General features: G+C 64.9%; 54 protein-coding genes (1 of these 54 running past the window's edge). 21 read left to right on the top strand and 33 right to left on the bottom strand.

Going from position 1 to position 55,646, the window contains the following annotated elements; all coding sequences use genetic code 11:
- Window positions 1–51: 51 nt before the first annotated feature.
- Entirely contained in the window at window positions 52–609 is a 558-nt protein-coding gene (locus tag M1D32_RS01655) for a DUF4190 domain-containing protein (protein ID WP_458780642.1), read from the bottom strand.
- A gap of 57 nt (window positions 610–666) precedes the next feature.
- Window positions 667–1,263: a LysE/ArgO family amino acid transporter gene (locus M1D32_RS01650; RefSeq protein ID WP_458780641.1), complete on the bottom strand. Its 597-nt coding sequence runs from the start codon at window positions 1,261–1,263 to the stop codon at window positions 667–669.
- A 69-nt stretch (window positions 1,264–1,332) separates the two neighbouring features.
- Here M1D32_RS01650 and M1D32_RS01645 point away from each other — a divergent pair, with 69 nt between their 5' ends.
- The gene (locus M1D32_RS01645; protein WP_458780640.1) at window positions 1,333–2,292 is read left to right on the top strand and encodes a LysR family transcriptional regulator ArgP; all 960 of its coding nucleotides are present in this window, start codon (window positions 1,333–1,335) and stop codon (window positions 2,290–2,292) included.
- Here M1D32_RS01645 and M1D32_RS01640 read toward each other — a convergent pair.
- Entirely contained in the window at window positions 2,252–3,247 is a 996-nt protein-coding gene (locus M1D32_RS01640; protein ID WP_458780639.1) for an NERD domain-containing protein, read from the bottom strand. The two genes, M1D32_RS01645 and M1D32_RS01640, sit on opposite strands and share 41 nt — an antisense overlap.
- A 178-nt stretch (window positions 3,248–3,425) precedes the next feature.
- Here M1D32_RS01640 and pgm point away from each other — a divergent pair, with 178 nt between their 5' ends.
- A complete protein-coding gene (pgm, locus tag M1D32_RS01635; protein ID WP_458780638.1) occupies window positions 3,426–5,090 on the top strand; it encodes a phosphoglucomutase (alpha-D-glucose-1,6-bisphosphate-dependent) in 1,665 nt (554 codons plus the stop codon).
- Here pgm and M1D32_RS01630 read toward each other — a convergent pair.
- Window positions 5,087–5,578, bottom strand: coding sequence for a 2'-5' RNA ligase family protein (locus M1D32_RS01630; protein WP_458780637.1), 492 nt, complete (start codon window positions 5,576–5,578; stop codon window positions 5,087–5,089). The two genes, pgm and M1D32_RS01630, sit on opposite strands and share 4 nt — an antisense overlap.
- A gap of 127 nt (window positions 5,579–5,705) precedes the next feature.
- Window positions 5,706–6,311 carry a malonic semialdehyde reductase gene (locus M1D32_RS01625; RefSeq protein ID WP_458780636.1) on the bottom strand — a complete coding sequence of 202 codons (606 nt, stop codon included), beginning with the start codon at window positions 6,309–6,311 and terminating at the stop codon, window positions 5,706–5,708.
- A 194-nt stretch (window positions 6,312–6,505) separates the two neighbouring features.
- Here M1D32_RS01625 and M1D32_RS01620 point away from each other — a divergent pair, with 194 nt between their 5' ends.
- Window positions 6,506–7,858, top strand: coding sequence for a uracil-xanthine permease family protein (locus M1D32_RS01620; protein ID WP_458780635.1), 1,353 nt, complete (start codon window positions 6,506–6,508; stop codon window positions 7,856–7,858).
- Here the strand turns inward: M1D32_RS01620 and M1D32_RS01615 are convergent.
- The 5 genes from M1D32_RS01615 to M1D32_RS01595 all read right to left on the bottom strand — a co-directional run bounded on the left by M1D32_RS01615 (window position 7,855) and on the right by M1D32_RS01595 (window position 12,179).
- On the bottom strand, window positions 7,855–8,820 hold the full coding sequence (locus M1D32_RS01615; protein ID WP_458780634.1) for an SGNH/GDSL hydrolase family protein: 966 nt from the start codon (window positions 8,818–8,820) through the stop codon (window positions 7,855–7,857). The genes M1D32_RS01620 and M1D32_RS01615 overlap by 4 nt on opposite strands.
- Window positions 8,817–9,677: a GAF domain-containing protein gene (locus tag M1D32_RS01610; protein ID WP_458780633.1), complete on the bottom strand. Its 861-nt coding sequence runs from the start codon at window positions 9,675–9,677 to the stop codon at window positions 8,817–8,819. The genes M1D32_RS01615 and M1D32_RS01610 overlap by 4 nt, the downstream gene beginning before the upstream one ends.
- A gap of 101 nt (window positions 9,678–9,778) precedes the next feature.
- A complete protein-coding gene (locus M1D32_RS01605) occupies window positions 9,779–10,678 on the bottom strand; it encodes a glycosyltransferase family 2 protein (RefSeq protein ID WP_458780632.1) in 900 nt (299 codons plus the stop codon).
- 180 nt (window positions 10,679–10,858) lie between these two features.
- The gene (locus tag M1D32_RS01600) at window positions 10,859–11,230 is read right to left on the bottom strand and encodes a hypothetical protein (protein ID WP_458780631.1); all 372 of its coding nucleotides are present in this window, start codon (window positions 11,228–11,230) and stop codon (window positions 10,859–10,861) included.
- A gap of 49 nt (window positions 11,231–11,279) precedes the next feature.
- Window positions 11,280–12,179: an SDR family oxidoreductase gene (locus M1D32_RS01595; RefSeq protein WP_458780630.1), complete on the bottom strand. Its 900-nt coding sequence runs from the start codon at window positions 12,177–12,179 to the stop codon at window positions 11,280–11,282.
- A gap of 209 nt (window positions 12,180–12,388) precedes the next feature.
- Between M1D32_RS01595 and M1D32_RS01590 the strand changes: the two genes are divergently transcribed.
- Entirely contained in the window at window positions 12,389–12,886 is a 498-nt protein-coding gene (locus M1D32_RS01590; protein WP_458780629.1) for a DUF6328 family protein, read from the top strand.
- Window positions 12,887–13,032: 146 nt separating this feature from the next.
- Window positions 13,033–13,347: a LuxR family transcriptional regulator gene (locus M1D32_RS01585; RefSeq protein WP_458780628.1), complete on the top strand. Its 315-nt coding sequence runs from the start codon at window positions 13,033–13,035 to the stop codon at window positions 13,345–13,347.
- 32 nt (window positions 13,348–13,379) lie between these two features.
- On the opposite strand, the gene M1D32_RS01580 is transcribed toward M1D32_RS01585, so the two are convergent.
- The 5 genes from M1D32_RS01580 to M1D32_RS01560 all read right to left on the bottom strand — a co-directional run bounded on the left by M1D32_RS01580 (window position 13,380) and on the right by M1D32_RS01560 (window position 17,293).
- A complete protein-coding gene (locus M1D32_RS01580) occupies window positions 13,380–14,501 on the bottom strand; it encodes a glycerate kinase (protein ID WP_458780627.1) in 1,122 nt (373 codons plus the stop codon).
- A gap of 90 nt (window positions 14,502–14,591) precedes the next feature.
- Complete coding sequence (locus tag M1D32_RS01575) at window positions 14,592–15,401, bottom strand: SDR family oxidoreductase (RefSeq protein WP_458780626.1); 810 nt, start codon at window positions 15,399–15,401, stop codon at window positions 14,592–14,594.
- 19 nt (window positions 15,402–15,420) lie between these two features.
- Window positions 15,421–15,840 (bottom strand): hypothetical protein, encoded by a 420-nt coding sequence (locus M1D32_RS01570; protein ID WP_458780625.1) that lies wholly within the window; start codon window positions 15,838–15,840, stop codon window positions 15,421–15,423.
- A gap of 94 nt (window positions 15,841–15,934) precedes the next feature.
- Window positions 15,935–16,384 (bottom strand): Rho termination factor N-terminal domain-containing protein, encoded by a 450-nt coding sequence (locus M1D32_RS01565; protein WP_458780624.1) that lies wholly within the window; start codon window positions 16,382–16,384, stop codon window positions 15,935–15,937.
- A 135-nt stretch (window positions 16,385–16,519) separates the two neighbouring features.
- Entirely contained in the window at window positions 16,520–17,293 is a 774-nt protein-coding gene (locus M1D32_RS01560; RefSeq protein ID WP_458782256.1) for a class I SAM-dependent methyltransferase, read from the bottom strand.
- Window positions 17,294–17,524: 231 nt separating this feature from the next.
- On the opposite strand from M1D32_RS01560, the gene M1D32_RS01555 reads away from it, so the two are divergent.
- The 3 genes from M1D32_RS01555 to M1D32_RS01545 all read left to right on the top strand — a co-directional run bounded on the left by M1D32_RS01555 (window position 17,525) and on the right by M1D32_RS01545 (window position 21,949).
- Window positions 17,525–19,162 carry an ATP-binding protein gene (locus tag M1D32_RS01555; RefSeq protein ID WP_458782255.1) on the top strand — a complete coding sequence of 546 codons (1,638 nt, stop codon included), beginning with the start codon at window positions 17,525–17,527 and terminating at the stop codon, window positions 19,160–19,162.
- 18 nt (window positions 19,163–19,180) lie between these two features.
- A complete protein-coding gene (locus M1D32_RS01550) occupies window positions 19,181–20,713 on the top strand; it encodes a putative bifunctional diguanylate cyclase/phosphodiesterase (RefSeq protein ID WP_458780623.1) in 1,533 nt (510 codons plus the stop codon).
- A gap of 171 nt (window positions 20,714–20,884) precedes the next feature.
- Complete coding sequence (locus M1D32_RS01545) at window positions 20,885–21,949, top strand: EAL domain-containing protein (RefSeq protein WP_458780622.1); 1,065 nt, start codon at window positions 20,885–20,887, stop codon at window positions 21,947–21,949.
- A gap of 11 nt (window positions 21,950–21,960) precedes the next feature.
- Here the strand turns inward: M1D32_RS01545 and M1D32_RS01540 are convergent, their stop codons facing one another.
- The gene (locus tag M1D32_RS01540) at window positions 21,961–22,197 is read right to left on the bottom strand and encodes a DUF6480 family protein (protein ID WP_458780621.1); all 237 of its coding nucleotides are present in this window, start codon (window positions 22,195–22,197) and stop codon (window positions 21,961–21,963) included.
- Window positions 22,198–22,337: 140 nt separating this feature from the next.
- Here M1D32_RS01540 and M1D32_RS01535 point away from each other — a divergent pair, with 140 nt between their 5' ends.
- Entirely contained in the window at window positions 22,338–22,724 is a 387-nt protein-coding gene (locus M1D32_RS01535; protein WP_458780620.1) for a hypothetical protein, read from the top strand.
- 14 nt (window positions 22,725–22,738) lie between these two features.
- Here M1D32_RS01535 and M1D32_RS01530 read toward each other — a convergent pair whose 3' ends face one another.
- The 6 genes from M1D32_RS01530 to M1D32_RS01505 form a co-directional block, all read right to left on the bottom strand.
- The gene (locus M1D32_RS01530; protein WP_458780619.1) at window positions 22,739–23,566 is read right to left on the bottom strand and encodes a glycerophosphodiester phosphodiesterase; all 828 of its coding nucleotides are present in this window, start codon (window positions 23,564–23,566) and stop codon (window positions 22,739–22,741) included.
- 49 nt (window positions 23,567–23,615) lie between these two features.
- Window positions 23,616–23,864 (bottom strand): hypothetical protein, encoded by a 249-nt coding sequence (locus tag M1D32_RS01525; RefSeq protein WP_458780618.1) that lies wholly within the window; start codon window positions 23,862–23,864, stop codon window positions 23,616–23,618.
- Between the two features lie 110 nt (window positions 23,865–23,974).
- The gene (locus M1D32_RS01520; RefSeq protein ID WP_458780617.1) at window positions 23,975–24,793 is read right to left on the bottom strand and encodes an HAD family hydrolase; all 819 of its coding nucleotides are present in this window, start codon (window positions 24,791–24,793) and stop codon (window positions 23,975–23,977) included.
- Between the two features lie 9 nt (window positions 24,794–24,802).
- Window positions 24,803–25,612, bottom strand: coding sequence for an IclR family transcriptional regulator (locus M1D32_RS01515; protein WP_458780616.1), 810 nt, complete (start codon window positions 25,610–25,612; stop codon window positions 24,803–24,805).
- A gap of 137 nt (window positions 25,613–25,749) precedes the next feature.
- Window positions 25,750–27,003, bottom strand: coding sequence for an aminopeptidase P family protein (locus tag M1D32_RS01510; protein ID WP_458780615.1), 1,254 nt, complete (start codon window positions 27,001–27,003; stop codon window positions 25,750–25,752).
- 56 nt (window positions 27,004–27,059) lie between these two features.
- Window positions 27,060–28,463 (bottom strand): MFS transporter, encoded by a 1,404-nt coding sequence (locus M1D32_RS01505; protein ID WP_458780614.1) that lies wholly within the window; start codon window positions 28,461–28,463, stop codon window positions 27,060–27,062.
- Window positions 28,464–28,927: 464 nt separating this feature from the next.
- Here M1D32_RS01505 and M1D32_RS01500 point away from each other — a divergent pair, with 464 nt between their 5' ends.
- From M1D32_RS01500 to M1D32_RS01490, 3 genes are all read left to right on the top strand, one after another.
- Window positions 28,928–30,034 (top strand): S-(hydroxymethyl)mycothiol dehydrogenase, encoded by a 1,107-nt coding sequence (locus tag M1D32_RS01500; RefSeq protein ID WP_458780613.1) that lies wholly within the window; start codon window positions 28,928–28,930, stop codon window positions 30,032–30,034.
- Entirely contained in the window at window positions 30,031–30,651 is a 621-nt protein-coding gene (locus M1D32_RS01495; RefSeq protein WP_458780612.1) for an MBL fold metallo-hydrolase, read from the top strand. The genes M1D32_RS01500 and M1D32_RS01495 overlap by 4 nt, the downstream gene beginning before the upstream one ends.
- A 103-nt stretch (window positions 30,652–30,754) precedes the next feature.
- Window positions 30,755–33,115 (top strand): FdhF/YdeP family oxidoreductase, encoded by a 2,361-nt coding sequence (locus M1D32_RS01490; RefSeq protein ID WP_458780611.1) that lies wholly within the window; start codon window positions 30,755–30,757, stop codon window positions 33,113–33,115.
- Between the two features lie 84 nt (window positions 33,116–33,199).
- On the opposite strand, the gene M1D32_RS01485 is transcribed toward M1D32_RS01490, so the two are convergent.
- The 7 genes from M1D32_RS01485 to M1D32_RS01455 all read right to left on the bottom strand — a co-directional run bounded on the left by M1D32_RS01485 (window position 33,200) and on the right by M1D32_RS01455 (window position 43,285).
- Complete coding sequence (locus M1D32_RS01485) at window positions 33,200–33,418, bottom strand: hypothetical protein (protein WP_458780610.1); 219 nt, start codon at window positions 33,416–33,418, stop codon at window positions 33,200–33,202.
- A gap of 39 nt (window positions 33,419–33,457) precedes the next feature.
- Window positions 33,458–34,927, bottom strand: a complete 1,470-nt coding sequence (locus M1D32_RS01480; RefSeq protein WP_458780609.1) for an HNH endonuclease signature motif containing protein — start codon at window positions 34,925–34,927, stop codon at window positions 33,458–33,460.
- Between the two features lie 115 nt (window positions 34,928–35,042).
- Window positions 35,043–37,550, bottom strand: coding sequence for a GcvT family protein (locus M1D32_RS01475; RefSeq protein WP_458780608.1), 2,508 nt, complete (start codon window positions 37,548–37,550; stop codon window positions 35,043–35,045).
- 34 nt (window positions 37,551–37,584) lie between these two features.
- Window positions 37,585–38,523: a formyltetrahydrofolate deformylase gene (gene purU / locus M1D32_RS01470; protein ID WP_458780607.1), complete on the bottom strand. Its 939-nt coding sequence runs from the start codon at window positions 38,521–38,523 to the stop codon at window positions 37,585–37,587.
- A 3-nt stretch (window positions 38,524–38,526) separates the two neighbouring features.
- On the bottom strand, window positions 38,527–40,488 hold the full coding sequence (locus tag M1D32_RS01465) for a BCCT family transporter (RefSeq protein WP_458780606.1): 1,962 nt from the start codon (window positions 40,486–40,488) through the stop codon (window positions 38,527–38,529).
- A gap of 80 nt (window positions 40,489–40,568) precedes the next feature.
- Window positions 40,569–41,984, bottom strand: coding sequence for a ferredoxin reductase (locus M1D32_RS01460; RefSeq protein ID WP_458780605.1), 1,416 nt, complete (start codon window positions 41,982–41,984; stop codon window positions 40,569–40,571).
- Window positions 41,981–43,285, bottom strand: a complete 1,305-nt coding sequence (locus tag M1D32_RS01455) for an aromatic ring-hydroxylating oxygenase subunit alpha (RefSeq protein ID WP_458780604.1) — start codon at window positions 43,283–43,285, stop codon at window positions 41,981–41,983. The genes M1D32_RS01460 and M1D32_RS01455 overlap by 4 nt, the downstream gene beginning before the upstream one ends.
- 160 nt (window positions 43,286–43,445) lie before the next feature.
- Here M1D32_RS01455 and M1D32_RS01450 point away from each other — a divergent pair, with 160 nt between their 5' ends.
- On the top strand, window positions 43,446–44,378 hold the full coding sequence (locus M1D32_RS01450) for a LysR family transcriptional regulator (RefSeq protein ID WP_458780603.1): 933 nt from the start codon (window positions 43,446–43,448) through the stop codon (window positions 44,376–44,378).
- A gap of 60 nt (window positions 44,379–44,438) precedes the next feature.
- Here the strand turns inward: M1D32_RS01450 and M1D32_RS01445 are convergent, their stop codons facing one another.
- Window positions 44,439–45,248: an IclR family transcriptional regulator gene (locus tag M1D32_RS01445; protein WP_458780602.1), complete on the bottom strand. Its 810-nt coding sequence runs from the start codon at window positions 45,246–45,248 to the stop codon at window positions 44,439–44,441.
- A 51-nt stretch (window positions 45,249–45,299) separates the two neighbouring features.
- Complete coding sequence (locus M1D32_RS01440) at window positions 45,300–46,583, bottom strand: helix-turn-helix transcriptional regulator (protein WP_458782254.1); 1,284 nt, start codon at window positions 46,581–46,583, stop codon at window positions 45,300–45,302.
- Between the two features lie 193 nt (window positions 46,584–46,776).
- Here M1D32_RS01440 and hxlB point away from each other — a divergent pair, with 193 nt between their 5' ends.
- The 4 genes from hxlB to M1D32_RS01420 all read left to right on the top strand — a co-directional run bounded on the left by hxlB (window position 46,777) and on the right by M1D32_RS01420 (window position 50,059).
- Window positions 46,777–47,379 carry a 6-phospho-3-hexuloisomerase gene (hxlB, locus tag M1D32_RS01435; protein WP_458780601.1) on the top strand — a complete coding sequence of 201 codons (603 nt, stop codon included), beginning with the start codon at window positions 46,777–46,779 and terminating at the stop codon, window positions 47,377–47,379.
- A gap of 45 nt (window positions 47,380–47,424) precedes the next feature.
- A complete protein-coding gene (gene hxlA, locus M1D32_RS01430) occupies window positions 47,425–48,048 on the top strand; it encodes a 3-hexulose-6-phosphate synthase (protein ID WP_458780600.1) in 624 nt (207 codons plus the stop codon).
- 177 nt (window positions 48,049–48,225) lie between these two features.
- The gene (locus M1D32_RS01425) at window positions 48,226–49,239 is read left to right on the top strand and encodes a LacI family DNA-binding transcriptional regulator (protein ID WP_458780599.1); all 1,014 of its coding nucleotides are present in this window, start codon (window positions 48,226–48,228) and stop codon (window positions 49,237–49,239) included.
- 178 nt (window positions 49,240–49,417) lie between these two features.
- A complete protein-coding gene (locus M1D32_RS01420) occupies window positions 49,418–50,059 on the top strand; it encodes a hypothetical protein (RefSeq protein ID WP_458780598.1) in 642 nt (213 codons plus the stop codon).
- Here M1D32_RS01420 and M1D32_RS01415 read toward each other — a convergent pair.
- Window positions 50,056–51,282, bottom strand: coding sequence for a sensor histidine kinase (locus M1D32_RS01415; RefSeq protein ID WP_458780597.1), 1,227 nt, complete (start codon window positions 51,280–51,282; stop codon window positions 50,056–50,058). The genes M1D32_RS01420 and M1D32_RS01415 overlap by 4 nt on opposite strands.
- 227 nt (window positions 51,283–51,509) lie before the next feature.
- Between M1D32_RS01415 and M1D32_RS01410 the strand changes: the two genes are divergently transcribed.
- Window positions 51,510–52,331, top strand: a complete 822-nt coding sequence (locus M1D32_RS01410; RefSeq protein WP_458780596.1) for an alpha/beta fold hydrolase — start codon at window positions 51,510–51,512, stop codon at window positions 52,329–52,331.
- A 376-nt stretch (window positions 52,332–52,707) separates the two neighbouring features.
- Here M1D32_RS01410 and M1D32_RS01405 read toward each other — a convergent pair whose 3' ends face one another.
- Window positions 52,708–53,010 (bottom strand): DUF4193 domain-containing protein, encoded by a 303-nt coding sequence (locus tag M1D32_RS01405; protein ID WP_458782253.1) that lies wholly within the window; start codon window positions 53,008–53,010, stop codon window positions 52,708–52,710.
- Between the two features lie 265 nt (window positions 53,011–53,275).
- On the opposite strand from M1D32_RS01405, the gene cspE reads away from it, so the two are divergent.
- From cspE to M1D32_RS01390, 3 genes are all read left to right on the top strand, one after another.
- A complete protein-coding gene (gene cspE, locus M1D32_RS01400; protein WP_104046164.1) occupies window positions 53,276–53,479 on the top strand; it encodes a transcription antiterminator/RNA stability regulator CspE in 204 nt (67 codons plus the stop codon).
- A gap of 835 nt (window positions 53,480–54,314) precedes the next feature.
- Complete coding sequence (locus M1D32_RS01395; RefSeq protein ID WP_458780595.1) at window positions 54,315–55,154, top strand: AraC family transcriptional regulator; 840 nt, start codon at window positions 54,315–54,317, stop codon at window positions 55,152–55,154.
- A gap of 63 nt (window positions 55,155–55,217) precedes the next feature.
- Window positions 55,218–55,646, top strand: the 5' portion of a protein-coding gene (locus M1D32_RS01390) for a dihydrofolate reductase family protein (RefSeq protein ID WP_458780594.1). The gene runs 153 nt beyond the window's last position; 429 of the gene's 582 nt are visible here — the first part of the coding sequence; it begins with the start codon at window positions 55,218–55,220; its stop codon lies off the right edge, out of view.

Here is a 55,646-nt window from a genome sequence, read left to right as displayed (position 1 = left end):
CTTGCGACGGCGGCGCGGGCACATCAGCCCGGGCCGCCGTCGCCTCCCGGTTCAGAAGGTGGACGAGGAACTGGTGGTGGAGCTGGCAACCGCCAGGCCAATGATTGCCAGCAGCCAGAGCGCGCCGTAGCCCAGCAGGCAGAGGTACCCCAGCACCAGGCCGGTGATGGACATGCCTTTGCCCGACGGCTCGCGCTTCAGCGCCATATGACCGGTGACGATCGCGGCCAGCTGAGGCAGGAGGAGAAAGCCCATGATCACGGACGCAATGCCGCACACCATGCTGGCGATACTGAGCGTCTTCGGCTCGGCCGGCACACCGTAATACCCGGGCGGGCCATAGGGTCCCGCTTGGTTATAGGGCATCGGCGGCTGGTTGTACGGGCTTGGCGGCTGGCCGTACGGCCCGCCGTACCGGCCGGGTTCTCCATACTGGTTTTGCCCGTAGCCGCCCTGTCCGTGGCTGCCTTGCCCATAGCCCTGTCCGAACTGCTGCTGAGCCGGACCGTCCGTGCCGTAGGGCGGGGCGAACCGGGGCGGTTCAGAGGCCGACGGCGGGGCGTCGTCAGGGCGTTCGGCTTCAGGCCGGTGGGCGGGCTGGTCAGTCACGGTTTCCCCCTGGGAGTTTTGCTTTCAGCCTACCGCTGAAGCGCCCTCTGGAACCGGTCAGTGCACTACAAGCCTGATGGCGAGCACCAGCATCAACACCCCGATGGCCAGGTCCACCCAGCGCCAGGTCCGCGGGCTGCTGAGGACCCCCGCCAGGCTTCGCGCTCCATACCCCAAGGCGGAAAACCAGAGCAAACTGCCGGTGACGGCACCGCCCGCGAAGACCCACCGGGTCCCGACGCCCTGCTGGTTGGCAAGGCTGCCCAGCAGTACCACCGTGTCCAGGTACACGTGGGGGTTCAGGAAGGTCAGGGCGGCGGCAGTGGCGATCACCGAGTGTCTGGATCGTGGAGGCTGTTCTGTCAGCGAGGAGGGCTTCGACGCCGCAATGAAGGACCGAACGGCAAACCACAGCAGGTATGCAGCCCCGCTCCAGCGCAATATCTCCAAGGCCTCCGGAAAGCGGGTGACAAGAGCCCCGATGCCGGCCGTGCCGCCGAGGATCAGCAATGCATCACCTGCCATACATACGGCCACCACCGCACCCACGTGTTCCCGCCGGATTCCCTGGCGAAGCACGAAGGCATTCTGCGCCCCGATTGCCACGATCAACGCGAGGCCGGTCAGAAGTCCGGTCAGCCCTACAGTCCACATGCTTCGACGCTAAAGGACGCAGAGGATGAAGACAAATAACGGATACTGCCAGAACATTAGAATATCTTCATGAACTTTGAGCATCTGAGGGCACTGACTGCCGTGGTTGACGAAGGCACTTTCGAGGCCGCGGCGGACGCGCTGTCCATCACCCCGTCCGCCGTGAGCCAGCGGATCAAGGCTTTGGAAGGCTCCGTGGGCCAGGTCCTGGTGCGCCGGCGGGTGCCGTGCACGACCACCGACGCCGGCATGCTCCTGCTGCGCATGGCACGCCAGGTACAGGTGCTCGAGGCCGAGACATCCAACGCCCTGGGCAGTGGCGGGTCGTCCCGGACCCACCTGCCGTTGGCCGTCAACGCGGATTCGCTGGCCACCTGGTTCGTCCCGGTCCTGGCAGAGGCCGCTGGCTGGGATGACGTCACCATCGACCTCCATGTCGAGGACCAGGGATACAGCAGCCAGCTCCTGAGGGAAGGGGAAGTGATGGGCGCAGTGACCTCTGATCCCGTCCCGGTGAGCGGCTGCCGGGCGGAGCTGCTGGGGCACATGCGCTACATCCCGGTGGCCGCCGCCGGACTGGGTGGCCGGTTTACCAGTCCCGAGGGCCTGGACTGGGCGGCGATGCCCGTACTGAAGTTCAACGCCAAGGACACCCTCCAGCGTCAGCTGCTTGATGCCAAAGGTATCCACCAGCTTCCTCCCACCCACACCGTTCCGTCCTCGGAAGGATTCCTCGCCGCTGTCAGGGCGGGGCTGGGCTGGGGAATGATCCCCCAACTGCAGCTCACCGATGAGATCGCAGAGGGGTCCCTGGTCCGCCTGGAGGACAGCCACCAGGACGTCGCCCTCTACTGGCAGTCCTGGACGCTGGACTCCGAACGGCTCAACCGTTTTACGGAGACAGTCCGGCAGGCCAGCAGCAAACTGCTGGTTCCGGCCCACTCCAGGGCAGGCACGGAACAGTCGCCGTCACGGGCCGGCAGTGGTGCTAGTACCCCCAGTACGGCAGGATATAGACGGCGAAAATGACGAACGCGGCGAGCAGCGCCAGGCGGCCCGCACCGGATCCGGCGTGCTGGTGGGCCTTGGCGTTCCGGCCGTGCCGCACCCCGGCTGCATTGAGGTGGCGGCCCGCCGGATGCCGCGCAGAGCTCCCGCTCCGGTTTGAGGTGTTCCTGGGCGTTGCGGGTCTGGGGCCACCTTCGGAAGGGGAATCCTCAGCCGTTGCTCGTCCAGCCGCACCCTCGGTCACTGGCCCACGTGGCGGCAGGGCACCTGCTGGCCGAACCACCGTCCGGGGCCGGACATTCCGGAACACTGTGATCCCGGGCTCCTGTTCATGCGTGAGCTGCTGGCCGAGGCGCTCGTAGAGCCCCACTACCGTCTGCTGGTCGAGCACCGGCGGGAGTGATTCGATGGCGCCCACCACGCGCTGGGCACCTGCCACGGCAACATCGGAGTTCGTCACACCAAAAAGGTCCGGCTGCGCAGCCATACAAATGAGCGGACGGACGAACCGGCGGTGCGGCGGAGCCATCACGGAGGCGACGGCGGCGCACTGGGCCAGGGCCCCTTCCACGGCCTGGGGCCGGGCGTAGCGGCCCTGCCACAGGACCCCCGAGGCCACGCGGACTTCTCCGGCCCAGTTCTTGTCGCCTACCACCACAACACCACCCGGTCCCACCAGGACGTGGTCCAGGGTGGCCTTGGGCCTGCCCGGCCAGTAGACGTCGTGCAGCACGTACCAGCCGCGCGGCACCAGTTCGCTCAGCTTCTCCGCCACCACCTGTCCGCCAACGGCACCGGTGTCCCAGGGCTTGGTGGAGTTTTCGGCCTGGTCGAGCTGGCGTTTGAGCCTGGCAACCCTTTCCGCAGCCAGCCTGGACTGCTCCCTTGCCCCGTCTCCTGCCCCCATGGCCGCCCTGCTTCCCTTGCCGGAGGACGACAGCGGCCAGGCCGCCGTCGTCCCTTTGCTTCTGGACATTCCGCCCGATTTCTCGAAAGTAACAGGGCGCGCGGGCGGCGGTATATAAGTACTTTGGGGCCCCGGTACTCATGTGAGCTACTTGCTTGATGACGTTGTTCCGTCACAGGGTGGGACACAAGGGCCGGATTATGGACGGGTCGTCTTGGCTGCGGCCCGGGTCTGGCATGCTGGTGCCATGGCTAGCCGCGCGGGCACAGTTGCCCAACCCCAGGACCTTGTTGACATCACAGCGCTTCTTGACGCGTATTACGACATCACGCCGGATCTGGGTGATCCCGGCCAGCGCGTGGCGTTCGGCACCTCGGGGCACCGCGGTTCCAGCCTCAAGGCGTCCTTCAATGAGAAGCACATCGTCGCCATCACCCAGGCCATTGTGGAGTACCGGGCGGGGCAGGGCATCACCGGCCCGCTGTTCCTGGCCAAGGACACCCATGCCCTGAGCGAGCCGGCGCAGAACTCAGCACTCGAGGTCTTGGCCGCCAACGGCGTCCAGGTGCTCATCGACGCGCGCCACGGTTACACCCCCACCCCGGCCCTGAGCCACGCCATCCTCACGTACAACAGGAATGCCGGCGCCGGCGCTCCGCAGGCTGACGGCATCGTGGTCACCCCCAGTCACAACCCGCCGGCCGACGGCGGCTTCAAGTACAACCCTCCGCACGGCGGGCCGGCCGATTCCGACGCCACCGGCTGGATCGCGAACCGCGCCAATGAACTGCTTGAGAACGGCCTGCGCGGCGTCAAGCGCATCCCGCTCGCCGACGCGCTGGCGGCTGACACCACGGGCAAGTTCGACTTCCTCAGCAGCTACGTGGACGATCTCCCCTCCGTTTTGAACCTTGACGCCATCCGCGACGCCGGCGTCCGGATCGGTGCGGATCCCATGGGCGGCGCAGCCGTGGACTACTGGAGTGAGATCGGCGAGCGCCACCACCTCAACCTCACCGTGGTGAACCCCAGCGTGGATCCGCAGTGGGCCTTTATGACGCTGGACTGGGACGAGAAAATCCGTATGGACTGCTCCTCGCCCGCCGCCATGGCCTCGCTGATCAAGCGGATGTCTGACGCCTCATCGTCCGGCCAGTCGGCCTTTGACATTGCCACCGGCAACGACGCCGACGCCGACCGCCACGGCATCGTCACCCCGGACGGCGGCCTGATGAACCCCAACCACTACCTCGCCGTCGCCATCGACTACCTGTACCGCAACCGCAGCGGCTGGAACCCGGAGTCGGTGGTGGGCAAGACCCTGGTGTCGTCCTCGATCATCGACCGCGTGGCGGAAAGCCTGGGACGCAAGCTCGTAGAGGTCCCGGTCGGCTTCAAGTGGTTTGTGCCGGGGCTGCTCTCCGGTGAAGGTGCATTCGGCGGCGAGGAGTCGGCCGGCGCATCATTCAACAAAAAGGACGGCAGCGTCTGGACCACGGACAAGGACGGCATCCTGCTGGCATTGCTGGCCTCGGAGATCACCGCCGTCACGGGCAAGTCCCCGTCCCAGCTCTATAAGGGCCTGACGGACCAGTTCGGAGCGCCTGTCTACGCCCGCATTGACGCTGCAGCCACGCGCGAGCAGAAGTCGGCACTCGGCAAGCTGTCGCCGTCGGACGTTACGGCAACCGAGCTGGCCGGCGAGCCGATCATCGCCAAGCTCACGGAGGCTCCCGGCAACGGCGCCTCCATTGGCGGGCTCAAGGTGGTCACGGAGAACGCCTGGTTCGCCGCCCGCCCCTCCGGCACCGAGGACGTGTACAAAATCTACGCCGAGTCCTTCAAGGGCGAGGACCACCTTCAGCAGGTGCAGGCGGAAGCCAAGGCCCTGGTGGACGGCGTCATCGCCTAGCCGGCTGCCTGGTCCCGGCTCCACAGCCGCAGGATGCGCCGGACGGTGCGGTCATCGTCCGGCGCCATGTCCACCAAGGCGATCCGGTCAAGCACGACGGCGTCGCCCGGGTTCAGGCGCTTGTCCCCGTGGTGTGAGACGTGCGGCCGGTAACCCGACATTGTGTGGGCGGGCGTGAGGATCTTGCCGCCAAGGCTCTGGGCGGCGGTCACCAACTGCTCGTGCAGGGCCTGCAGGTCCGGCTGCGGTTGGATGAGGCTGACGGGCACAGAACCGTTCCGGCCAAAACCGGCATCCTCCCCCACCGTGAGGCCGGCACCCAGGGCTGCCCGGGCGGATGGTGCGGCAAGGACTGCCACCTGTTCGGCGGAGTCATCAGTGCCGACGTCGAACCTCACAAGCGTGATGTGCAGGGGCCAGTGCGTCCGCGGGAAAACCAGCCCGTCCGCCACGGGCTCGACGAAGGCAACCAGGATGAGGTTCCGCATCTGCCCAGTCTCCCACTGCCCCGACCCAAACGCTCTCTCACTTAATGCGCCTTAAACGCCAACCCTCTCTCAGGAGTGAGAGAGGGTTGGCGGAAATGACCCATTAAGTGAGAGAGCGTCCGGGGGTTTAGACGGTGCGGACTACATCCTCGTAAGCGAACTTGGGCTTGGCTTCGCCCCAGGCGTCCTCAGCGGGCTGGCCGATGTTGACCACCAGGAAGCTCTTCTGGTCACCCTCGGGGAAGAAAGCCGCGTCGATGGCACCGAAGTCCGCGCCGGTCATGGGGCCCGCCGCGAACCCGAGGGAGCGGACGGCCAGGATGAAGTAGCCGGCCTGCAGGTGGGCGTTGTTGTTGCCCGTGGCGGCGGCCAGTTCCGGGTTGGCGTCGTACATGGCTTTCGGAGCGTTGTAGCCGGGGAGGAAGTTGTCCCACTGCCCGGCCCAGTCGGTGTCGTAGCTGAGGATGGCAACCAGCGGGGCGGATGCCGTCTTGGCGCGGTTGCCGGGCATGAGGGCGTCCACGAGCTTGGCGCGGGCCTCGTCGGAGCGGACGTAGGTGACGCGCAGCGGCTGTGAGTTGAAGGCGGTGGGGCCAAACTTGGTGAGTTCGTAGATCGCCTGGGCCTGCTCGTCCGTCACCTCTCCGGTGAAGGAGTTGGCGGTGCGGGCCTGGGCAAAGATGGCGTCGACGGCGGCCGCATCAATGACTGCTTCTTCGTGGGCAATGGTCATGGGCTTACCTTTCGCTGCGCCTCCCCGCTGCTGGGGTGGCCTCGTTGCTTTCCATACTTGCAGCTTCAAGTAGCCGGGTCCTCTTCCCGTGACGGCAGGTGACGTTGGGCACAGCTGACCACATAAAAGGCGGGCGGTATTCTGGAGCCAGTTGCGATCTTCGGCCCCGGCACCCCCTTTGAAAGGCCCCCACCATGAGCATGCTCGGAATCAAATGGAAGCTGCACGGCACAGGCAAGTCCATCAAGCCGGGCCATGTGGTGGCCCCGGACGAGCGGCTGGCCTGGCCACTGACCATCGGCGTGGGCATGCAGCACGTGGTGGCGATGTTCGGCGCCACCTTCCTGGTGCCCATCATCACCGGGATGCCCCCGGCCACCACCTTGTTCTTCTCCGGCATCGGCACGCTGCTGTTCCTGGTGATCACCAAGGGCCGCGTGCCCAGCTACCTCGGCTCAAGCTTCGCGTTCATCGCCCCCATCATGGCGTCCCAGCAGCAGTTCGGCGTGCCCGGTGCCCTGGGTGGGGTAGTCCTGGCCGGAGCGGTCCTGGCCCTGGTGGGCGCCATCGTGCAGAAGTTCGGCGCGGGCTGGATCAACCGGCTTATGCCGCCTATCGTCACCGGCGCAATCGTGGCGCTGATCGGGCTCAACCTTGCCCCCGCCGCGAAGAACAATTTCGACGCCGCCCCTGTCACCGCCGTCGTTACGCTGGCCACCATCATCCTGGTGAGTGTCCTCTTCCGCGGCATCCTGGGCCGCCTCAGCATCCTGGTGGGCGTGGTGGTGGGCTACCTCGTGGCCATGCTCCGGGGCGAGGTGAGCTACGAAAAGATGGAGGCAGCCGCCTGGGTGGGCCTGCCGCAGTTCCAGACCCCCGAGTTCCATGTGGGTGTGCTGGGCCTGTTCGTACCCGTTGTGCTGGTGCTGGTGGCGGAGAACATCGGCCACGTGAAGTCGGTTGCCGCAATGACAGGCCAAAACCTCGACGGCGTCTCCGGACGTGCGTTGATGGCTGACGGCGCCGCCACCGTCCTGGCCGGATTCGGCGGCGGGTCCGGCACCACCACGTATGCCGAAAACATCGGCGTGATGGCCGCCACCAAGGTCTATTCGACGGCGGCCTACTGGGTAGCGGGCGTCTTCGCCATCCTCCTGAGCTTCTCCCCTAAGTTCGGTGAGCTGATCGCCACCGTTCCGCCGGGGGTACTGGGCGGAGCAGCCACGATGCTGTACGGCATGATCGGCATCCTGGGTGTGAAGATCTGGGTGCAGAACAAGGTGAACTTCTCCAATCCGGTAAACCTGACCACTGCCGCTGTTGCCCTGATCATCGGCATCGCCGACTACACATGGGCCATCGGGGACCTCACGTTCACGGGCATTGCACTCGGATCGGCCGCTGCCCTGGTCATCTACCACGGCATGAAGGCCATCGCCAAGGCCAGGGGCACGGTAGCTGAGCCCGAGACCGAGCAGGCCGGCCTGCCGCCTGCAGCCAAGGCGGCCATGAACACAGCAGCCAAGCGGGCGCCAAAGAAGCGCTAGGCGACTTCGCCGGATTCGCCGACGTCCGGCTTCCCCCTGCCGTCACGCCTGGCCCTGCCCTTGCGCTTCGCCCTGCCCTCCAGCCCCTCGAGCCTGTCCGGCGTCAAGGACCCGGCCGGGTGGCCGGGCGGGAACGGGCCGGGCCGGCCCAGGCCGAAGACGGGGCCGGGCTGCGGCCGCTTTGCGGCCAGGGACTCCACCGGCCGGGGCCGGAGCCGCTGCAGGACCCACGGAAACAGATACTGCCTGGCCCAGATCAGGTCTTCCGCCCTGGCTTGAGTCCAGCCGTGGGACGGCACCGGCCGCGGCTCCAGGGCCTTGAGCGAATGGGGTATTCCCAGAGCATCGAGGGTCGCAACGGCCACTGCGTGGTGGCCCAGCGGTGAAAGGTGCAGCCGGTCCCGGTCCCACATCCGGGCATCGTGGAGCGCCGGCAGGCACCACAGATCCACCATCACGGCGTGGTGGCGCAGGGCGACCGTGTGGAGGTGTTCGTTGTACACGGCAAGCCTTCCCCGGATTTGGCCGAACACCGGCGTACTGCCCCAGTCCGGTCCGGCGAACAGCAGGACGGTGGCCCCGGCACCAGCCAGCAGGTCCACCGCCTGGTCCATCTTCTCGGCCAGCTTGTCGGGGTCGCCCCGATGGAAAATGATGTCGTTACCGCCGCCGGACATTCCTACCAAGTCCGGATTGAGGGCCAAGGCGGGCTCCAGCTGCCCATCCAGGATTTCCTGGAGCACCAGCCCGCGCACCGCAAGGTTGGCGTAGGCGAAGTCGTGCTGGCCGGCGCTGAGTTCCTCCGCCGCCCGGTCAGCCCAGCCGCGAAGCCCGCCGATGCTGCGGGGCTCGGGGTCACCCACCCCTTCGGTGTAGGAGTCGCCGAGGGCTACGAAGCGGTGCCAGGGGTGCCGCCCTGCCGGCGGCAGTCCTGCCCGTGTCTCCTGCTGGCCGTTGGTCATGAGCGCCGTCCTCTCACCTTGGGGGAAGGATCCGCTTCCGGGGCAGCACCTGCCTCAAGCGGCTGGTCCAGTTCCGCGGGCGCCACCAGGCGGAAGTCCTCAATGTCTTCGAAAGTCTCCCGCCGCGGCCCGGAAGGATCCCGGCCAGGTCCGGGCGCAACGATGGTCAGTGCGGCATCACGCAGACCCAGCTCATGGTGGGACGCCTCCCGCTGCAGGAACCGCAGGGCACCTTCCCGGGAGAGTCCGTACTCGTCCATCAGGCTTCGCACCGCAAGGTCCACCAGGACCAGGGAGCTCTGGGCGACGGCGAGACCCGCCGTCGCTTCCGCGCGCTCCGCTACCCGCACCACTACGCGCAGGGCGCGGGCAACCTGCTGGACGTAGCTCCGGATGCGGAGAAGGTCGTCGCTGGTGAAGGCATGGGGTGAGGATGCGTAGAGGTTGATGGCGGCGCTCGTCCCGCCCTCGGCGACGATGGGCACCGACAGGAGGGACTGGACGCCGTGGCTTGCCGCCGCACTCGCGTACCCGGGCCAGCGACGGTCCCGGCTGACGTCGGAGAGCAACACGAATTCGCCTGTCCGCAAGGCCTCGATGACCGGCCCGTCAGCGAAGGAACACTGTTCCCGGTCCGCTTCGCGTGCCTGATCCGTGCTCGCGGCGATGGTGTGCCCCTTCCCCAACCGGAAGAGGGTGGCTGCCCAGCCGATGCCGCGGCTTTCGCCCTTGATGTCCGCCATGAAGTCATGGGTGACTTCCCAAAGGTAGTTTTCGACGTCCTTGCTGTCGAAAACCGGTTCCGGGGGCAGTGGGAGCGGTCCCCAGCCAACCTGTCCTGCGGGTTCAGCGGCCATGTTCCACGCCTTTGTTGAGCGCGTCGGCCTACTGCAAAACCTCGATTTTTTAAGGATACGTCGCCTGCCCTGCGGGCGGGAGGGCCGGCGGGGCCCCCTGCTTAGTCTCCCTCGGCGGTGTTCCCTGCATACGCGGGCGAATTCCTGAGGAGTACGACGTCGTACGCCTCCACCCTGCGGTCCGTCACCGTGGTGGGGGACTCCAGATGGACAGCCCCGGAGGGCAGGATTCCGGCGGCGCCGAACCTTTCCATGACCTGCCATTGGGCCACGACGTCCTCCCCGGCATGGTCAACCGGAAGGCTTTTCCAGAAGGCAAAGCCTCCTGCTGTTTTGAGGGCTTCCCGCCGGTAGAGCACGCATCCGCCAAGCCAGGCCACGCGGTAGGGTACCCACTCCCCCGGTTTGAGGGACAGGTCAGCGCTGATGTGGCTGAGGTTGGCAGCATTGTGGAGGGGCCACCGATCGAACCCGGGAGCCCCGGGACGAATGCGTTCCGGGGCCACGGGACCGTCCCAGGCCTCGAAACCGGCCGTTTGCTCCGGCCGCCTGTCGTCAAGGTAGGACAAGCCCTGCGGAGCCATCCCCACAAAGCCGCAGCCCAGCTCGTCCAGTGCGCGGCTGAGCCGCTCGAGGGCACCCGGTTCCAGCCAGATGTCGTCGTCAAGGAAAAGGCACTTCTCCGCCGTCGACTGATCCAGCAGGAACTGGCGGTGCTCCGCGAGTCCGCGCCGCGGCAGGTGGCGGAGCAGCACGACCGGGCGGCCCTGGGCTTCGAGGACCCGCACCATCGCAGCGGCTGCCGGATGTTCCCAGCCAGGGGTATCAGTGGACTGGTCGCTGACCACCACGCGGAATGCAGGGTCAGCCTGCCCGGCCAGGCCTGCCAGAGTCACGGCCAGTTCCGCCGGGCGGTTGCAGGTGGGAACCAGCACGTCAACCGTCACGCTGTCCGGCACCTCAACACGCCGTGCCCACTGTTCTGATGATCTCCTGCTCACAGCCCACCTCCTGGTGCCTGCCTCGGCATTGATAGTGAATGGGGTTCGCTGGTTCTGTACCCACATCACCGCAATGTATGCCCGGGGCATGGCAAAGGCCTCCACCCGCTGCCACTTGGGAGGCAGGGGCGGAGGCCTTCAGCGGGGGGTGCACCGCCCTGGACAGAGCACCGATGCCGGTTACCCGGCGTCGAAGCTCTCGCCGCCGTCGTCGTTGGGTGATTTCTCCTCCGGCAGGTCGTTGCCGCTGCCGTCCGGGATCCCGGCGGCTTCCTGCCCGGGCTCGGAGGACACCGGGGCCGACCCCTGGGAATCGTCGTTCCCTTCATCAAGTTCAGCTTCCCCGGAGGGAAGGTCCACGTCGCGCGGCACGGGGTCCTCACTGGTCCCGGACTGCGGCTCGTTCGTGCCTACACTGGCCGTCTCGCCCGTGCTGCCAGTGTCCGCGCCACCCGCGGAGGCCTGTGCCCCGCCCATTTCCTGCTCGGCGGTGGGAGTGCCGTATCCGCCCGGGTCCGTTTCCGGCTGGGCATGCTGGTTTTCCTGTGTCATGGTTCCTCCTGTTGTCCGTTGGATGAAGCTGAACTGCGGGGGTGGCTGCTTAGAGCGCCTTGCCGCCCGTCACCGGCAGCACGGCGGCCGAAATGTAGGATCCGTCTTCCGAGGCCAGCAGGACGTAGGCCGCGGCAAGCTCTGCGGGCTGGCCGGCCCGCTCCAGCGGTGTGTTCTGGCCGAACTTCGGCAGCTTGTCTGGCCACTCGGTAGCTGGAATAAGCGGGGTCCAGATGGGTCCGGGAGCTATGGCGTTGACGCGGATTCCCTTGGGGCCAAGTTCCTGGGCCAGTGCTTTGGTGAAGGCCACCTGCGCCGCCTTGGTCATGGCGTAGTCGATCAGGCCCGGCGAAGGGTCGAAGGCCTGGACGGATGACGTAGTGATGATCGAGGCGCCGGCCTTCAAGTGCGGGATGGCGGCCCGTGCCGTCCACAACAGCGAGTACAGGTTGGTCTTGAAGACCCGGTCGAATTCCTCTGTGGGCAGGGTCTCCAGGCTCTCGCGGTTCTTCTGGTAGGCCGCGTTCAGCACCACCACGTCGAGGCGGCTGAACTCGGCTGCCGTTTCGTCAGCAATCCGGGTGCTGAACTCCTCTTCACGGCCGTCACCGGCAAAGAGGAGGGCGCGCTGGCCTGCCTTGCGGATCCAGTCCGCGGTGTCCTGGGCGTCTTCCTCCTCTTCGGGAAGGTAGGAGATGGCGACGTCGGCGCCTTCACGTGCGAAGGCGATGGCAGCCGCCTTGCCGATGCCCGAATCCCCACCCGTGATGAGTGCCGCCTTGCCCTGCAGCTTCCCGTGCCCCTCATAGCTGAGTTCCCCGTGGTCCGGCTTGGGCTCCATGGGCGCCGTCAGGCCGGGCTGCTTCTGCTCCTGCTCGGGGAACGGGCCTGCGTGGTAGCCGCCCCGGGGATCCTTTGGCTGGTCTGTCTGCTTGTCCGTGTCGCTCATAGTCCGCCTACTCAGTGTGTCGGTTTTCGAGGGCCCAGCCGTGCACCGGCCCTTCGAAGCTATCCCGGCCGGAGGAGCAAAGTCCACCGTTCGGTGCGAATAATCAGTAAACTTATCAAATGTGGACGGGGACGCAACGTTGTCCCGGATTCTGGGTACCTAGGGAGTAGAAAGGTAGCCAGGCCAGGATGGCGCAGGAAGGAGAGGCAATGTCGGATGTGGAGGATTACACCGGCCGGACAGGCAGGAATGAGACCCGCGAGGAACAACTGGACCGCAACTGGGCGGAATTGCTCCAAGAGATGCGGGTGCTGCAGATGGGCGTACAGATCCTGGCCGGCTTCCTGCTGACACTGCCCTTCCAGGAGCGGTTCGAAGACCTTGACGACTTCCAGATTGTCCTCTATCTGACCAATGTGGTGATCGCTGCGCTCACTACTGCCCTCATCCTTTTGCCGGTGAGTGTTCACCGGCGGCTCTTCCGGAAGCGGCTCAAGGAAACCCTGGTCTCAAGTGGGGACACCATCGCCAAGATGACCCTTGCCGGAATCGCGCTGTTGAGTGCCGGGACTGCTGCCCTGGTTTTCGACGTGACCGCCGGACGCTCAGCAGGCCTCACTGCCGGCGGTGCGCTGATGGCCGTGATGGTGGTCCTGCTGGTCTACGTCCCCATCCACCTGAACAAGCGGGCTGAAGCGGCCAGGTAATAACAACCGCCGGAGGGCAGCACGGCGCCGCTGTGTGCCCCTGCCGCGGAGGCCATAACCTGCGCCCTTTCGGCCAGCTGCAGCCATGCGCCCCTTACCAGCCACGCGGCCGGACAACCAGCCGATGACAACGACAGGAGAACGTTATGAAAGCATTTTTGAGAACTGCCCTGGTGGCCCTGCTGCTGCTTACCGCACCGGCTCTTTCGGTCGGCGCCGCCCAGGCTTCCCCGGCCGCAGAGCGGGCGGGAACCTCAGTTGCGCTTACCGCTGCATCGCCCACGCCTTCCCCCGGGGATACCGCCTCCACCGGCCCGGCCAATCCCGGAACGGGTGAGTCGGCCCAGAACGAGTCGACCCGCACCGACAACACCCCCTGGGTTGTCGGCGGTGTCATCCTGCTGACGCTGATCGCGATCTTCATCTGGAACCGCCGACGGGGCAACAAGACCATCGTCTAGGCGCTCAGGCGCCGGCCCGGCGCTACGGCTGGTTACGCGCCTTCAAGTACCTGGCTTGTTGCCCAGGCCAGGTACTTGGCGGCGTTGGCCACCGCATCCTCCGGGCCGGACGCCACGTCCAGCAGCTGCGCCGCCGCGACCACGCCGTGCCCGGCAAGGTCTTCAGGAGTCACCAAAATCCTGCCGGCCACCACGATCACCGGGATGCCCCGCTCCCGGGCCGCGTCCGCGAGCGCAATCGGGGCTTTCCCGGTCAGCGACTGGACGTCCATGGAGCCTTCACCGGTGATCACCAGGTCCGCTCCGGACAGCTGGTCCGCCAGGCCGGTCAGCCCGGCCACCAGCGCGAAGCCGCCCTCCAGCGCAGCGTCGGTAAAGGCAAGGAACGACGCCGGAAAGCCGCCGGCAGCGCCTGCCCCCTCGATGTTGACGTCCCGGCCCGTGGCCTCCCGGAGCAGGGACGCCCAGTTGCGGAGCCCGGCGTCGAGCAGTTCCACGGATTCTTCGTCCGCGCCCTTTTGCGGGGAGAAGACGTGCGCGGCGCCCAGCGCCCCGTAGAGGGGATTACGTACGTCGACGGCGATGCGGAACCGGGTGGCTGCCAGCCGCGGGTCCAGCCCCGAGGAGTCCAGCGTCACGACGTCCGCGAGTGAGCCGCCGCCGAGCGGGACCACGTTTCCGGCTGAGTCGAGCGGTTTCAGGCCCAGGGCGCGCAGGGCGCCGCTGCCGCCGTCGGTCATTGCCGATCCGCCCAGGCCCAGCACAATCTCGGTGGCACCGGCGTCCAGCGCTGCCGCGATCAACTGTCCGCAGCCGTAGCTGTGGGCCCGGAGCGCGTTCGCCGGAGTAGGCTCCATCTCCGCCAGGCCGGACGCCTGCGCTGTTTCAATGACGGCGGTGACCTTGCCGCCGCCCTTCCGGATAGCCCAGGCTGCGCCGACCGGGGCGAGGATGGGACCCACCACCGCGTTGATCCGCTCCTCGTACCCGGCGGCGACGGCAGCCTCCAAGGTGCCTTCGCCACCGTCAGCGATGGGGAACTGCGTGGCGACGGCGTCGGGGTAGACGCGCAGCGCGCCCTCAGCGATGGCGGCAGCTGCTTCGGCAGCCGTGAGGGAACCCTTGAACTTGTCCGGAGCAATAAGAATGCGCATGGGGTCCATCATGCCAGCCCCGTAGAGGAAAGCGCTTGCCCGCAGGTAATACGGACAAGCGCTTTCTTTCAGGACGCTTGGTCGGAATGCCTACCCTTCACGCCACTCGTGGCTGGTGATATGCGAACCGCCCTGCGGGCCCATTTGCAGCATCCCGCCATCCACCGCCCAGGAGGCTCCGGTGACGTAGCTTGAGGCCGGCGAGGCGAGGAACGCGATGACGGCAGCCACTTCCCGCGCGTCCCCCGGCCTGCCCAGCGGGACCCCCGGACGGTCCTTCGCCGTCGGATCCTCGTCCTCCTGCCCCGTCATGGGCGTGGCTATCTCACCGGGGGCAACACTGTTGGCCGTAATGCCGTACTCGGCGAGTTCCAGGGCCAGCGTTTTCATCAGGCCGCCCAGGCCGTGCTTGGAAGCGTCGTAGGCAGATGAACCCACCCTCGGCTGGAACTCGTGGACGCTGGTCACGGCAATAAGCCGGCCTCCCCTCCCTGCCTGGACCATGCGCCGGGCGGCCGCCTGCATACAGACAAACGCACCGTTGAGGTTGGTGTCCAGGGTTTGCATCCAGGTGTCGACGTCGAGGTCCAGGAACTTGGTGCCGTCTCCGGTCCCGGCATTGTTGACGAACACATCCACGCCGCCCAGTTCCTCGGCCAGTTCCTCGATGACGCCACCGGCACCCCGGAGCTCGGTGGTATCCAACTGCCGAACCACCGCCTTGCGTCCCAGGCCCCGGATTTCCTCAGCGGTCGCTTCGGCGCCCGCCTTGTCTGAATGCCAGGTCACGCCTACGTCCATACCGGCTTGGGCGAGCGCCACGGCTGTGGCCTTGCCGATGCCGGAGTCTGATGCGGTGACGATGGCGGTGGCGGGGCTGAACCCTGTGGTGTCCTGCATGGTGGCTCCTTGTGAATGATCAGGCGGGGCGGCGGAGTTCCGGCTGCGAAGGGTAGCCGGAGTCTTCCGAATCGGCCGGGGCATCCCGTACGGCCATGAGCGGGACGGCGAAGGTGACAACAGGCCTGGCCTGGGCATCGTCAGCCGACCTGACGGTCAGGCTCCTGGTTCCCGGGGGCACCGACGGAGTGAAAACCTGCAGATTCCGGGAGCCCAGAATCGCTGAACTGCGCAGCGAATACTCGGTGCCGAAATGGTCCTGGAGGATGATGTTGGGCTCCGGTTCGCCGTCAGATGCGAGCTGGATGTTGACCACCAGGCCCGTGGCCCAGATCTCGACGGACAAGACGGTAAATGCGGTGTTGTCCGTGACATGCCGGCCGTACGTTGGCGGCAGCAGCATCCCGCGGAGGGAACCGGATGGGATTAGTTCGCGCATGGTTGTTCCTGTTGGTTTTGCGCCTGCCGACGACGGGACGGCGCCGGAGGTGGTCCGGTGGCTGGTCTGCGGGGTACGGCTGGACGGATGCGGCTTAGGCGTCTTCCCGGCCGGGGTTTTCCAGCCGGAAGAAGTTGGATTGCTGGCCGTCGCTGCGCTGTTCCTGGTAAATGAAGTTCAGCTGGCGGGCGTCGAAGGTTTCAAACCATTCTTCCCAGCTGATGTGGCGGAGCTTGTCGTTTTCGCCGCCAAAGTCGATCCGCAGCACTCCAAGGTGGTCACCGTGCTCAGTGCCCTCCACTGTGGCCGGCACGCCGTCGCGCTCCTCCGCCCACTGCCTGATCACTTCATGGTGCGTGGTAACAAGGCTCCTGCCCTCACGCTCCGGTTCGTCGTCCGTTGAGGTGACCTCCTGCGAATACTTCAGTGATTTGGATGATTCCGGGCCCGTGCGGACCTTCCCGCCATCCGGGCCGGCGGCCAGGTCTTCATCATCCCGGTCCGCCTCGGCCTCGCGGGCCTTACTGCCTTTGTCCTGTGCCATAGCAGCCATCCTTTCCCCTGGAGATAACTAGTAAGTCTACTTACTATGTAGCCTCCCGATCCGCCTCCATGTCAAGGGGTCAGGCTCAAGGGAGCGGCGCGGATGCAGATTGTACCGCCGCCTGGCTCGGCAGGGCTAGGGCCGGGAACGCACCACCGCGTAGTACCCGGGGACCAAGCTTTGCGCAGCCACCTCTGTCATCGGATTCGTTTCGATGGCCACGGCGCCCTCTTCGAGGAGCTCCCAGGCATCGTTGGGGAGAACAAGCGCCCGTTCAGCCGGACCGAAACGGCCGGGCATGGGCAGTTCGCGGATGGCGCGTTCCAGCGGCGCCGGGATCGCCTTGGCAGTTGCGCCGAGGTGGGAAACATAATCAACGGGGTTCCCCTGGAAGTTGGTTTCGGCCAGGAATACGGTGCCGCCCGGGCCGGCCAGCAGCCGAAGATTTTCCACCAGTGCCATTTGGTCATCCGGGGCCAGCACGTGGAGCACACCGCGGATGAAGATGTTGGCCCCGCGTTCGTCCGCCAAACCGTTTCCTGCGCCGGGCACCGTCATGTCCCGCACCTCGTAGCGGACGCGTTCCGCGGTGCTGGTCTCCACCCTGCCTTCCCTGCGCGCACGGGCGACAGCGTGGGCGGATACGTCCACGCCCACCACCTCGGAGAAGACACCGGCCAGGGCACGGGTAAAGCTGCCGTGGCCGCATCCCACGTCCACCACGGGCAGTTCCGGGTCCAGGTGGCGCACCAGCACATCCCTGTATCCCAGGAATTCGTTGTCCCTGCCTGAGTCCCAGAGGACCTCGCTGCCGGCACCGGTCACCTTGATGCCCGCCCAGTACCTGTCCCACGCGACAGGCCGGTCCTTGTGCGCGGAACGGGACAGCCGGACGAGTTTGGGGATCATCAGGTACTTCTGCCAGGCAGAGCGCACTGATTTCGCTGGGGAGGACACGGATCAAATATAGGGTCTGCTCCACGGAGCGGGGTGACAGGCCGCCGGTTTCGGTGCGGCGCCCGTCCGTGCGCCGGTTGTTTCGTCACTCTTGCGGGATGTCCACCTTCTGCGGGTTCATCCAGCCGTCGTCGCCCTACAATGTACTCAACTGGGATCGAAGGGGGCATTGTGACGGCTGACATGCCGTGGGACTCGACCGTGCCCCGCACCGCTATTGTGGCGGACCCCGATGACGGAAGGCTGGCGGTGAACGCGCAGGCGCTGTGTGATGCCGGCTACGAGGTCCGCACCGCGGGGGATGCGGGCACGCTTGCCGCCCTGCTTGCCGCAGGGGAGCCGTCGGTCATCGTGGTTGATACGTTGCTCTCCGCGGTGGAAGCGGAAGCTCCCGTCCTGGTGATGGTGGACTTGGACAGCCCTGCTGAGCTCGCAGCCATGCAGCCGCCCGGCATCCATGACTGCATCGCCAAACCTGTGCCACCCAAAGAACTGGTGCACCGTGCCACTGCGCTCATCACGCAAGTGTCCCGGCGCGCCGCCGCCCGGCAGGAAGCCGAAGGCCTCCGGGAGCAGCTCCGCCTGGTGTCCGCTGCTGTCCGGGGCACCAACGATCCGCAGGAAATCGCTTCCCTTGTCGTAGAGGGGTTCGGCCGGACGTTCAAGGCCGACCATGTCCGGCTCACCACCTTCGAGGACGAGCGGGTTCCCCCGATTACCTCCACGTGGACCAGGCCCGGACTGGAGAAGCTCCCAGCAGAAGCCCTGCCGGATCAGGAATCAGCAAGGCACACAGCAAATATGCTCTGGGCGGCGGCTGAAACCCTGTCCTTCGACGGCTCCGAAGAAGACACAAAGGCAGGTGAAGCATCCGACGCCCCGCGCCTGGCACCGGCTGCATCGTTGCTGGCCGTGCCAATGGGCGAAGGAAGCTCCTCGCTGGGCATTATCTGGATCGTCAGGCTGGACCAGCCCCGGCGATGGTCCCGCGCCGAGCTGGGACTGATCCAGCACGTTGCGGGCAACGCCGCCCACGGGCTAATCCAAAGCCACCTCATCAGCAGCCAGCAGCAGGTGGTTAAGCAGCTTCAACAGCTCGACAAGGCGAAAACGGACTTCCTTGCCACCGTCAACCACGAGCTGAGGACGCCGCTGACGTCCATCATGGCCTACCTGGACATGATCCAGGAGAGCACTGAGCAGCCGGTCTCCCCCGAGGTCCACCAGATGCTGGACATCGTGGTGCGGAACACGGAGCGGCTCCGGATGCTGATCGAGGACATGCTGAGCGTCTCCCGCAACGGCCTTGAAGACAATCTGATGCATCTCACCCCGGTTCGTTTGGGGCAGACGCTGGACCTTGTTGCCGGAGCGCTGCGCCCCTTGGCCCAACTGCAAAACGTCACCATCGCCGTCGACCCCCTCCCTGAGGATCCGGAAATCCTGGCCGACGAGGTACAACTCCAGCAGGTGTTCACCAACCTGGTGTCCAACGCCATCAAGTTCACCCCCAGCGGGGGGCGGATCGAAGTGGGCAGCGAATCCCACGCGGCGGCCGACGGAACGAGATGGGCCACCGTCAGCGTCGCGGACAACGGCATCGGCATCTCCAGCGAGGAAATTGACCACGTTTTCACCCGGTTCTACCGCGCCTCCAACGCCATGTCGGGAGCCATTCCAGGAACCGGCCTGGGCCTGGCCATCACCAAGGACATCGTGGCGCGCCATGGCGGCCACATTGATGTCGCCTCCACCCTGGGTGCCGGCACAACGGTCACCGTCAGCCTTCCGCTGGATGCCGACCGCAACCAGGCCAACTAAGCAGGGGAAGGAGGACCGATGTTTGCCGATAACGACCCCCGGCTCTCCCAGCTGCTGGAAGGCATAGTCCGGCTGGCATCGGGAGACCTCAGCTCCCGGATCGAGGTATCCGACGCCCGCGACGAGCTTGACGCCATCATCATGGGCACCAACCTGCTGGCCGAGGACCTGCAGATCATCTACGAGGAACTTGAACAGCGGGTGCAGGTGCGCACGCAACTGCTGCACGAGGCCCACCTGGAAATGCAGAAGATGGCCATGCAGGACCCGCTGACCGGCCTGGCCAACCGCTCGGCACTGATCGAGGCCTTGCGCGCCGCGATTGAAGACGACGAGGCCACCGAAGGGCCGGTCATCCTGCTGATGGACCTCGATGCCTTCAAATCCATCAACGACAGCTTGGGCCATACCGCCGGAGACCAGGTCCTGATCAAAGTGGGGGAACGGATCCGGGCTGCGGTGCGCACCACCGACGTCGTGGCACGCCTCGGCGGGGACGAATTCGCCATCGTCATGCCGGCTGTCTCCGCGGACCAGGCAGCCATCGTGGGCCACCGTATCCTTGCGGCGTTGAAGGAACCGATTGAACTGCCGGGGCGAAGCATCCGCTGTGGTGCGAGCATCGGCCTGAGCGTTGGCGGAGCGGGGCAGACCCCCGAGGACATGCTGATGGAGGCCGACGTCGCCATGTACGCCTCCAAGGCGGAAGGCCAGAACCGGCTCCACCGGTTCGAACCAGGCCTCCTGCTGGTCCGCAGGCTCCGCAGCCAGCTGGTGGAGGACCTTCGGGCCGCCATCAGGAATGACGGCCTGACGCTGCATTACCAGCCCGTGGTGGAACTCAGCTCGGGCCGGATCGAAGGGGTGGAGGCCCTGGTCCGCTGGAACCACCCGACGCGCGGGCTCATCATGCCGGACGAGTTCATTCCACTGGCAGAGGATGCCGGGCTGATCTCCGTGCTTGGACTGTGGGTGCTTCGCACGGCGGTGCACCAGCTGCGGGAATGGATTGACGCTTCCCTTGTGGACAGCCGTTTCTCCGTCCGCATCAATATCTCCGCCACGGACCTGCAAAGCCTTCAGTTCATCGAGGACGTCCGGAATGTCCTGAAGGAAACCCTCGTCCGGCCGGAGCAGGTGGTCCTGGAGCTGACCGAAGTGGCCATCGTCAAGGGCAACGAACTGGACCGCTACTCGCTGGGCGGCCTGCGCGGCCTTGGCGTGGGGATCGAGATCGATGATTTCGGGACCGGCTACTCCTCCATCAGCTACCTCCGCCGGCTGCCGGTGGACCGCGTAAAGGTGGACCGTTCGCTCATCAGCGGCCTCGGCACCGACCCCACCCAGCCGGCCCTGGTGGCCGCAGTCCTGCAACTCGTCCGCGCCTGCGGCCTGGAGGCGGTCTGGGAAGGCGTCGAAACGGCCGAACAGGCCGAAATACTCCGCAGCCTGGGCTGCCTCAGCGCCCAGGGCTATTACTTCAGCCGGCCCGTTCCGCCTGCGCAGGTTCCCGAACTCCTGGCAGGCCAGCCGGAAAGCGCGAACCAGTAAAGGGAAAAGTACTGCGCTTTTGTCCGCCCCGATATACGATCATCGTGCTGGGACTGATTTTCGTCGCCGTGAATGTCGCGGCCTATCAGCAGCACAGGACTTTAGAAGCGGTTGGAAATTGAACAACAAAGGGCCACTGGGTCATTACTTCGTCAACTGGGGGCGTAGCTAATGTCGGTTCGTGTACAGGCGTGGGGAATCATCGCCGCTGTTTTGGGGGACCCGGATCCGTCCGGGGCCGCCGTACGTCAGCGGCTGAGCAACAGTCTCGACGAGAATCCCGGCGTGCCCGAACGGGCTTTGCTGGAGTATCTCCTCGAAACCCGGCGCAGCGACGCCAATACTGAGGAGACGCTGGACAGCGCCAGGAAAATGCGCCTGGAATCCATCGCCCTTCCGCCAAGACTCGCTGAACAGATTGATGCGATTCGCAGCATGTCACGCATCAGCGCTTTGCTCGACAGCCAAATGCTGATGACGGCTTTCCAGCCCATTTACGGGCTTGCGGAAGAATCCGTGGTGGGAGTGGAAGCATTGTCCCGCTTTGTCAGTGACGATGGCGCTGCCGCGGAATTGTGGTTTGCGGAGGCCGCTGCGGTGGGCCTGGGCGCAAACCTCGAGTTTTCCGCCCTCGGATCCGCGGCTGCTGCAGCCAGGGACCTTCCGAAGGACCTCTACGTTTCGCTCAACATTTCGCCGACGTCATGCCTGGACCCCCGCCTGCCGGAGCTGTTCGAGCACATTGACCTCCCCATCAGCCGGATGGTACTGGAACTGACCGAGACCATCACCGACGAGGAATACCCGCAGTTCATTGCCGCCGTTAGCCCGCTGCGGGACAAGGGCCTGCGCATCGCCGTTGACGACACCCACCCGGAGGCCGGCGCACTGAGCCGGATGGTGCACCTGCGGCCTGATTTCCTGAAGGTGGGCCGGAATATCATCGGCGACGTCGACAAGGACGGCATCCAGCGGGCCATGGCCGCCTGCCTGGTGGATTTTGCCGGGCAGATCGGCACCACCCTGGTGGCTGAGGGCATCGAGACTGTCGGCGAACTCAAGGTCCTCACGGAACTTGGAATCAGCGCCGGCCAGGGCTACCTTCTGGGCAGGCCATCGGTTCGGCCCCAGGACTGGGCAAGCTGGAACACCCGCCTGGATAAAGACGGGCTCAAGCGGCAGCTCGTCGGCCCCGAGAAGTCCGGCAAGGCTGCCCCACCCAGCGACTCCCGCTGAGGCCGGAGGCCTTATTCATCGTGCCCCTGGTCGGCGCTCATCTGGTCTTCCGCCGGAGGAGTCTCACCCGGGGGCACTCCCCCGCCGGGTTCCAGCCCCGTCACGTTCCCTGCCGCCGGGTCCGGATTCGCTGAACCGGCCGAGTCCCGCCCGCCCTGTTGTGCTGCGCCCGCGTCGTTGGCGCCCTGCTTGTTCCTGCCAGGCTGGTCAGGGTTCGCGGGGTCGTTTTCCGGATGGTAGCTGCTCACAATGCTCGTCCTTCCTCTGCCTGGCCGTGGCCTCGCACCGCGGCTCTGGACTAATTGTAAGCATGCTGATAATTCTGGAAGTGTAATGTTCCGGAAGTCCAGTGGGGCGGCCGGCAGGCAATGTCAGAAGGAGCAGTCACATGGGTATCGGCGACAGCATCGGCAAGGCAGCAGAGAACGCCATGGAGGACCTGGCCGGAACAAGCAAGGCCACTGAGAAACTGAATGTTCCTGACCCCACGGATCCCAATGACGACGTGGAAGTCCATTCCTCCCTCAGCGAGGGATCCAATGCCATGGAAGCGGAGAAGCAAAAGGCTCCCGGCCTAAAGGCCGGCGCGGCCCCGGGCCCGGTGTCCGAAGCCCCACTCGGCGGGGACGTCGATGAACGGGAAGCGGACCAGGACGACGCCCCCTCCGAAGACGAGGCCCGCAAGGCGGCCCAGGCCGGGACGACGAGCACAGAGGCAACAGGGCTCACGGGACGTGCCGCAGCCCCAACGGGGGGAGACGCCGGGGTACCGTAACGGCGCAGGCTCCGTCAGGAGCGCGGCGGCAAGTCTTGCGGTGGCCCCGGCCACTCGCCGCGTTCCTGCAGCACATTCCGGAGGAGGTCCGCGCGGTCGGTCACAATGCCGTCCACCCCTAGCTGGAGCAGGCGGCGCATTTCCGCGGGGTCATTGACCGTCCAGACGTGGACCACCAGGCCCAGGACGTGCGCGCGGCGGACAAAACCGGGCGTCACCACTTCGATCCTCCCGCGCCGCACCGGAACCTGGAGCGCCTGGACATCGCGCAGGACCCGCCGCATGATCCAGCGGAAGGCGGGTCCGGGAAGCACCCGGCCGAGCACTGTGAACAAAGCCACCGGAACAACTCCGGCCGACGAGGCCACCGGGCGGCTCAGCAGCTTCAGCACCGCGCGCCGCCGCCGGTCCGAGAAACTGGTGACCAGGACGCGGGAATGCGCTTGGTGCCGCTCGATGGCGGCAGCCAGGCTCCGGACGGAGTTCCAGTCCTTAACATCAACGTTGAAGCGGGCCCCGGGCAGCCCGGTGATCACATCGTCAAAGGTCGGGATTGGCTCGTGGCCATTGATGCGCGCGCGGGCTACTTCACCGGCGGTGAGCGCGGCGATCCGGCCGCTTCCGTCCGTCACCCGGTCCAAGGTGTCATCGTGGAAGACGAGCACCACCCCGTCCGCGGTGGTGTGCACGTCGGTTTCGAGATAGCGGTAGCCGAGGTCGACGGCGGCGTGGAACGCGGCCATCGAGTTTTCCAGCCCCTCCCGGGAAAACCCGCGGTGGGCCATGGCGACAGGCAGCTGGCGGCCGGTGTTGTCCGGGCTGGTGAAGAACGGCAAACTCACCCTGCGAGCGTACCGGAGCCGCCGGGACGCGCAGCCTGCCCTGGCCGGACTATTCCTCTTCGGGAAGGATCTCCACGCTGTCGCTGCAGTGCAGCAGCGTGCGGCCGCGGCCGCCGTCGAGGTTTATCCACACCGCGGCATGGTCGCCGGTGATGGCGTCCACCAGGCCCCCGCTTTCAAAGCCGGGCGTGAAGACCACGCGGACGCGGTCGCCCTGGCGCAACTGCTTCCAATGCGGCGCGGGGGTTGCCCTGCGCAGCGGCACATCAACAGTGTCGTGCTTGACGTTTTTTGCCATCGTTACCCCTTGAGCCGAAAGGGGAGCTCTTGGTCCCCTTACTCCACGGTAGGGAGCAAAAGTGAACACAAGGTGAGCGTCAGCTGGAAATTAGCCGATGTCCCGCTGGATCAGGGAAGTTTGACGCCCAGGGACGCCAGACGGGCCTCCAGGACCTGGGCCACGCCGTCGTCGTCGAAGTGCGGTGCCTGCTGCCCGGCGGCGCGGATTGCCTCCGGGTGGCCGCTGGCCATCGCGTAGCCGTGGCCGGCCCAGCGGAGCATCTCGATATCGTTCGGCATGTCCCCGAACGCCACAACATCGGCGGCGTCAATGCCCAGCGCGGCAGCGTATTCCGCCAGCGTCACGGCCTTGTTGACGCCCGGCAGGCACAACTCCAGCATGGAGACGCCGGGCGACGAGTGCGTGGCGGCCGCCAGATGTTCGACGGCGGGCCTGACCTCCGCCAGGAAGTCGTCCGCCGTCCCCTCCCGGACAATCGCCAGGAACTTCACGACGGCGTCGTCCGTGGTGAGGGTTTCGGCCAACGGCGCCGGGGTGAATTCCGAGAGCAGTTCGGAGGAGCCGTTTTCGATGAAGCCGGGCTCGAGGTGGAAGCTTGTCAGTGTCTCCGCGGCAAAGAGGGCGGCCGGGCGGAGCTCCTTGATGATGCGGCGGACCTCCAGCACGGAGTCGATGGCCAGGGTGCGGGCGGACACCAGCTGTTCGGCCTCAAGGTCCCAGACCACGGCACCGTTGGAACAGATGACGGTCCCGGCATGCCCCAGCTGGTCCTGCAGGGGGTGGAGCCAGCGCGGCGGCCGGCCGGTGACAAAAACGAGTTCAACGCCGGCGTCACGGCAGGCATGGAACGCACGGACGGTGCGGTCGCTGATCTTTCCATCGTGCCCAAGGATCGTTCCGTCAATGTCACTGGCTACCAACCGCATCCTGCCAGTCTACGTGGCGGCGCCCCGCGCCCTGCCGCCCAGCCGGGCAGTGACCTTGGCCGCCGCGGCGGCACAGGATTCACCGAGCGCCGTCAACCGGTCCTGGGACACCCTGAACCGTGGCGCCGGGATCAGGACCGCGGCCACCACCTCGCCGCGATGATCGTAGACAGGCGCTGCCAGGCCCACTTCGTCGATGGAGGTTTCCCCGTAATTGATGGCCCAGCCGCGACGGAGGTCGTCCTTCAGCCGGACCAGGTAGGCGTCCATACTGGACTCATCCAAGCCGGGGTAGGTGATGGCACCGCTGTTGAGGAGGGAACGGACCCGGCCTTCGGGTTCCTGCGCAAGGAAAACCTGGACTGAGGCGCTGAGGGCATCGTTGTACCGGGCGCCCAGCGGGGTGGTGTGCTTGATCTGGTGGTGGCTGGCGATTTGCTCGACGCAGATGGATTCGTCACCGCTCCAGACCATGAGGGCGCTGGTTTCGCCTGTCTGCTCTGACAGTTCGCGGAGCACGGGGTAGGCGACGCGCCGCTCCTCCAGTTCGGCCAGCAGGGGGCCGGCCACAGCGATCAGTCCTAGTCCCAGCCGGAAGCGGCGCGTCTCCGCGTCGCGTTCCACCAGGTGTTCCTGTTCGAAGGTGGCCAGGATCCGCGAGACGGTGCTTTTATGGAGCCCCACGCGGTTGGCGATCTCGGTGACCCCCAGGAGTGGTTCGTCCGCGGTGAAGGTGCGGAGGACGGCGATCGCGTTGACGATCACGGAGGCGCCCTTGCTGTCGCCGTTGCCTGTAGTCTCGGGTTCTGTTGCGCTCATGGTGCTACCCATCATTCCTTAGCGGGCGCCGGAAGCGGCGCCATGATGATGGCGCCGCTTCCGGTTTGGGCCCTGTCCGGGTCCACGGCCGCGTTCCCTGGCCGCGCCTTCGACGCCAGGGAACGGGCCTGGCGGAACTAGGCGCCGATGATGTTGTACTCAGGGCCGAACGGGAACTTGGTGATGTTCTCCGCCCCGTCCTCTCCCACCACCAGGATGTCGTGTTCGCGGTAACCGCCGGCGCCCGGCTGGCCGTCGAGGACCGTGATCATCGGTTCCATGGACACCACCATGCCTGGTTCGAGTACCGTGTCGATGTCCTCGCGGAGTTCCAGCCCGGCTTCCCGGCCGTAGTAGTGGCTCAGGACGCCGAAGGAGTGTCCGTAGCCGAAGGTGCGGTTGGCCAGCAGGCCGTAGCCGACGTAGATCTCATTGAGCTCAGCGGCGATGTCCTTGCACACCGCACCGGGCTTGATCAGCTCAAGGCCGCGCCTGTGGACCTCGACGTTGATGTTCCACAGTTCCAGCGAGCGGGCGTCCGGTTCGCCGTAGAAGAGTGTCCGTTCGAGGGCCGTGTAGTAGCCGGAGGTCATGGGGAAGCAGTTCAAGGACAGGATGTCGTGTTCCTGGATCTTCCGGGTGGTGGCCCAGTTGTGTGCGCCATCGGTATTGATGCCGGACTGGAACCATACCCAGGTGTCGCGGATCTCGGAGTTCGGAAAGGTGCGGGCAATCTCGTGCATCATGGCCTCGGTGCCGATCAGCGCCACCTCGTATTCGGTGATGCCGGCGGTGATGGCGTTGCGGATGGCTTCGCCTCCCAGATCGCCGATGCGTGCACCATGCTTGATGACCTCGATCTCTTCGGCGGACTTGATCATGCGCTGGCGCATGGCTGCCTGGGCGACGTCCACCAGGGTGGCCGACGGGAAAGCGGCCTGGATCTTGTTGCGGTTGTCCAGCGGCAGCGAGTCGTCCTCGACGCCGAGGCGGCGGGGGGTGATGCCGCGGGTGCGCAGGACTTCCTGGATGGCGAAGATGTAGTTGTCGCGGCGCCAGTCCGTGTAGACGATGTTGTCGCCGTAGCTTCGGCGCCAAGGCATTCCGGCGTCGATGTTGGCCGTGACCGTGACGGTGTCATCCTTGGTGACCACCATGCCGTACGAGCGGCCGAAGGTGGTGAACAGAAAGTCGGAGTAGTACTTGATGGAGTGGTAGCTGGTGAGGACAACGGCGTCGAGGTCCTTTTCCGCCATGATCAGGCGGAGCCCGGCGAGCCTGCGTTCGAACTCGGCGTCGGAGAAGGTGAGGCTGACTTTCTCACCGTTCTTCAGGATCTTTGTGCGCTCCAGTTCGGCGACGGTGGTTGCGTTCTCGGTGGTGATGGTCATCGTGGTGATGCCTTTCTATGGTGCGTTTCTTCAGGTGCGGTTGGTTGGAAAGAAAGCTATTCGTGGCGCAGGGGCTCTTTACAGGTTTCCCTGGACAGGGCCACGGCGATCAGGGAGACGACGGCGGCCGCCACCAGGTACCAGGCCGGGGCCAGGTCACTGGCGGTGGCAGCTATAAGCAGCGTCGCCATAAACGGGGCGGTGCCGCCGAAAAGGGCGTTGGAGAGGTTGAAGCTGACCGCAAAGCCGCTGTAGCGGACGCGGGTGGGGAACATTTCCGCGAGGAAACTGGGGAGCGTGCCGTCGTTCAGGGTGAGCATGGCGCCCAGGAGGATCTGGACCAGGACGATGACCAGGAAGTTCCCGGTTCCCAGCAGCGCGAATGCGGGGACGGTAAGGACGATGAAGGCAACCGACGCGCTGATCAGCACCTTCTTGCGCCCGTACCGGTCCGAGAGCATCCCGGTGAGGAAGATGAAGCCGATGTAGGTGATCAGCGCGATGGTGGTGGCCAGGAATGATTCGGTTTCGCCCAGGCCCAGTTCCGAGGACAGGTATGTGGGCATGTAGCTGAGGATCACGTAGAAGCCGACGGCGTTGAGCAGCACTGCCCCGACCGCTTGCAGCAGCTGCCGCCAGTGGTTCCGGAAGAGACTGGATACCGGCGCCTTGGCGGCCTGGTCCTCCGCGGCCAGCTCGCGGAACACGGGGGTGTCCTCGAGCTTGGTCCGGATGTACCGGCCGATCAGGCCCATCGGGGCTGCCAGCAGGAACGGCAGCCGCCAGCCCCAGCTGTGCATCGCCTCGGTTGAGAGCAGGGTTGTCAGCAGACCGGCGATCAGTGAACCGAGGAGCAGGCCGGCGGCGGTGCTGGCCGGGACCACGGCGGCGTACAGGCCGCGCCTGTTGGCCGGGGCGTATTCCACCAGGAACGCGGACGCCCCAGCATATTCTCCCGAAGCGGAGAAGCCTTGGACCACCCTGATCATCAGGAGCAGGAGGGGCGCCCAGATACCGATCGTGTCATAGCCCGGAATCAGCGCTATGCAGAAAGTTGCTCCGGACATGATCAGGATCGAAAGGGAGAGGGCCGTCCGCCGGCCCACCTTGTCGCCGATGTGGCCCCAGACGAAACCGCCCAGTGGGCGCACCAGGAATGAAATCGCAAAAAGGGCGAAGGTCAGGAGGAGTCCGGTCTGGGAATCGGACTCCGGGAAGAAGACTGTCGCGATGGTGACGGCCAGGTAGCCGTAGACGGCGTAGTCGAACCATTCGACAAAGTTGCCGATGAAGCTGGCGGCGATGACCCGGCGCCGCGTTTCCTTGCTGACGGCGTTGTCGGCAAGGTCAGGTTTGTTCCCGCCCGGCGTGCCGGCGCCGGACGCCGAGCCGGGCTGGCTGCCACCCAGCTCCGGGGCTGTGCCCCGGCCGCGGGCGGGAGAGGAAGTTTCGTTACTCATGGATCCACCAAATTGTTTGGGGTTGCATTGAGCGCAACGCTGTTGCAACATACTAAGCGTGATGAGGGCCACAGTCAATGGTCCGTGCCGAGCCTGGAAATAGAGCTTCTACTGGTTCCCAGCAGCATGGGTGGTGAGGAGGGACGCTGGGGCGGGCGAATAGGCGCCGTTGCACGTGGAGGTTTCACGTTGCGGGGAGCAGAGAAAGTCGGCTATAAACTGGCGGCGGACGCGGTGCACTACCAGGGCCTTCTATTGACACCCCGTGTGGCGGCTGACATATTTCCAGTACGCGCTATGTGCACCTTGTTGTGTAATACGCAATTTGCACGAAGCCGTCAGACTGGCTATCCGCCACCCCGCCTGAGGCATGAGAATAAGAAGTCGGGCTGAACTCGGGCCGAACGAACTGCCCGGGGCACCGCCCCCAGAGTCCCGGGACTAGGAAAGGAACACCCCAGCTAATGGTGCATAAAGTCAAGGCAGTTATTGCCAAGGAAAAGAACGCTCCAGTGTCGGTGGAGACCATCCTGGTCCCGGATCCGGGACCAGGCGAGGCGCTGGTGGATATCCTGACGTGCGGGGTCTGCCACACGGACCTGCACTACAAGCAGGGCGGCATCAACGATGACTTCCCCTTCCTGTTGGGCCACGAAGCCACCGGTGTGGTCAACGCAGTGGGCCCCGACGTCACTTCTGTGGCCCCGGGTGACCGCGTCATCCTGAACTGGCGTGCCGTGTGCGGTGAGTGCCGTGCCTGCGCCAAGGGTCAGCCGCAGTACTGCTTCAACACCGCGAACGCCACCCAGAAAATGACCCTCGAGGACGGCACCGAGCTCTCCCCCGCCCTGGGCATCGGTGCGTTTGCCGAGAAGACCCTCGTCGCGGCAGGACAATGCACCAAGGTCGACCCCGAGGTTGATGCGGCCGCCGTCGGCCTGCTCGGCTGCGGCGTCATGGCCGGCATCGGTGCCGCGATCAACACCGGCGAGGTCAAGCGCGGCGAATCCGTGGCTGTGATCGGCTGCGGCGGCGTGGGCATTGCCGCGATCGCCGGAGCCAAACTGGCCGGTGCGACCACCATCATCGCCGTGGACATTGACGCGAACAAGGTGGAGATGGCCAAATCCTTGGGCGCCACCCACGGCATTGACTCCAGCAAGGAAGACCCCATCGAGGCCATCCGTGCCCTGACAGGCGGCAACGGGGCTGACGTGGTGATTGACGCCGTCGGCCGCCCCGAAACGTACAAGCAGGCGTTCTACGCCCGCGACCTTGCCGGCCGGGTGGTGCTGGTAGGCGTCCCGACGCCGGACATGAAGCTGGAACTGCCGCTGCTGGATGTCTTTGGCCGGGGCGGGTCGCTGAAGTCCTCCTGGTACGGCGACTGCCTGCCCTCGCGGGACTTCCCGATGCTGGTGTCCCACTACAAGCAGGGCAACCTGGACCTGGACGCCTTCGTCTCGGAGCGGATCACCATTGACCAGGTGGAGGAAGCCTTCGCCAGGATGCATGAGGGCAAGGTCCTGCGCTCGGTTGTTGAGATCCCCGCGGCGGGAGTGCCGGCATGAGCGTAAAGATCGAGAATCTGGTCACCTCGGGCACGTTTTCGCTCGACGGCGGCACATGGGACGTGGACAACAACGTCTGGATCGTGGGCAACGACGAAGAATGCGTGATCATCGACTCGCCGCACGACGCCGCCGCGATCATCAACCAGGTCCGTGGCCGGAAAGTTAAAGCGATCCTTCAGACCCACGCCCACAACGATCACATCGGCGCCGCACGCGAGGTAGCAGAGGCCGTCGGCGCCCCGATCTACCTGAACCCGGAGGACCTGGTCCTCTGGGAACAGGTGTACCCGGATGCAAAGCCGGACCGGGAACTGGCCGACGGCGACGTCTTTGAGGTAGGAGGGACAACTTTGCGGGCCATCCACACGCCCGGGCACTCCCCCGGTTCCACCTGCTTCTACCTGGAAAGTGAAGGAACGGTCTTCACCGGGGACACGCTGTTCAACGGCGGCCCCGGCGCTACGGGGCGCTCCTACAGCGACTACCCCACCATTCTCACCTCCATCCGGGAACGCCTGCTGACCCTCCCGCCGGAGACAGTGGTCCGTACCGGCCATGGCGACAACACCACCATCGGCGCTGAGCGGGAGACGCTGGCGAAGGTGTCCCAGTAGCAGCCAGTGAAGTAACAGAAGTGTCCAGCAAAGGCGCGCCAGGAACCTGGGTGCGCCTTTGCTGGCGTCAGAACTACGTAATGCCGGTAAGGAAGTTGGAACAATGAAGTTCGGTAAGCAGCCCGCGCCCGTCGCGGACATCAACGAGGACGACCTCGAAGTCCACAAGCCCAAGACCGAAGCGGCCGGAGTCAAGGCCGTGATGGTGGCGCTGGAACGTGCCGTCGCGCAGGCCGGGGTGACCCGGACGGCCCAGTCCCTGCTGCGGCTGAACCAGCGCGGCGGGTTCGACTGCCCGGGCTGCGCGTGGCCGGAATCGGACAAGAAGCGCAAGGCGGCCGAGTTCTGCGAGAACGGCGCCAAGGCCGTGGCCGAGGAGAACACCCTGCGGACCGTGGGCGCGGAGTTCTGGGCGAAGCACTCCATCAAGGAGCTGTCGGAGAAGACGGAGTATTGGCTCGGCAATCAGGGCCGGCTGAGCGAACCGGTGGTGATCCGGCCCGGTGAGACGCACTATTCGCCGATTTCCTGGGCTGAGGCGTTCGAGCTGATTGGCGAGCACGTTCGGGCCACCACGGCTGACCGGTGCGTTTTCTATACCTCCGGCCGGACCGCGAACGAGACAGCCTTTATGTACCAGCTGTTCGCCCGGGCGCTGGGGACGAACAACCTGCCGGACTGTTCAAACATGTGCCACGAGTCCTCCGGCTCGGCCCTGAACCCCACGATCGGGATCGGCAAGGGCACCGTGTCCCTGGATGACATCCATGATTCGGAGCTGATTTTCGTGGTGGGGCAGAACCCGGGCACCAACCACCCGCGCATGCTGTCCGCGCTGAAGGAATGCAAGGACAAGGGCGGCAAGGTGGTGGCCGTGAACCCGCTGCCCGAGGCAGGCCTGTTCAACTTCAAGGACCCGCAGACCGTCTCCGGTGTCGTCGGCGGCGGCACCCCGCTGGCCGATGAATACCTGCAGATCAAGGTCGGCGGTGACCTGGCCCTGTTCCAGGCCCTGGGCCACCTGCTCCTTGAAGAGGAAAAGCGGAACCCCGGGACTGTCGTCGACCATTCCTTCATCGCCGCCCAGACCGACGGGTTCGACGCCTACCGGGACGCCCGCAAGGAGCTGGACTGGGCCGAAACGGAAAAGGCCACGGGGCTGCCCCGGGAACACATCGAAAAGGTTGCCTCCATGCTGGTGGCCTCCAAGGCCACGATCTTCTGCTGGGCGCTGGGCGTGACGCAGCAGCCGCACTCGGTGGACACCATCAAGGAAATGGTCAACGTCCTGCTCCTGCAGGGGAACTTCGGCAAGCCCGGCGCCGGCGCCTGCCCCGTCCGCGGGCACTCGAATGTCCAGGGCGACCGGACCATGGGCATCTGGGAAAAACCCAAGGAGTGGCTCCTGGAAGCGCTGGATACCGAGTTCGGGATCACCTCCCCGCGGCACCACGGCTACGACGCCGTCGAAGCCATGGAAGCGTTCGAACGCGACGAGGTGGACGTCTTCGTCTCCATGGGCGGGAACTTCTCCCTCGCCTGCTCCGACACCGAAACCCTCGAAGCCGGAATGCAGCGGATCGGGCTGACCGTGCACATCTCCACCAAACCCAACCGTTCCCACATCGTCCACGGCCGCACCTCGCTGATCCTGCCCACCCTCGGCCGGACGGACAAGGACGACAAGCACCCCAAGGGCGCCCAGTTCCTCTCCGTGGAAGACTCCATGTCCGTGGTCCACTCCACCCAAGGCCGCCTCACCCCGGTCTCCGAACACCTGCTCGCCGAACCCGTCATCGTCGCCCGGATGGCCGAGGCGACCTTCGGCCCGGACCACCCCGTGAACTGGAAGGCCATGGCCGAGGACTACGACGTCATCCGGGACCACATCGAACGCGTCCTGCCCGGCTTCGAGGACTTCAACGCCCGGGTCCGAACCAAAAACGGGTTCGTGCTGCCCAACCCGCCCCGGGACACCCGCTCCTTCAAAACCGACATCGGCCGTGGCCGCTTCACCGTCAGCCCGCTGGAGTACCTCACCCCGCCGGCCGGGCACCTGGTCCTGCAGACCATCCGCAGCCACGATCAGTACAACACCACCTATTACGGCCTGGACGACCGCTACCGCGGCATCTCCGGCGGCCGCCGCGTGATCCTCATCCACCCCGAAGACCTGACAGAACTCGGCTTCAAAGACAGGGACCTCGTGGACGTGGTCAGCACCTTCCGCGGCCACGACCGGACGGCGGACAAGTTCCGGCTCGTGGCCTACCCCACCGCAAAGGGCTGCGCCGCCGCCTACTTCCCCGAAGCCAACGCCCTGGTCCACAAGGAAAACGTCGCCCGCGAATCCAACACCCCCGGCTTCAAAGCCATGTTCGTCCGCTTCGAACCCCATTTGGCGGATGCCGCCGAGGTGGAGGCGGTCGGAGAGCTCAAGCCGGAGCCCGCCGCAGTGGGCTAGTTCTAAGACAGAGAACAGCGACGGCGACATTCCGCACCTGCCGGAACGTCGCCGTCGCTGTTTTTTCGCTTTGGATCGCCGCGCCTACACCGGGTTGTTTCCGTCAGGCTGCGCTTCGGGGTCGAGGTCTTTGCCGTAGCCGGTGGCCGAAGCAAGCCCGCCGACCTGTTGTCCCGCATTGGTTTGACCCGGCGTAAAGCCGCTGTCTTGAGCTCCTTGGGGTTCTCCCTCGGGCTCTGGTGCGACGTCCTGCCGCAGGTGCTCGTCGTCGGGAATGTTCTGGGAAACCTCTTCATCAGCCATCCCACCAGCCAAGCACCGGACGCAGGCGAGGGCAAGAGTTCAATTGGCCCGGGCATGCAGGAACCGCTCGATGCCGTCTTCTCCGAGGGATAAATTGATGCGCACAAGGTCCACGTCGCCGCGCGGCAGATCCCCGGGCGCGGACTGCAGTTGTTCCGGCCAGTGGGGTGGTTCCCAGTCTTGGTGTTCACTTTTGTAGTGCCGGCCGGTGGGTGAGGTCCAGCCGGGTGGTTCGTTTTTGGTGGCTGGTGTTGGTTTCCAGCCGCCGGTGTGCCGGAGTTTGTGGTGCTTCGGGCAGGGTTGTCCGAGGTTGCTGATTCCGGTGGTGCCGCCTTTGTGCCAGGCGAGGAGATGGTCGGCTTCGTTGTCGAGGGAGTTGTTGCTGCAGCCGGGGAACGGGCATTTGCCGTCCCTCAAGCTGAGCCAGTTCCGCATGGCCTTGGTCAGCCGGTAGCTGGTCCGGCCGATCTCCAGCGGCGCCCCGTCCCGCGGATCCACCAGCACCCGGTAAAACGACCTGGCGCCGTCGGCGATGAGCCTGCGTGCCACGGACGGCGGGATGGGTCCGTACCCGTCGAGCATCGCCGGCTCGTCCGTCAGGCCCAGCAGGAAAAACATCGGCACGGTGACCAGCACCTGCGCCCGGATCAATGAAGTGCCGGCAGTTGTTCCAGCCGCTGTTTCGTCACGGCCTGTGGTGGTTTCGCCGAGGAGAAGTTTGGCATACAGGTCCGCGCGTAACTGGGTGAGGGTCCGGGTTTCTTTCGGGCCCTGTAATTCCCGTGCGTCGGCGGTGAGCTTGTTCCAGCCAGCCAGTGCCTGGTCGGCGGGCAGGTAGGCGGAGAGCCAGGCCATTCCGTCCTGATCGGGCCGGTATTCCACCCGCCGGTCCGCCACGGCCTTGGCGTGGCGTTTTTCAATGGACTCGGCGTGGTGGCGTTCCCGCCAGGTCTTGGCTTTCGCTTTGAACCGGTACGCCGGCATCTCCCCGATCGGGGCCGCGGCGGCCGGTTTCGGTGTGCCGGGGTCCAGAAACTGGGCCTCCAGGGCTGCGGCCCCGGCCGGGTCCAACGTGGCGGTCTCATCCACCATGACCAGGGCGTGCTGCCAGGAGATTGTCCCCGACTGCAGTGCCGACAGTGTCAGCGGCAACTCCTTCGACAGGGCGTGGGAAGCGGCCAGGAACGCACCGGCTGCCCGGGGACCGAGGAGCAGAAGGGCGCCGATTTCCGCGGCGACAGCCATTTCCAGCGCCTGTACCGGTGCGTCCGGCGGCGCGATGGCCTGCGCAGTGTCTGCATACTTCACGGCGGCCCGCGCCTTCAAACCCGCGAACCCGGCCTCCGCCACCCGCGCCCCGGCAAGGATGTCCAGGCACCCATCGGCAAGGCCGGCCAGCGGATCAGCAGCGGAGAACGCCTCCGAACCACAGCCCTCAGCCTCTGCATTGAGCACAGCAAGAGCGGCAGTGATGTCCTCAAACGCCTTCGCCACCGCCGCTTTCCCCATAAAACCAATCATGACAAAGGGATACGACAATCCGACGGGCACGCATGAAACCGGGGGCCGCCCGTTCGGCGACCCCCGGTTTCGATGGCAGAGCGGGGCTCAGCCCTGGTCTAAATCAGCCCCGGAGGCGCTCCATGCCCGGATCGAACAGGGGCTCGGCAGAGACCGTCGCGGCGATGCGCTTGCCGAAGTACTCGACCTCTACGGCGTCGCCTTCGGATACCGAGGCGGGCAGCCAGGCGTACGCGATCGGCTTCCGCACCGAGTAGCCGTACGCCGCGCTCGTAACGTACCCAACTGCGGAACCGTCCACGTACACCGGTTCCTTGCCCAGAACGATGGAGGTGCCGTCGTCGACCGTCAGGCAGCGCAGGGCGCGCGTGGCGGGCTGCTCCTTTCGCTCAGCCAAGGCCTCGGCGCCGACGAAGCCCGTCTTGTCCTTGGCGATGGAGAAGCCCAGGCCGGATTCGTAGGGGTGGTGCTCGGAGGTCATGTCCGTGCCCCACAGCCGGTAGCCCTTTTCGAGCCGCATGCTGTTGAACGCCCCGCGGCCCGCCGCGATGATGCCGTGTTCCTGGCCCGCCTCGAACAGCAGGTCCCAGAGCTTCAGCCCGTATTCTGCGGTGGTGTAGAGCTCCCAGCCGAGCTCACCCACGTAGGAGAGCCGCATGGCCGTGACCGGGATGCCGCCCACGGAGATTTCCTTGGTCCGGAAGTACTTCAGGCCGTCGTTGGTCAGGTCATCGGAGCTGACCTTGCCGATCACCTCGCGGGCCAGCGGCCCCCACAGCCCGATGCAGCAGGTGCTGCCGGTGATGTCGGAGACGTGCACCCACTGGGCGGGATCCGCGGCCGACTGCTTCCGGGCCTCCACCCGGAGGTAGTCGAAGTCCACGTTGCTGTTGACACCCAGCTGGAAGTCTTCCTCCGCCAGCCGCGCGACGGTCACGTCACTGCGGATGCCGCCGTCGTGCTCCAGCAGCAGGCAGTAAGTTACCGCTCCCGGCTTCTTGGCAATGTTGCCGGTGCTGAGCCGGTGCAGCAGTGCCTGCGCGCCGGGGCCCACCACGGAGAGCCGCTTGAGCGGTGTCATGTCGTAAAGCCCGACGGCGGTGCGGGTTCTCCACGCCTCGGCCGCCGAGATGGGGGACGAGAACATGGCGGCCCACTCCTCGCGCTCCGGCGCCTGCCATTCGGCCGGGAGCTCCTCCAGCAGGCCACGGTTGGCCTCGAACCAGTGCGGCCGCTCCCAGCCGGCGGACTCCAGGAAGAACGCTCCCAGTTCCTTCTGCCGGACATTGAACGGGCTCACCCGGAGGTCCCGCGGGGATTCCCTGGGCTGCAGTGGATGCATCACGTCGTAGATCTCCACGAAGTTCTGCTGCGACGTCTCGCTGACGTAGGCGTCGGAGGTCTGGACCTTTTCGAAGCGGGTAAGCTCGCAGCCGTGCAGGTCCGTGCGGGACCGGCCTTCCACGAGCAGCTCCGCCATTGCCTTGGCTACGCCGGCCGAGTGCGTGACCCAGACGGCTTCGGCCACGAACAGGCCTTCGAGGTCGGGCGCCTCGCCCATGAGGGGGCCGCCGTCAGGAGTGAAGGAGAAGATGCCGTTGAAGCCGTCCTGGATCTCGGAGCTGCGCAGGGCCGGCAGCAGGTCCTGGCTGTCCTCCCAAGCGGGCAGGAAGTCTTCCAGGGTGAACTCCAGGCGGGAGGGCATGCGGTGGTCCGACATCTCCTCTGCGGAGACCTTCGGCAGGGCGGACATATCCACCGGCATGGGGCGGTGGGCGTAGCTGCCGATGCCGATCCGGTCGCCCCATTCGCGGTAGTACAGGTCCCTGTCCTGGTAGCGCAGGATGGGCTTGCTGGCGCCCTTGGGGAGCTCGTTGACGCCCTCGAGTTCGGGCAGCGGGGTGCTGATGGCGTACTGGTGGGCCAGCGGCAGCAGCGGCACCTCCAGGCCCACCATCTTGCCCAGTTCACGGCCCCAGAAACCCGCACATGAAACCACGATGTCCGCCGGGATCAGTCCGTTGTCGGTTTCGACGCCGGTCACCTTGCCGCCCTCCTGGGCGATGCCGGTGACCGTGGTGGAGCCGATGAAGGTCACGCCACGCTCGCTGGAGCGCTCCATCAACAGCTGCACTGCGCGGGCGGCGTGGGCCAGGCCGTCCGTGGGGATGAGCAGGGCGCCCAGGACTTCGCGGCCGCCGCTGAGCTTGCCGGTGTTCAGGAGGGGGTAGATCTTTTCGCATTCGTCCGCGTCGACGATCCGGCTTTCGACGCCCCAGGAGGTCATCACGCCCATCTTGCGCTTGAGGTCGGCCAGGCGCTCGGGGGTGGTTGCCAGCTCCAGGCCGCCCACCTGGCTGAAGCAGGACTGGCCGTCCTTGCTCAGGGCGAGCAGCTTGTTGACGGTGTAGGTGGCGAATTCGGTCATGGTCCGTGACGGGTTGTTCTGGAACACCAGGCCCGGCGCGTGCGAGGTGGAGCCACCGGCAAGTTCCAACGGGCCCTGTTCCACCACCGTGATGTTGGTCCAGCCCCTGGTGGCGAGTTCGTCGGCAAGGTTGGTTCCGACAATGCCGGCGCCGATGATGACAACGCGTGGTGATGAGCTCATGGGTGTTGTTTCTCCTGTTGGCATGGTGTTCGCGTTAGCGGAAGACGACGGTGCGGGTGTTGTTGAGCAGGACCCGGTGCTGGCAGTGCCATTTCACTGCACGGGACAGCGCCTGGGATTCGGCGTCCCTGCCGACCGTGACCAGTGCATCCGGGTCCAGGCTGTGGTCCACCCGAAACACTTCCTGCTCAATGATGGGACCTTCGTCCAAATCGGCCGTGACGTAGTGGGCGGTGGCCCCGATCAGCTTCACCCCACGGTCGTAGGCCTGGTGGTAGGGCTTGGCGCCCTTGAAGCCGGGCAGGAAAGAGTGGTGGATGTTGATGGCACGGCCGCGGAGGTCACCACAGAGTTCGTTGGAGAGCACCTGCATGTAGCGGGCCAGGACAACGAGGTCCGCGTCGTACTCCGCCACCAGTTCCAGCAGCCGGGCTTCGGCTTCGGGCTTCGTTTCGGCGGTGACAGGAACGTGGATGAAGGGGAGCCCTGCAGCCTCGGCCATGGGGCGGAGGGTTTCATGGTTGGAAACCACGACGGCGATTTCGGCGCCAAGGCTGCCGGCCTGCCACCGGAAAATCAGGTCGTTGAGGCAGTGCCCGAACTTCGAGACCATCACCAGCAGCCGCTGCGGCCTGCCGTCGTGGATGGTGAAGTTCATCCCGAAGTCCTCGCCGATTGGCTGGAACGCTTCCGTGAGGACTTCGACAGTGTCCGGGACTTCGGTGTCTGCCGGTGCTCCTGCCGTGAAGGCGGTACGGAGGTAGAGATTGCCGCTGACGTGGTCATCGAACTGCTGGTGCTCCACAATGTCGAAGCCGCGGTCAGCCAGGAACGTCGTAACAGCCCTGACAATGCCTGGCTTGTCCGGGCAGGACAGGGTCAGGACGAATTCGGCCTTGCGGGTTGCGGCGGTTGCGGCACCCGCCGCGGCAGTCGCGCTGCCAGGTGAGCGGCTTTCAAGAAGAATGGTCAAGGTTTACTCCTGGGTGCTGGTGTGGGGCTTGGTAGAGGCGGATGGGGAATCGGTGGGCGCGGGATTGGCCGTAGTGGAACTGCCCGGGCAGGCGCTGTCCTCGGAGCAGCGGTCTCCGCATTCGTGCTTGGTGACCAGGTCGAACTGCGCCCCGCCATGCTGGTCCACGCCGCTGCGGATGGCGCGTTCGACGACGGAGGTGGCCAGTCGCTGCCGGAGCGACATCGGGTCGCGGCGCAGGTCCCGGACCAGGGCGAAGCACAAGAGCAGCATGACCAGCACGAATGGCAGTGCCGCAACGATGGTGATGCGCTGGAGGCCTGCCAGCGCTTCGGACGGTTTATCGCCGCCGGCCAGCAGCAGGACTGCTGCGACCGCGCCGGTGAGGAGGCCCCAGAAAATCACCAGGCCGCGCTTCGGATCTGCCGAACCGTTGGAGCTCAGTGATGACATGACCAGGGAGGCCGAATCTGCACCGGTGACGAAGAAGATCGCTACAAGGACCATTGCCAGGACGATGACAGCTGCAGTGAGCCAGTCGGGCATGGACAGGTTCTTGACGAGGTCGAAGAGCGCTCCGTCGAAGTCGATGGACGGGCTGCCGTCCGTCATGGTGACCAGTCCCGGCCGGCCCGCGGCGTCCGCTGCCTCCTGGACCTTGAAGGCGCTTCCGCCGAAGATACCGAACCACAGCACGCTGACGATGCTGGGGACCAGCAGGACGCCGGTGACGAACTGGCGGATAGTGCGCCCGCGGCTGATCCGGGCAATGAACATGCCCACGAACGGCGTCCATGAGACCCACCAGGCCCAGTAGAAGATGGTCCAGCCCGACAACCAGGTGCGCAGGGACTCATCCCCAACTGCTTCGGTGCGGGACGACATCTCCGCGAGGTCACGTGCGTAGTCACCGACGGCCGCAGGGATGAGGTTGAGGATGAACAGGGTAGGACCGGCGATGAAGACGATGATCGCCAGGACTACCGCCAGGACCATGTTGGTGTTGGACAGCCACTGGATGCCGCGACGTACGCCGGACACCGCGGAGGCCACGAAGCAGGCCGTCAGGATGGCGACGATGGCCACCAGGACTGGGGTGCCCAGCTGGCCTACCCAGCCGTTCGAGGTCAATCCGCTGCCAATCTGCAGGGCTCCGAGGCCGAGGGACGCCGCCGTTCCGAAAAGGGTGGCAAAGATGGCAAGGATGTTGATGAATTTGCCTACCGGCCCTTCCACTGTCCTGATGCCGAACAGGGAGGTAAAGGCGGCGGAAATCAGCTGCTTTCGGCCCAGGCGGTAAGTACCGTACGCCATGGCAATACCCACCACCGCGTACATGGCCCAAGGGTGCAGGGTCCAGTGGAAGATGGAGGTGGCCATCGCGGTCTGGATGGCTTCGGGCGTCTGCCCGTTCACAGTCCCAGGAGGCGGTGAAACAAAGTGGTAGAGGGGCTCAGCCACGCCGTAGAACATCAGCCCGATACCCATGCCGGCGGCGAACATCATCGAGATCCAGGAAATGGTCCGGAACTCGGGCTTTTCGCCGTCCTTGCCCAGCGGGATATTGCCCCACTTGCCCAAGGCAAGCCAGAGGACGAAGACAACAAACAATGAGGCGAGGACCATAAAGAGCCAGCCGGTGTACTCCATCACCCAGTTGAGGGCGAGGGTTGAGGTAGCGGAGAGGCTGTCCCGGCCCAGGAAGCCCCAGGCCACAAAGGCCAGGGCGAGAACGCCGGTGATACCAAAAGTTGCCTTGTCGAGGGTCAGCCTGCGGTTGCGTCGTTCAGAGACGGCCTGTTCAGCGCGGCTCTGGCGCAGTTCCTGCATAATCTGCTCGGTATCCTCCGCGTCCGCCTTCGGACCGTGGGAGGAAGGAGAGCTCCCCGTTGCAGGAACGATTTTGGGCTCCTCCAGCTCCAGAGGGGGTTGGCCATCCGGCCGGATGTCGCTGTTCAAAGCCATGTCAATTCCTTTGGTTTGAATTCATGGGCTGGCGCTGTTCAGGGGTTCGGCTTCGCCTGGACAGTGGGCCGGAGCAGGGGTCAGGCATCGATGACCAAGTCCGTCTGCGCGAGGGAGCAGCAGGGCAGGAACTTGCCGGCCGAGATTTCCCGTGCCCGGATGCCGCCCTGATGGTTCATCTCGATCTCCCCTGAAAGCTTGACGACCTTGCAGGAGCCGCACATGCCTTCCTTGCAGTTCGCGCCAATCCTGACGCCCGCGCGCTGGGCCACCTCGAGGATGTGCTCGGTCGGGTCGATCCGCACATTGATGCCGGTACGCATGAAGGACATGGTGAGGCTGCCTGTTCCCACCGTGTCGAAGCTCGAGGCGTCAGGGGAACCGGCTTCCGGCTCCCCGCCCGGGCTGTTAGCTGAGGGGTCGGAGCCGGGTGCCTCCGGTTTGAGGATCTCCAACGGCAGCCCCGATGCCTGCAGGGTCCCGTCGGCGTCGTAGCCAGGCTCGTAGAGCCCGAACGCGGCGGGCTGGCCTTCAAAGTAGTCCTCGGCGGATTCGGCGATTTCCTCGGCGATCTCCTCCGCCACGTCGGCTGCAAATGCCACCTCCGCCTGGTATTCGAGGAGGGTCTGGCGGTCTCCCGAAAAGAACTCCATGTAGATGGAAGTGTCATCGACACCGACCTTCTTGAGGAGTTCGGTGGCGGTGTTCAGGTAACCCTCGGGACCACATGCGTACACCTGGCGGCCGTTGGCGTCCGGGGCCACCTCCTCCAGCATGGCCGCCGTCAGCCTTCCACTCAGCCCTTCCCACCCGTCCGGTACACTGCGGTCGCCCAGGGAGTAGTAGACCTTGAGGCGTGAGTCCACGGAGGCGATATAGGCCAATTCCCGGTGGAAGGCGAAGCCTCCAGTATCCGACCCGTGATAGAGCACCACAACATCGGCGTGTCCGGGCAGGGAGTGGATGGTCCGCACCATGGACATGATGGGAGTGATGCCTGCGCCGGCGGCAAGCAGGAGATACCGTGCCCGCCGGTCGGCATCGGGCAGGTGAAATGCTCCCACCGGTCCCAGCATCTCAAGAACGGTGCCAGGTTTGACGTTCTCGTGCACCCATGGCGAGACCAGTCCCGTGGGGTCGCACTTGACGGTGATGCTGAAGGTCCACGGCTGGGTGGGCGAACTGGACAGCGAGTAGCTGCGGTCCACCGGTTCCTGGTCCTCGCCATTTACGGGGAATGCGACGTTCACATACTGGCCGGCACGGAACGCCAGGGGCGCACCGTCGCAGCGGCGGAACACGAAGGTCATCATGGCGCCGGCCTCGGGAACGGTCTCGACGCATTCGGCCATGAACTCCTGCGGATGCCATGGGCCCAATGCACGGGCTGCCCGGGCGGGTGTCTCAGTGCTTCCCATCACCCTGTTCCACGGCATCTCAAGACCGCGAATACGCTGTGGTTCCTGGATTGCCGCTTCAGTGAGGAGTTCCATCATGCCAAATGCTCCTGCACGCGCTGCACGTACCAGTTGATGAAGGCCTCCACCTGGTATTCGCTCTTCATGTAGGGACCGGGCTCATAGGCGGGACTGCCGGCACCCTGCTGGCATAACTCCACGAACGCCTTGTCCTGCAAGTTGGTCTGCTTCCAGGTGTAGGTGAGCTTTTCCAGGTCGTAGTCGACGCCTTCCACGGCGTCGTCAGCCACCAGCCAGGTGGTGCGTACGAGGCTCTGGTGTTCGTTGATGGGGAAGACACCGAACGTGATGACGTGGTCACCGAGGAAATGGAACCAGCTGTTGGGCTGGAGGTGCATTGAGCAGCGGCCAAGGCGGAAGTCGCGCAAGTCGCCGAGCAGCTTCTTGGAAAGCCTGCGCCCGTCGGCGGAGAACGATTCACCCTCTCCATCGAGTGATTCCCGTGAGATGCGGATTCCCGCGATGCGCGTGTCGAGCTGCTCCACCACCTCGTAGGGGAGGCCATAGCGGCGGCAACGCTCCTCGAGGGAGGACTGGGCCTCCTTGTTCCGGCCCCACACTTCCTCGAGATGGGTCGGGATCAGGCCTTCCGTCAGGCCCCAGGTGGGGAAGAGGGAGCAGGCGAGCTCGGGGTGGCCGTCGCAGTGGTAGCACTCACGGTTGTTCTCCATGACGAGCTTCCAGTTGCCCTCTTCGATGATGTTCTGCTGGTAGGCAATTTTTGTCTTCGAGAGATCATGGGGCGCCAGGTAGGGCTCAAAGATCTTCGCGGTTTCGTCGAAGTCCGTTGGCGGTTCATCCGCAATGCAGACGAAGATGAGTCCTGCGACCTCGCGGCCGTGGGCTCGCTTGAGGCCGAAGCAGCTCTTGTCGAACTTCGTTTCCCCCGGCGCGGAGGCATGGATCAAGTTGCCCTCCGGGGAGTAGGTCCAGGAGTGGTAGCCGCAGACCAGGTTTCCGGTTGACCCGGCAGCTTCGGTCAGTACGCGGGCGCCGCGGTGGCGGCATACGTTGTGCAGGACGTTCACGTCGCCGTCGTCGTTGCGCAGCACAATCAGGGAGTAGGGCCCGTAGTCGACGGTGACGTAGTCGCCCGGTTCCGGCAGTTCGGCAGTGCTGGCAGCAAAGATCCAGTGCTGCCCGAAAATGGCCTCCATGTCGATCTTGAAGATCGAGGAGTCGGTGTAGAAGGGGGCATCGAGGGAGTAGCCGGCGCGCCGGAACTCAAACAGCGCGGTGATTTCTGCCAGCTGCTCGGCAGGCAAGGAGGCAGCGAGTTTTCCGCGTGAGTTGAGGGGCACGTTCACTGAAGCAGTCATGGGTTTCCTCCCGGGAGGCAAGGGTAAGTGGGTGTTGCGTGTCAACCACGGGCGCGTAGGCTGATAGCGGCTTATGGAAGAACTTGTAATGATGAGATTAGGGTCACATCAGCTGCAATAAAAGCGCAAGATTTTGAAGATAACCATGCACAATAGGTGCATGATCGATGCCAGGCTCATCACCCTTCGCGTGTTTGCCCGCTGCGGCACCATAGGGGCGACCGCGGAGCTCACGGGCTACTCTCCCTCTGCCGTCTCCGCGCAATTGCGGGAGCTCCAGCGCGTGCTCGGAATGCAGCTGCTCACGAAGGACGGCCGGGGTGTGCGGCTTACCGCCACGGGTCGGTTTATCGTGGCCGGCTCGGATCCCCTCATTGCCCAATGGGAGAGCCTGCGCGCCGCAGCCATGGAGGCCGGCGACCAGGTGCAGCCCCATTTTGGCCTCGGCGGATTTTCCACTGCAGCCGCCCGGTTGCTCGCGCCGCTGGCCGCCACCCTGCGCACAACACGCCCCCTGCTGGAGGTACAGGTTCTTGAGGCTGATCCGGCCCGCTGCTTCGACTTGTTGATCGCGGAACGAATCGACCTTGCGGTTATCGTCGCCATGCAGTCCGACACTTATGGTGAGGACGATCCGCGCTTCGAGCAGACAGTTCTGCTCGATGATCCACTGGACGTCATCATTCCCGGTGACCATCCGCTGGCATCACGGGAAACAGCGACGCTTGAAGAGCTGGCATCGGAACCCTGGATCACGGAGGCCGCTGGTTCCACCTACCATTCCCTCTTCACCGCGGCGTTCACTGCCGTCGGGGTAACACCGCGGATTGCCCATGAAGCCGTTGAATGGGAAACCCACATCGCGTTCGTGGGCGCGGGGCTGGGCGTCGGCCTGCTGCCCCGGCTGGCGCCTTTGCATGGTGCCGAGAACGTGGTTCGGCTACGTATCACCGGTAAGGCAAAACCCACGCGCCGCATCGTCGCCGCGGTGCGCAGGGGCAGCATCGGCTCACCCCTGATTCAGGAGTCGCTCCGCATCCTGCAGGCTAATGCCAACCGGATCCTCACTGCACGTCCCGAAGAGGATATCTGAGCGCTGCCGGCGCGGGCGTCCTGCGGCTGCTTCCTTGTCCTCCACGTGGACGCTGGCGCATCAGTGGCGGGCGTAGCCCAGCCGGGCGCTGATTGTCAGGCCGGCTTCCTTCAGCCCGTCCAGGAGCCCCGGTTCCCTTTCCGGATCGAAGCGGAAAACGGGTCCGGAAACGCTGACGGCCCCGATGACAGCCCCCACGTGGTTGTAGACCGGCACCGAGATCGAATTAAGCCCGATCTCGAATTCCTCCCTGGCCACGCCATACCCCTGGCGGGCCACGTCGAGCAACTGGGTTTCGAGTTCTTTCCTGTCCGTGATGGTGCGCGGCGTGCGGGCCGGCAGCCCGGTTTCCTTCAGGATCCGTGCACGCTCGTCCGCTGGCAGCCCCGCAAGCAGGACCTTGCCGCTGCTGGTCGCATGCAACGGCGTCAAACTGCCCACCCAGTCATAGGTGGCGAGGGTGGAAGGTCCCATGGCCTGGTCCACGTTCACGGCGAAGTTGGAGCGCAGCACAGCCAGGTTGACGGTTTCCTTGAACTCTTCGGCCAGGGCTTCGAGCACCGGGCGTGCTTCCCGCACCAGGCTGAGCCTGCCGGGGATGGAACTGGCCAGGCGCAGGATGCCGAAGCCCAGCTGGTACTTGCCGCGTTCACTGTTCTGGTGGACCATCTCGCGACTGACCAGGGAGCCGAGCAGGCGGGACACCGTGGACTTGTGGATGCCCATCTCCTCGGCGATTTCGCTCACTCCGGCGTGGCCGTCCCGGGCCAGGATCTCAAGGACCGCGAGGGCGCGGTCCACGGACTGCACCCCGCCGGACTGTCCTGCCTCACCATCAGTGTCAGGTTCGCGCTCACTGTTCGAAACCATGGTCCATACTCTCAAGTAGGTTGCGGACTAAAGGTATCAACGGGCGCGTCGTCAACGCAGTCCGCTGCTGTGGGCGAGCGCGATCGCTTCGGTGCGTGAGGACGCCCCGATTTTCCGGAAGATGTTCCGGAGATGGAACTTCACGGTGTTTTCACTGATGTGCAGCTGCCCTGCTATGGCGCGGTTCCGCTGGCCGATCGCCAGTAGCTGCAGTACCTCCAGTTCCCGCTCCCCGAGCTTCCATCCCGCCACGTCCGCGAGCTGGCGGGCGGGCGGATCAAGAGGAATGGTGACGGCGACATCGGCGCCCCAGCCGGGCATCACATCCACTCCCATGCTCCCGTTTAGCACCTCAACGCGTTGGACGAGGCGCGCCATGGCCGGTGCCGACGCGGACAGTTCGCCGGGTCCGTCGTCGCGCACGTTGATAAGGAGGTTGACGCCGTCGCAATCCCACTGCGTGCGGATCCTGCGCACTCCGTCCTGGTCCACCATGGCCAGGACCAGGCCGCGCACGATTGCCCTGGCGGCATGCGCCACTTCGCCGGGAAGCGCCCGGCCGTTCACCGGCGGCTCGATGAACTGCACATCGATCCCGCTGAAGTTCATCAACGGCCGCAGGTCCTCGCGGAGGCGCTGGAAAGCGGAAGCCACGGGTTCTTCGACAAGCTCGGTGGTGCGGTCGCTGAGGGTACGGAGGCCCACCAGCGCCTTGGCGGCGACATCCGTTGCGGCCGTCCGGGCGTCGGCGTCCGCAAGCGCCGGCGACCTCAGCGCCGAGAGCAGGGTCTCGAGGGTGGTGGAGTGCTGGTCCACCAGTTCGGCCGTCACCCGGAGACGTTCCGCCGAGGCGGCGCGGGATTCGATGAGGTACGACGGCGGCGCATCAGCCACCTTCTCCCGGATCCGCCCGGCTGCCAGCCTCCAGAGGTAGCGGAGGATCCACTCCGCGTCAGACTCTGCGGCGGAGTCCCGGGGTGAGCGGCCGGGGCTGGGCTGCGGGTCCCGGCTGGGCTGCGGGTCGGGGTTGGGCCGCGGGTCCGGGTTGCGCTGCGGATCCGAGAGGACCAGCAAGGCATTGCTTGGCGACGAGAAGGCGGCGACCGGGCGCACGTCACCGCCGAACACGGCTTCACCGCTCCAGGTACCGCTGTTTCCGTCTTCGGCGAATGAGGCCCTGATGGCATCCAGCTCGGCTATGGACACCCGGCTAATGATGGCCTCCTCACCGGACTTCTTCTGCGGCCTGCCGGTGCAGTCCTCGGTGAAAATCACCAGGGCGCTGGACGTGAAGTAGGGGCCGATGGCCTCGTGCAGGCGGTGCGCTATTTCCATCAGCGGGGCTGCGGCCAGGGCGGCAACAGCTTCGAGCAGGACTGTATTGGTGCGTTCCACGTGCCCAGTGTATGGGTCGGACGGGTGAGCACCTACCCCTTTGGGTAGTCATGACCGTCCGATGATGGCGTTATACCTACCCCTCGAACGGGCGACGATAAATGGGTCACAACGTTGAGAAGGAGGTACGCGCATGAGCGCCATCGCAGAAACTGATCCAGCGGCCCTGACCGGAACATCACGGGCCTTTGACCGCAACCGGATCCTTGTCCTGGACGAGATCAGCGACGTCTTCCAGCGCGTTGACCCCGCAGAGGTCGCGGCCCTGGTGACCGAGCTGCGGCTGGCGGACAGGATCTTCGTAACCGGTGCCGGACGGAGCGGCCTTGTCCTGAAGATGGCGGCCATGCGGCTGATGCATCTCGGACTGACGGTGCATGTGGTTGGCGAGACCACGGCGCCGGCTATCCGTGCCGGTGACCTCCTGCTGGCGGCTTCCGGTTCCGGGACCACAACGGGGGTCGTCAAGGCGGCGGAAACCGCTGCGGCGCAAGGCGCCAGAGTGGCCGCCTACACCACCAGCAAAGGTTCCCCGCTCGCGGCCGCTGCCGCCGCCGTCGTGCTTATCCCGGCTGCGCAGAAGACGGACCACGGTTCGGCGCTCACGCGGCAGTACTCGGGGAGCCTCTTCGAGCAGGTGCTGTTCGCTACCACCGAAGCAGTGTTCCAAAGCCTCTGGGAAGAGGACTTGAGCGCGCCCGAGGACCTGTGGCAGCGGCACGCAAACCTCGAATAAGCCACCCACTCCCCTACCCATTGATCCAAACCTGAAAGAGAAAAAATGAAACTGCAAGTAGCAATGGATGTCCTCACCGTCGAAGCTGCACTCGACCTGGCCGGCAAAGTCGCCGAATACGTGGACATCATCGAGCTGGGCACGCCGCTGGTGAAGAACGCGGGGCTTTCGGCCGTTACCGCCGTCAAGACCGCGCACCCGGACAAAATCGTGTTCGCGGACATGAAGACGATGGATGCCGGCGAGCTGGAAGCAGAAATTGCGTTTGCCGCGGGCGCGGACCTGGTGTCGGTCCTCGGCAGCGCCGATGACTCCACCATCGCCGGCGCGGTCAAGGCCGCCAAGGCGCATAACAAGGGAATCGTTGTGGACCTGATCGGGGTCGCGGACAAGGTGGCCCGCGCGAAGGAAGCCCGGGCCTTGGGCGCACAGTTCATCGAGTTCCATGCCGGCCTGGATGAGCAGGCCAAGCCCGGCTACAACCTGGACGTGCTGCTGACCGCCGGCGGGGAGGCCCAGGTCCCGTTCTCCGTGGCCGGCGGCGTAAACCTTTCCACCATCGAGGCCGTGCAAAGGGCCGGCGCCGATGTTGCTGTGGTTGGCGGTTCCATCTACAGCGCCGATGACCCCGCCGTGGCAGCCAAGGAACTGCGGGCGGCGATCATCTAGGTTTTTTCGCTGGTTCCGGCCGGCATTGAGCGAGCCCTGATTCTGATCACGACGGCGGCCCCGCACCTTTTGGTGGGGGCCGCCGTTCTTTTGGTGCGGTACTTACCGCACGGGCTGACGAGTAGCCTACTGGTGACGCCCAAGGGCATCGCAAAACGATCAGGACGTGGGAGACAGATGAGCAACAAGAACATCGGCATCAAGGATGTGGCCGTTGCCGCCGGCGTCTCCGTGACAACTGTTTCCCATGTAATGAACGAGGTTTCCTACGCACGGATCAGCCCCGAAACCAGGGACAAGGTCAGGTCGGCGGCCGAGGAGCTCGGTTATGGACCCAACCGCCTTGCCCAGGCCCTGCGTACGCAGCGGACCGGGATGCTGGGCCTGCTCAGCGAGGATATCGCCACCGCACCTCACGCAGGCCGGATCATCCTCGGGGCTGACGAGGCCGCCAAGGCCCGGGGGTACAACCTCATGATCATCAACACCTCCGGCTCCGCAAGCCTGCAATCCCGGCAGGCCGACGTCGAGGCTTTTTTGGAACGCCGGGTGGACGGCATCCTCTACGCCACCATGTATCACCGCACTGTGGAACTTCCGGCCAACCTCGGCAGCGTGCCTTCCGTCCTGTTGGACTCGGTGGCTGCGGGCGGAAACATCACAGCCGTGGTGCCGGACGAGGAGGGCGGCGCACGCACGGCAGTGGAAGCGCTCCTCGCAGCCGGCCACACCCATATCGGCTTCCTCAACAACACTGACGACGTCCCCCCAACACACCAGCGGCTTCGGGGCTTCCGGGCCACGCTGAACGAAGCAGGGCTCGACGGCGACGCGGCACCTGTGGAGGCGGAGGTTTCCGAGGTGCACGGCGGCTATGAGGCGGCCCGGCGGATCCTTGCACGCAAGGACCGCGCTGATATGCCTACGGCATTGTTCTGTTACAACGACCGGATGGCAATGGGAGTTTACCGCGCCGCTGCGGAGTTGGGACTCACCATCCCCGCTGACCTTTCAGTGGTCGGCTTCGATGACCAGGAACTGATCGCCGCCAACCTACACCCTGGACTCACTACCGTGGCCCTGCCCCACTACGAGATGGGTGCCTGGGCCACCGAGCACCTGATTGACGCCGTCGAGGGGAAGACCGACCTTACCCTCATGGCACTCCACCCTACCCTATTTTCCGGGTAGCGGTGCCATGCGTTGACAGGGCCAATTGCCGGGCTTACGTTGTTGCTTGCCTGGGGGAAGTGCGGCGGGCAGCTGCCGCCGGGAATGGTCTTGTCGCCGAGTAGGCATTCTATTTCCAGCAATTCCTGGCAGGGCCAGCGTCCCAGACGAGGCCTCTGCCTTCCATTGGAGAACCACCATGACAAGACTGATGAGGTACTTTGGCGCGCCCACAATCGCCGTCCTGACGCTGCTCAGCGGCTCCCCTGCGGCTACTGCATCAACGGGCGATGATCCTCCGGCTGCACCACCCTGGCCTCCAGCAGACACCAACGGCGAATTCGTTCCCGCTCCTGATGAATACTATGCACCCCAGGAAGCGAAGGCTTGCGGTACGACGGTCAAGGTAACCCCCGGCGATGTCAGGAAAACCAAATACAAAGCGACGCACGCAGACGACGGCTCCATACGAATTGTTTACCGGGGCAAGGCCACCGTGGACATCACCCGCCCTGACGGCGCCACCATCGATGAACTCGATATTTCAGGGCGCACCTCACAGCATTACGGTCCAGATGGGCTGAGCGTAACTCTTAAGGTCTGGGGACCCAACATGATTTGGGCCACCAATGAGGTAGAGGTGAAGGAATTGGCCAAACAGGGCCTCCCGGCATTCCTGTACTTCAAGGCCGGAAAGCTCGCTGCCAAAGCCAAGTTTGCGGACGCTACCCAATCCTCCGTCGTTTCCCTGGACACCACCCACAACTCCGTCAAGGGAGCCCGGGACGTCTGCAAAATGCTCGACCGGGCATTGGCGGAACGCCACGGAGAGTTGGGTTAGCTGGCAGGGAAGCTAACCGCGACGGTGGTTCCGCCTCCCGGGGTTTCTGAAAGCATAAGTTCCCCGCCGTGTGCTTTCGCGATGGCGCTGCATGTGGCCAAGCCCAGGCCTGTGCCGGCGCCGTCGCCTTCACGGTGCAGCCGTACCAGTGGCTCCAGGACTTTTGCCCGGTCTTCGGGGGCGATGCCCTTGCCGTTGTCCGCGACAAAAACAGTGGAGCCGTGGTAGTTGGAAACCCCACTGATATGAATCTGAAGGTCCCGGTGGGCGCTGCGGTAGTTGATCGCGTTGGACAGAAGATTCTGCAGCAGCGTGCGCAGTTGCACCCGGTCGGCGTGGACGGTCAGATCCTGTACCTCCACAATGTTCTGGTCGGATATGCCAAGGTCCTGCAGCGCTTCACCGGCCGCTGTCCGGAGAGATACCCACTCCGGCTGGATGCAACCACCGACCTGGGAGTAGCTGAGGACATCTTCGAGCATCGCGAGCATGCGGCGCCCGGACGCGTCGATCTTGTTCAGATCATCGGCGGCACCGGGCACGGCATGAATTCCGGGATCGTCCTGCAGCATTTCCAGATAGCCCAGCATCGTGGTCAAAGGCGTGCGGAGGTCGTGGCTGACACGGCCGGCGAAACCGGCGAGCCGGGAGTTGCTCTCCTCCAGTTCGGCGTATGCCCTGTCCAGCTGGGTCGTCCGGTGCTGCAGCTCCAACAGTTCCACTACCTGCCTGGCCAGGACCTCCAACATGTCCAGTTGCGCAGAACTGAGCTCCTGGGCAACTTCGGAAAAGACACACAACGTCCCCGGCACAAACCCGGACTCCGTTTCCAGAGGAACTGAGGCGTAGAAACGGACCCTGCCGATCTCCCCGGTCACAAATGGACTGTCCGCGAACCGGGGATCCCGCGAGGCGTCTGGAACTACCGTCTTTTCTCGTGACAGGAAGACTTTGGCGCACATCGAATCATCACGGGAGCACACGCCGGGGTCCACTCCCCAGGCCCCGATCTGATGCTGGTGACCCGCGCTGATGATGTTGACTACACCGAACGGTGCGCCGCACAACTGTGTGGCCAGCCTGACCAGATTCTGCAGTGCATTCATCACCGCCGCGTTGGGCAGCAATGGCGAGTTGATGGACGGGTCAAGTCCGTACTCCAGCAGTTCAAGGTCACGGCTGATGTCGTTGCTGAAAGCCAATCGTCCTGCTGCACCTGTCATTAAGAATCCCCTGGCCCCTTCCGATACTCTCGCGATCATATCCGCACGCGTAAGGCTGGCATCTACGTGAGTCTGCAGTTGGAACACAATCAACCGGATGCGATATCGGATGTGATGGGCTGACTCGACGTCAACTTGAAGGTCATAGTGGGAGGATCGCTAGGATTCTCTATTTCCCGTGGATAGTCTGGGACAGGACACCATCCGACGCGAGGGTCAGTGAGAAAGTGATCGAAGCAGCTGCTGCGGTAATCGCCCGGAATAACGTCACCATAGCCGGCCGGGATGATGGGCCTGTAATGATGTTTGCCCACGGTTTCGGCTGCGATCAGGCTATGTGGCGGAAGGTGCTGCCCTACTTCGGTAATGATTACCGGCTGGTGCTTTTTGATCATGTTGGTGCAGGACACTCCGACATCAGCGCCTACGATTGGGAGAAGTACGGATCCCTGGACGGGTACGCGTCGGACCTGCTGGAGATTTGCGCCGCCCTTGACCTTGATGACGTCATCCTGGTGGGCCACAGTGTCAGCACGATGATCGCCGTGATCGCCGCAGTGCAGGACCCCAACCGTTTCTCCCAGCTGGTCCTGCTTGCTCCTTCACCCCGTCATACGGATGACCCGTACGACGGCTACGTGGGCGGGTTTTCGCGGGAAGACATCGAGGGCCTGCTGGCATCTCTGGACAGCAACTATTTCGCCTGGGCCGCGGCCTTGGCGCCCATGGTTATGGGCAACCCGCAGGAGCCGGAATTAGCGGAGGACCTGCGTGTCAGCTTCTGCCGGACAAATCCGGCCATCGCACGGCATTTCGCCGAGGTAACCTTCTTTTCCGACACCCGCCCTGAGCTGAAAAAGTTGCGCACCAACTGCCTGATTCTGCAGTGCTCCAACGATCGGCTTGCCCCGCTGGAAGTGGGCGCCTACCTGCACAAGAATCTGGAACACAGTACTCTGGTGCAGCTTCAGGCCACCGGTCACTGCCCTCACGTCAGCGCTCCGGAGGAAACGGCCCGGGCAGTTCTGCATTACCTCAACACCCGCTAGTGACAGGCGCCGCCGGCCCCCTCCCCGGTCAACTTTGAAGCCTTCTTTCATTACGCACCCTGCGGGTGCCTGATGACAGATGATGACGGCCGCATCACCGCGGTTAGGAACACCTTCATCGGCTGGACCGGCCACAGCCGGCCCGATCCGCTGGGCAGAAGCAGCAGTCCCTCATGCCCGCGGGGGAGGAGATCCTCTACTTCCTTAGCAGTTCTGACTTGCGGAGTCTGGGGGAAAAGGCCACAAAGGTGGAAAGAAGCAGCCCTTCGGCCAGCACTTTCCCGCTTGTTGCAAAGGCCGATAAGGACCTTATGTAAAGCTGCGATCGGGAGGGGTCCAAAAGGTGCGTGTTTCGTGGCCTTGGGAAGAGCCTGCCTTAGCCTTCGCATTCAACGCAGTAGGAATGGCCGTTGCTCTCCCGTGCTACCTGGGACCGGTGCCGGACGAGGAAACAGGAATAGCAGGTGAACTCGTCCGCGGCTTGGGGAATCACCTGCACGATGAGCTCGTCGGAGATAATTTCGCCGCCAGGTGTCAGCCCTTCATCGAGGGAATCGGCCTCGTCCAGCTCGGTGACGACGCTGCGGGCATCAGGGGCGTTCGCAGACTGCAAATCCTCCAGGGAACGGTCCTGGGATTCCTTGACGTCAGAACGGACTTCATCATAGTCGCCTGCCACGTAGGTGCTTCTTCCCTTTATCGTCTCGCTCATGCCCTTTTCTGACGAGACTGTAACGTACGCGGTTGCGCGGTTGTTCCTGACCTGCCCGCCGGCAGGTTACTCAAGGCCAGGCTGCCGCAATCTCGTGTGGCCGCCCTTCGGGAGTCCAGCCTTTGACCTACCTCTTGCCGCCCCTATTGCTGGCCCATAGGCTCATGGTGTGAGTGGCGGGGACGGCAATCCGAAAAGCGGATCCGGCCCGCGACCCGTGAAGGAAACAAGCATGGCAACAGGTACAGTCAAGTGGTTCAACGCCGAAAAGGGCTTCGGTTTCATCGCCCCCGACGACGGAAGCGCTGACGTGTTCGCACACTTTTCGGCAATCGCATCCAGCGGTTACCGCTCCCTCGACGAGAACCAGAAGGTTCAGTTCGACGTCACCCAGGGCCCTAAGGGTCCGCAGGCGGAGAACATCCAGCCGCTCTAAGCGGTTGTTAAGAAGCTGGCCGGCACCTGCTGGCCAGCTTCTTTTTGTTCTCACAACGCCAACCCTGCCTCGTCATTCAGATCGCGTTCTCTTCGGTCCGGTAAGCCCGAGACCCTTAAGACGCCGAGGCCCTCATCGGACTTCGGCTAAATGCTAGAGCTGATAGCCGGCGTTATGTAAAGCTGGGGCAGAAGCGGCTCCCTGCTGCCTCTCGAGACAGACCCCATTCCTGTTTCCAATCCTGTACCCGTGCCCGCCGTTACCGTGGAAACCCCCGCCGACGCACAAGCAGGCGAAACCGCTTAGGAGGAGCAACAGGACCAAACCGCGAAAGGGGAACAAACCAACAAAGGTGCAGGCCGCCATGACAACGAAAAGTCCAAGGCCGGCAAGCCGAACGATCACGGGGGCGGCAAAAACAAGAACTAAACAACACTCCGGCGCCGAGCAGACGCACTCAGCTCCCCCTCAACAGGAGAGATGCAGGAACGGTATTCCAGCAGCTTTCCCCGAGGAAATTAGCCAAATCATGCCAGGATTTCTAAACGACAGGTTTCGAAATCTGACAGATGAAGAGCTCGACTTTTTGGACCAGGAAGATCTCCGGGAAAATTGCACAAGCGAACGAACACCTCGGAAACGTTCAAAAGCCCGCCAAGTTTCGTGGATGCGGTAATTTCCCTCCAGCTGGTCCGTTCCCTCATTACGACCCCAATAGGCGATTAACGGTAGTGTGTTGTTCGGGCCCGAATGCCGGGCGTCCGTCCAAAATCGCCGCCTGCTCGATGCCTGCGGCGGTGCGTGATGCCAGATGGGCGTCGGTGATGATGTAAACATGGAATACGTGTCCAGGGTGCCCGATCCGCCCCTCGACGGGCTCATCGATGACCTCTATTACCTTGAGGGCGTCCCGCCGTACTCCCGGTTGATGCTGCCCGCGGCGCCCGCGCCTTTGCTCATCGTCAACCTCGGGGCGCCGTTTCTCATCCGCGCAGGCACCGACGTAGAAGCCGTGGAATACACCGACGGCTGCGCGGTCACCACGCCCACCCGTGCGTGGGAGTTCGGCTACCCAAGCCCGACCCGGTCCGTTGGCGTCCACTTCAAGCCGTGGGGGCTGGCACCGTTCCTTCCGCTGTCTGCTGCCGAGTTGTGCGATCGACCGGCATCTGTGGAGCAGATCTGGGGCCGGCCTGCTATCGCTGATTTGCGCCGTCGACTGACCCTGGCGGACGCACCGCACGAGATGCTGATAGTGCTCGAGGAAGAACTGGTGCGACGGCTGCGCGCGATCGACGGCCTGGACATCGTCCGCCACATGAGCAGCGCCATCGCAGCAACCGGCGGAGCGGTGCCGATCAGCGAACTCGGCATGGCAGCCCGCGCCAGCAGCACCTACTTGGCGAAGCGGTTCAAGGAGGTCATCGGCGTCACGCCGAAGCGCCTGGCACGCAGCTACCGTTTCACCTTCACCGTGTTGGCGATCGACGTGGCCGCACTGATCGACTGGGGCGACGTTGCCGCCCGCGCGGGCTACTTCGACCAGGCCCACTTCGTCCACGAGTTCCGGGAGTACACCGGGCTCACTCCGACCCGGTATGTCGAAGTCCGGCAACGCTTCCTACGAGAGCATCCCGACCACGCACTGGAGGGCTGGCCGCTGCCGGCCGATTGATTTCTTACAAGAGCGACCTCTCACGGGACACGAGACTTGGGACTACACACAGAGGAGGAACCAATGGGGAAAGTAGTCATGAATGCGTCGGTCTCGGTGGATGGCTTCATCGCGGCTGAGAACGACGATCCCGGTCCGCTGTTCGAATGGCTGGTCAGCGGTGACGTGCCGCTGGACGACAGCGGCGTACTAAGCGTGTCGCAAGCGTCTTACGACCACATCCGGCCCTACTGGGACCAGATCGGCGTGACGATCGCCGGACGCCACGTCTTCGACATGACGGACGGTTGGGACGGCACACCGCCGAGCGGTGTCGACCACGTGGTTGTCGTGACGCACAGGCCGCCGCCTGAGGGCTGGGACCCCAACGCGCCGTTTCACTTCGTCCACGGCATCGCGGCGGCCGTGACCAAGGCGAAGGAGCTCGCGGGTGGCCGCACTGTGGAGGTCGCTGCTGGCGACGTCGGCGGCCAGGTGCTCGCCGCAGGTTTG

It is taken from the genome of Arthrobacter sp. D3-16 (assembly GCF_054408515.1).
This window is presented reverse-complemented; position numbering and strand designations above follow the sequence as displayed.

Excerpts from the sequence above, each read along its gene's own strand:
- M1D32_RS01650 (WP_458780641.1), bottom strand. The coding sequence starts at position 1,263 with ATGTGGACTGTAGGGCTGACCGGACTTCTGACCGGCCTCGCGTTGATC.
- M1D32_RS01645 (WP_458780640.1), top strand. The coding sequence starts at position 1,333 with ATGAACTTTGAGCATCTGAGGGCACTGACTGCCGTGGTTGACGAAGGC.
- M1D32_RS01640 (WP_458780639.1), bottom strand. The coding sequence starts at position 3,247 with ATGTCCAGAAGCAAAGGGACGACGGCGGCCTGGCCGCTGTCGTCCTCC.
- pgm (WP_458780638.1), top strand. The coding sequence starts at position 3,426 with ATGGCTAGCCGCGCGGGCACAGTTGCCCAACCCCAGGACCTTGTTGAC.
- M1D32_RS01630 (WP_458780637.1), bottom strand. The coding sequence starts at position 5,578 with ATGCGGAACCTCATCCTGGTTGCCTTCGTCGAGCCCGTGGCGGACGGG.
- M1D32_RS01625 (WP_458780636.1), bottom strand. The coding sequence starts at position 6,311 with ATGACCATTGCCCACGAAGAAGCAGTCATTGATGCGGCCGCCGTCGAC.
- M1D32_RS01620 (WP_458780635.1), top strand. The coding sequence starts at position 6,506 with ATGAGCATGCTCGGAATCAAATGGAAGCTGCACGGCACAGGCAAGTCC.
- M1D32_RS01615 (WP_458780634.1), bottom strand. The coding sequence starts at position 8,820 with ATGACCAACGGCCAGCAGGAGACACGGGCAGGACTGCCGCCGGCAGGG.
- M1D32_RS01610 (WP_458780633.1), bottom strand. The coding sequence starts at position 9,677 with ATGGCCGCTGAACCCGCAGGACAGGTTGGCTGGGGACCGCTCCCACTG.
- M1D32_RS01600 (WP_458780631.1), bottom strand. The coding sequence starts at position 11,230 with ATGACACAGGAAAACCAGCATGCCCAGCCGGAAACGGACCCGGGCGGA.
- M1D32_RS01595 (WP_458780630.1), bottom strand. The coding sequence starts at position 12,179 with ATGAGCGACACGGACAAGCAGACAGACCAGCCAAAGGATCCCCGGGGC.
- M1D32_RS01590 (WP_458780629.1), top strand. The coding sequence starts at position 12,389 with ATGTCGGATGTGGAGGATTACACCGGCCGGACAGGCAGGAATGAGACC.
- M1D32_RS01585 (WP_458780628.1), top strand. The coding sequence starts at position 13,033 with ATGAAAGCATTTTTGAGAACTGCCCTGGTGGCCCTGCTGCTGCTTACC.
- M1D32_RS01580 (WP_458780627.1), bottom strand. The coding sequence starts at position 14,501 with ATGCGCATTCTTATTGCTCCGGACAAGTTCAAGGGTTCCCTCACGGCT.
- M1D32_RS01575 (WP_458780626.1), bottom strand. The coding sequence starts at position 15,401 with ATGCAGGACACCACAGGGTTCAGCCCCGCCACCGCCATCGTCACCGCA.
- M1D32_RS01570 (WP_458780625.1), bottom strand. The coding sequence starts at position 15,840 with ATGCGCGAACTAATCCCATCCGGTTCCCTCCGCGGGATGCTGCTGCCG.
- M1D32_RS01565 (WP_458780624.1), bottom strand. The coding sequence starts at position 16,384 with ATGGCACAGGACAAAGGCAGTAAGGCCCGCGAGGCCGAGGCGGACCGG.
- M1D32_RS01560 (WP_458782256.1), bottom strand. The coding sequence starts at position 17,293 with ATGATCCCCAAACTCGTCCGGCTGTCCCGTTCCGCGCACAAGGACCGG.
- M1D32_RS01555 (WP_458782255.1), top strand. The coding sequence starts at position 17,525 with ATGCCGTGGGACTCGACCGTGCCCCGCACCGCTATTGTGGCGGACCCC.
- M1D32_RS01550 (WP_458780623.1), top strand. The coding sequence starts at position 19,181 with ATGTTTGCCGATAACGACCCCCGGCTCTCCCAGCTGCTGGAAGGCATA.
- M1D32_RS01545 (WP_458780622.1), top strand. The coding sequence starts at position 20,885 with ATGTCGGTTCGTGTACAGGCGTGGGGAATCATCGCCGCTGTTTTGGGG.
- M1D32_RS01535 (WP_458780620.1), top strand. The coding sequence starts at position 22,338 with ATGGGTATCGGCGACAGCATCGGCAAGGCAGCAGAGAACGCCATGGAG.
- M1D32_RS01525 (WP_458780618.1), bottom strand. The coding sequence starts at position 23,864 with ATGGCAAAAAACGTCAAGCACGACACTGTTGATGTGCCGCTGCGCAGG.
- M1D32_RS01520 (WP_458780617.1), bottom strand. The coding sequence starts at position 24,793 with ATGCGGTTGGTAGCCAGTGACATTGACGGAACGATCCTTGGGCACGAT.
- M1D32_RS01515 (WP_458780616.1), bottom strand. The coding sequence starts at position 25,612 with ATGAGCGCAACAGAACCCGAGACTACAGGCAACGGCGACAGCAAGGGC.
- M1D32_RS01510 (WP_458780615.1), bottom strand. The coding sequence starts at position 27,003 with ATGACCATCACCACCGAGAACGCAACCACCGTCGCCGAACTGGAGCGC.
- M1D32_RS01505 (WP_458780614.1), bottom strand. The coding sequence starts at position 28,463 with ATGAGTAACGAAACTTCCTCTCCCGCCCGCGGCCGGGGCACAGCCCCG.
- M1D32_RS01500 (WP_458780613.1), top strand. The coding sequence starts at position 28,928 with ATGGTGCATAAAGTCAAGGCAGTTATTGCCAAGGAAAAGAACGCTCCA.
- M1D32_RS01495 (WP_458780612.1), top strand. The coding sequence starts at position 30,031 with ATGAGCGTAAAGATCGAGAATCTGGTCACCTCGGGCACGTTTTCGCTC.
- M1D32_RS01490 (WP_458780611.1), top strand. The coding sequence starts at position 30,755 with ATGAAGTTCGGTAAGCAGCCCGCGCCCGTCGCGGACATCAACGAGGAC.
- M1D32_RS01485 (WP_458780610.1), bottom strand. The coding sequence starts at position 33,418 with ATGGCTGATGAAGAGGTTTCCCAGAACATTCCCGACGACGAGCACCTG.
- M1D32_RS01480 (WP_458780609.1), bottom strand. The coding sequence starts at position 34,927 with ATGGGGAAAGCGGCGGTGGCGAAGGCGTTTGAGGACATCACTGCCGCT.
- M1D32_RS01475 (WP_458780608.1), bottom strand. The coding sequence starts at position 37,550 with ATGAGCTCATCACCACGCGTTGTCATCATCGGCGCCGGCATTGTCGGA.
- M1D32_RS01465 (WP_458780606.1), bottom strand. The coding sequence starts at position 40,488 with ATGGCTTTGAACAGCGACATCCGGCCGGATGGCCAACCCCCTCTGGAG.
- M1D32_RS01460 (WP_458780605.1), bottom strand. The coding sequence starts at position 41,984 with ATGATGGAACTCCTCACTGAAGCGGCAATCCAGGAACCACAGCGTATT.
- M1D32_RS01455 (WP_458780604.1), bottom strand. The coding sequence starts at position 43,285 with ATGACTGCTTCAGTGAACGTGCCCCTCAACTCACGCGGAAAACTCGCT.
- M1D32_RS01450 (WP_458780603.1), top strand. The coding sequence starts at position 43,446 with ATGATCGATGCCAGGCTCATCACCCTTCGCGTGTTTGCCCGCTGCGGC.
- M1D32_RS01445 (WP_458780602.1), bottom strand. The coding sequence starts at position 45,248 with ATGGTTTCGAACAGTGAGCGCGAACCTGACACTGATGGTGAGGCAGGA.
- M1D32_RS01440 (WP_458782254.1), bottom strand. The coding sequence starts at position 46,583 with ATGGAAATAGCGCACCGCCTGCACGAGGCCATCGGCCCCTACTTCACG.
- hxlB (WP_458780601.1), top strand. The coding sequence starts at position 46,777 with ATGAGCGCCATCGCAGAAACTGATCCAGCGGCCCTGACCGGAACATCA.
- hxlA (WP_458780600.1), top strand. The coding sequence starts at position 47,425 with ATGAAACTGCAAGTAGCAATGGATGTCCTCACCGTCGAAGCTGCACTC.
- M1D32_RS01425 (WP_458780599.1), top strand. The coding sequence starts at position 48,226 with ATGAGCAACAAGAACATCGGCATCAAGGATGTGGCCGTTGCCGCCGGC.
- M1D32_RS01420 (WP_458780598.1), top strand. The coding sequence starts at position 49,418 with ATGACAAGACTGATGAGGTACTTTGGCGCGCCCACAATCGCCGTCCTG.
- M1D32_RS01415 (WP_458780597.1), bottom strand. The coding sequence starts at position 51,282 with ATGACAGGTGCAGCAGGACGATTGGCTTTCAGCAACGACATCAGCCGT.
- cspE (WP_104046164.1), top strand. The coding sequence starts at position 53,276 with ATGGCAACAGGTACAGTCAAGTGGTTCAACGCCGAAAAGGGCTTCGGT.
- M1D32_RS01395 (WP_458780595.1), top strand. The coding sequence starts at position 54,315 with ATGGAATACGTGTCCAGGGTGCCCGATCCGCCCCTCGACGGGCTCATC.